General features: G+C 40.4%; 66 protein-coding genes and 1 riboswitch (2 of these 67 running past the window's edge). Of the genes, 20 read left to right on the top strand and 46 right to left on the bottom strand.

Annotation, left to right across the window (positions count from 1 at the left end):
• Nucleotides 1-458, top strand: the 3' portion of a protein-coding gene (locus HR060_RS04855) for a hypothetical protein (protein ID WP_174199159.1). Its footprint begins 28 nt before the window's first position; only the last 458 of its 486 coding nucleotides appear in the window; the start codon falls outside the window, past its left edge; the stop codon is at nt 456-458.
• A gap of 25 nt (nt 459-483) precedes the next feature.
• Here HR060_RS04855 and HR060_RS04860 read toward each other — a convergent pair whose 3' ends face one another.
• Together HR060_RS04860 and HR060_RS04865 are read right to left on the bottom strand one after the other, a co-directional pair.
• Nucleotides 484-1,005, bottom strand: a complete 522-nt coding sequence (locus HR060_RS04860; protein ID WP_174199160.1) for a hypothetical protein — start codon at nt 1,003-1,005, stop codon at nt 484-486.
• A gap of 146 nt (nt 1,006-1,151) precedes the next feature.
• The gene (locus HR060_RS04865) at nt 1,152-1,706 is read right to left on the bottom strand and encodes a hypothetical protein (RefSeq protein WP_174199161.1); all 555 of its coding nucleotides are present in this window, start codon (nt 1,704-1,706) and stop codon (nt 1,152-1,154) included.
• Between the two features lie 196 nt (nt 1,707-1,902).
• Here HR060_RS04865 and HR060_RS04870 point away from each other — a divergent pair, with 196 nt between their 5' ends.
• The 3 genes from HR060_RS04870 to HR060_RS04880 all read left to right on the top strand — a co-directional run bounded on the left by HR060_RS04870 (nt 1,903) and on the right by HR060_RS04880 (nt 4,579).
• The gene (locus tag HR060_RS04870) at nt 1,903-3,150 is read left to right on the top strand and encodes an OmpA family protein (RefSeq protein ID WP_174199162.1); all 1,248 of its coding nucleotides are present in this window, start codon (nt 1,903-1,905) and stop codon (nt 3,148-3,150) included.
• A gap of 197 nt (nt 3,151-3,347) precedes the next feature.
• Nucleotides 3,348-3,986, top strand: a complete 639-nt coding sequence (locus tag HR060_RS04875) for an outer membrane beta-barrel protein (RefSeq protein WP_174199163.1) — start codon at nt 3,348-3,350, stop codon at nt 3,984-3,986.
• 194 nt (nt 3,987-4,180) lie between these two features.
• The gene (locus HR060_RS04880; protein WP_174199164.1) at nt 4,181-4,579 is read left to right on the top strand and encodes a hypothetical protein; all 399 of its coding nucleotides are present in this window, start codon (nt 4,181-4,183) and stop codon (nt 4,577-4,579) included.
• A 2-nt stretch (nt 4,580-4,581) separates the two neighbouring features.
• Here HR060_RS04880 and HR060_RS04885 read toward each other — a convergent pair whose 3' ends face one another.
• From HR060_RS04885 to moeA, 3 genes are read right to left on the bottom strand one after another with little or no spacing between them, the layout of a single operon-like run.
• Entirely contained in the window at nt 4,582-5,931 is a 1,350-nt protein-coding gene (locus HR060_RS04885; protein ID WP_217434876.1) for an alanine/glycine:cation symporter family protein, read from the bottom strand.
• Nucleotides 5,932-5,970: 39 nt separating this feature from the next.
• A complete protein-coding gene (locus HR060_RS04890) occupies nt 5,971-7,035 on the bottom strand; it encodes an Ldh family oxidoreductase (RefSeq protein ID WP_174199165.1) in 1,065 nt (354 codons plus the stop codon).
• Nucleotides 7,036-7,047: 12 nt separating this feature from the next.
• Nucleotides 7,048-8,295 (bottom strand): molybdopterin molybdotransferase MoeA, encoded by a 1,248-nt coding sequence (gene moeA / locus HR060_RS04895; RefSeq protein WP_174199166.1) that lies wholly within the window; start codon nt 8,293-8,295, stop codon nt 7,048-7,050.
• A 98-nt stretch (nt 8,296-8,393) separates the two neighbouring features.
• Between moeA and HR060_RS04900 the strand changes: the two genes are divergently transcribed.
• Nucleotides 8,394-8,708 carry a cupin domain-containing protein gene (locus HR060_RS04900; RefSeq protein WP_217434877.1) on the top strand — a complete coding sequence of 105 codons (315 nt, stop codon included), beginning with the start codon at nt 8,394-8,396 and terminating at the stop codon, nt 8,706-8,708.
• Here the strand turns inward: HR060_RS04900 and HR060_RS04905 are convergent.
• Nucleotides 8,705-9,208: a DUF2938 family protein gene (locus HR060_RS04905; protein WP_174199167.1), complete on the bottom strand. Its 504-nt coding sequence runs from the start codon at nt 9,206-9,208 to the stop codon at nt 8,705-8,707. The genes HR060_RS04900 and HR060_RS04905 overlap by 4 nt on opposite strands.
• Nucleotides 9,209-9,346: 138 nt before the next feature.
• Between HR060_RS04905 and HR060_RS04910 the strand changes: the two genes are divergently transcribed.
• A complete protein-coding gene (locus tag HR060_RS04910; RefSeq protein WP_343044174.1) occupies nt 9,347-9,745 on the top strand; it encodes a helix-turn-helix domain-containing protein in 399 nt (132 codons plus the stop codon).
• A gap of 93 nt (nt 9,746-9,838) precedes the next feature.
• On the top strand, nt 9,839-10,336 hold the full coding sequence (locus HR060_RS04915; protein ID WP_174199169.1) for a GNAT family N-acetyltransferase: 498 nt from the start codon (nt 9,839-9,841) through the stop codon (nt 10,334-10,336).
• Between the two features lie 295 nt (nt 10,337-10,631).
• Here HR060_RS04915 and moaE read toward each other — a convergent pair whose 3' ends face one another.
• The 14 genes from moaE to ahpC all read right to left on the bottom strand — a co-directional run bounded on the left by moaE (nt 10,632) and on the right by ahpC (nt 19,813).
• On the bottom strand, nt 10,632-11,087 hold the full coding sequence (gene moaE, locus HR060_RS04920; RefSeq protein WP_174199170.1) for a molybdopterin synthase catalytic subunit MoaE: 456 nt from the start codon (nt 11,085-11,087) through the stop codon (nt 10,632-10,634).
• 4 nt (nt 11,088-11,091) lie between these two features.
• A complete protein-coding gene (gene moaD / locus HR060_RS04925) occupies nt 11,092-11,337 on the bottom strand; it encodes a molybdopterin converting factor subunit 1 (RefSeq protein WP_174199171.1) in 246 nt (81 codons plus the stop codon).
• 28 nt (nt 11,338-11,365) lie between these two features.
• Nucleotides 11,366-11,851 carry a cyclic pyranopterin monophosphate synthase MoaC gene (gene moaC, locus HR060_RS04930; RefSeq protein WP_174199321.1) on the bottom strand — a complete coding sequence of 162 codons (486 nt, stop codon included), beginning with the start codon at nt 11,849-11,851 and terminating at the stop codon, nt 11,366-11,368.
• A 2-nt stretch (nt 11,852-11,853) separates the two neighbouring features.
• Nucleotides 11,854-12,387 (bottom strand): molybdenum cofactor biosynthesis protein B, encoded by a 534-nt coding sequence (gene moaB, locus HR060_RS04935; RefSeq protein WP_174199172.1) that lies wholly within the window; start codon nt 12,385-12,387, stop codon nt 11,854-11,856.
• Nucleotides 12,388-12,417: 30 nt separating this feature from the next.
• Entirely contained in the window at nt 12,418-13,002 is a 585-nt protein-coding gene (gene mobA / locus HR060_RS04940; RefSeq protein ID WP_174199173.1) for a molybdenum cofactor guanylyltransferase, read from the bottom strand.
• A gap of 18 nt (nt 13,003-13,020) precedes the next feature.
• Complete coding sequence (gene moaA, locus HR060_RS04945) at nt 13,021-14,007, bottom strand: GTP 3',8-cyclase MoaA (protein WP_174199174.1); 987 nt, start codon at nt 14,005-14,007, stop codon at nt 13,021-13,023.
• A riboswitch (molybdenum cofactor riboswitch) is annotated at nt 13,998-14,146 on the bottom strand. It overlaps the preceding gene by 10 nt.
• 88 nt (nt 14,147-14,234) lie before the next feature.
• Nucleotides 14,235-14,480: a hypothetical protein gene (locus HR060_RS04950; RefSeq protein ID WP_174199175.1), complete on the bottom strand. Its 246-nt coding sequence runs from the start codon at nt 14,478-14,480 to the stop codon at nt 14,235-14,237.
• A gap of 126 nt (nt 14,481-14,606) precedes the next feature.
• The gene (locus HR060_RS04955; RefSeq protein ID WP_174199176.1) at nt 14,607-14,819 is read right to left on the bottom strand and encodes a hypothetical protein; all 213 of its coding nucleotides are present in this window, start codon (nt 14,817-14,819) and stop codon (nt 14,607-14,609) included.
• A 302-nt stretch (nt 14,820-15,121) separates the two neighbouring features.
• On the bottom strand, nt 15,122-15,298 hold the full coding sequence (locus HR060_RS04960) for a hypothetical protein (RefSeq protein WP_174199177.1): 177 nt from the start codon (nt 15,296-15,298) through the stop codon (nt 15,122-15,124).
• Between the two features lie 690 nt (nt 15,299-15,988).
• Complete coding sequence (locus tag HR060_RS19305; protein WP_246283084.1) at nt 15,989-16,378, bottom strand: hypothetical protein; 390 nt, start codon at nt 16,376-16,378, stop codon at nt 15,989-15,991.
• A gap of 66 nt (nt 16,379-16,444) precedes the next feature.
• Complete coding sequence (locus tag HR060_RS19310; RefSeq protein ID WP_246283085.1) at nt 16,445-16,717, bottom strand: alginate export family protein; 273 nt, start codon at nt 16,715-16,717, stop codon at nt 16,445-16,447.
• Between the two features lie 451 nt (nt 16,718-17,168).
• Nucleotides 17,169-17,345, bottom strand: coding sequence for a hypothetical protein (locus HR060_RS04970; RefSeq protein ID WP_174199117.1), 177 nt, complete (start codon nt 17,343-17,345; stop codon nt 17,169-17,171).
• Between the two features lie 169 nt (nt 17,346-17,514).
• Nucleotides 17,515-19,065, bottom strand: coding sequence for an alkyl hydroperoxide reductase subunit F (gene ahpF, locus HR060_RS04975; protein ID WP_174199178.1), 1,551 nt, complete (start codon nt 19,063-19,065; stop codon nt 17,515-17,517).
• 184 nt (nt 19,066-19,249) lie between these two features.
• On the bottom strand, nt 19,250-19,813 hold the full coding sequence (ahpC, locus tag HR060_RS04980) for an alkyl hydroperoxide reductase subunit C (RefSeq protein ID WP_174199179.1): 564 nt from the start codon (nt 19,811-19,813) through the stop codon (nt 19,250-19,252).
• 158 nt (nt 19,814-19,971) lie between these two features.
• Between ahpC and HR060_RS04985 the strand changes: the two genes are divergently transcribed.
• From HR060_RS04985 to HR060_RS05005, 5 genes are all read left to right on the top strand, one after another.
• Nucleotides 19,972-20,874, top strand: coding sequence for a hydrogen peroxide-inducible genes activator (locus tag HR060_RS04985; RefSeq protein WP_174199180.1), 903 nt, complete (start codon nt 19,972-19,974; stop codon nt 20,872-20,874).
• A 128-nt stretch (nt 20,875-21,002) separates the two neighbouring features.
• Nucleotides 21,003-21,167, top strand: coding sequence for a hypothetical protein (locus tag HR060_RS04990; protein ID WP_174199181.1), 165 nt, complete (start codon nt 21,003-21,005; stop codon nt 21,165-21,167).
• Nucleotides 21,160-21,360, top strand: a complete 201-nt coding sequence (locus HR060_RS04995; protein ID WP_174199182.1) for a DUF2061 domain-containing protein — start codon at nt 21,160-21,162, stop codon at nt 21,358-21,360. Before HR060_RS04990 ends, HR060_RS04995 begins: the two co-directional genes overlap by 8 nt.
• Nucleotides 21,350-21,538, top strand: a complete 189-nt coding sequence (locus tag HR060_RS05000) for a DUF4250 domain-containing protein (RefSeq protein ID WP_174199183.1) — start codon at nt 21,350-21,352, stop codon at nt 21,536-21,538. Before HR060_RS04995 ends, HR060_RS05000 begins: the two co-directional genes overlap by 11 nt.
• Nucleotides 21,539-21,713: 175 nt before the next feature.
• On the top strand, nt 21,714-22,070 hold the full coding sequence (locus HR060_RS05005) for a S24/S26 family peptidase (protein ID WP_174199184.1): 357 nt from the start codon (nt 21,714-21,716) through the stop codon (nt 22,068-22,070).
• 98 nt (nt 22,071-22,168) lie between these two features.
• On the opposite strand, the gene sdhD is transcribed toward HR060_RS05005, so the two are convergent.
• From sdhD to HR060_RS05020, 3 genes are all read right to left on the bottom strand, one after another.
• Nucleotides 22,169-22,510: a succinate dehydrogenase, hydrophobic membrane anchor protein gene (sdhD, locus tag HR060_RS05010; protein ID WP_174199185.1), complete on the bottom strand. Its 342-nt coding sequence runs from the start codon at nt 22,508-22,510 to the stop codon at nt 22,169-22,171.
• Complete coding sequence (gene sdhC / locus HR060_RS05015; RefSeq protein WP_174199186.1) at nt 22,510-22,890, bottom strand: succinate dehydrogenase, cytochrome b556 subunit; 381 nt, start codon at nt 22,888-22,890, stop codon at nt 22,510-22,512. Before sdhC ends, sdhD begins: the two co-directional genes overlap by 1 nt.
• A 103-nt stretch (nt 22,891-22,993) precedes the next feature.
• Nucleotides 22,994-24,049: a ChaN family lipoprotein gene (locus HR060_RS05020; RefSeq protein ID WP_174199187.1), complete on the bottom strand. Its 1,056-nt coding sequence runs from the start codon at nt 24,047-24,049 to the stop codon at nt 22,994-22,996.
• A gap of 207 nt (nt 24,050-24,256) precedes the next feature.
• Between HR060_RS05020 and HR060_RS05025 the strand changes: the two genes are divergently transcribed.
• Nucleotides 24,257-24,577, top strand: coding sequence for a DUF6482 family protein (locus HR060_RS05025; protein WP_174199188.1), 321 nt, complete (start codon nt 24,257-24,259; stop codon nt 24,575-24,577).
• An 11-nt stretch (nt 24,578-24,588) separates the two neighbouring features.
• Nucleotides 24,589-25,422 carry an HAD family hydrolase gene (locus tag HR060_RS05030; protein ID WP_174199189.1) on the top strand — a complete coding sequence of 278 codons (834 nt, stop codon included), beginning with the start codon at nt 24,589-24,591 and terminating at the stop codon, nt 25,420-25,422.
• Between the two features lie 12 nt (nt 25,423-25,434).
• On the opposite strand, the gene HR060_RS05035 is transcribed toward HR060_RS05030, so the two are convergent.
• The 6 genes from HR060_RS05035 to HR060_RS05060 all read right to left on the bottom strand — a co-directional run bounded on the left by HR060_RS05035 (nt 25,435) and on the right by HR060_RS05060 (nt 34,914).
• Nucleotides 25,435-28,005 carry a DUF4132 domain-containing protein gene (locus HR060_RS05035; protein WP_174199190.1) on the bottom strand — a complete coding sequence of 857 codons (2,571 nt, stop codon included), beginning with the start codon at nt 28,003-28,005 and terminating at the stop codon, nt 25,435-25,437.
• A gap of 3 nt (nt 28,006-28,008) precedes the next feature.
• Nucleotides 28,009-28,398 (bottom strand): hypothetical protein, encoded by a 390-nt coding sequence (locus HR060_RS05040; RefSeq protein WP_174199191.1) that lies wholly within the window; start codon nt 28,396-28,398, stop codon nt 28,009-28,011.
• Nucleotides 28,399-28,735: 337 nt separating this feature from the next.
• Nucleotides 28,736-30,568, bottom strand: a complete 1,833-nt coding sequence (glmS, locus tag HR060_RS05045) for a glutamine--fructose-6-phosphate transaminase (isomerizing) (protein WP_174199192.1) — start codon at nt 30,566-30,568, stop codon at nt 28,736-28,738.
• 125 nt (nt 30,569-30,693) lie between these two features.
• Nucleotides 30,694-31,953 (bottom strand): GGDEF domain-containing protein, encoded by a 1,260-nt coding sequence (locus HR060_RS05050; protein ID WP_174199193.1) that lies wholly within the window; start codon nt 31,951-31,953, stop codon nt 30,694-30,696.
• A gap of 192 nt (nt 31,954-32,145) precedes the next feature.
• Nucleotides 32,146-33,510, bottom strand: a complete 1,365-nt coding sequence (gene glmU, locus HR060_RS05055) for a bifunctional UDP-N-acetylglucosamine diphosphorylase/glucosamine-1-phosphate N-acetyltransferase GlmU (protein ID WP_174199194.1) — start codon at nt 33,508-33,510, stop codon at nt 32,146-32,148.
• A gap of 177 nt (nt 33,511-33,687) precedes the next feature.
• The gene (locus HR060_RS05060; RefSeq protein ID WP_174199195.1) at nt 33,688-34,914 is read right to left on the bottom strand and encodes a dipeptidase; all 1,227 of its coding nucleotides are present in this window, start codon (nt 34,912-34,914) and stop codon (nt 33,688-33,690) included.
• Between the two features lie 217 nt (nt 34,915-35,131).
• Here HR060_RS05060 and HR060_RS05065 point away from each other — a divergent pair, with 217 nt between their 5' ends.
• The gene (locus HR060_RS05065; protein ID WP_174199196.1) at nt 35,132-35,953 is read left to right on the top strand and encodes an avidin/streptavidin family protein; all 822 of its coding nucleotides are present in this window, start codon (nt 35,132-35,134) and stop codon (nt 35,951-35,953) included.
• A 55-nt stretch (nt 35,954-36,008) separates the two neighbouring features.
• Here HR060_RS05065 and HR060_RS05070 read toward each other — a convergent pair whose 3' ends face one another.
• From HR060_RS05070 to mnmG, 14 genes are all read right to left on the bottom strand, one after another.
• Nucleotides 36,009-38,558 carry a family 20 glycosylhydrolase gene (locus HR060_RS05070; RefSeq protein WP_174199197.1) on the bottom strand — a complete coding sequence of 850 codons (2,550 nt, stop codon included), beginning with the start codon at nt 38,556-38,558 and terminating at the stop codon, nt 36,009-36,011.
• 335 nt (nt 38,559-38,893) lie between these two features.
• Complete coding sequence (locus HR060_RS05075; RefSeq protein ID WP_174199198.1) at nt 38,894-39,316, bottom strand: F0F1 ATP synthase subunit epsilon; 423 nt, start codon at nt 39,314-39,316, stop codon at nt 38,894-38,896.
• 22 nt (nt 39,317-39,338) lie between these two features.
• The gene (gene atpD / locus HR060_RS05080; RefSeq protein ID WP_174199199.1) at nt 39,339-40,724 is read right to left on the bottom strand and encodes a F0F1 ATP synthase subunit beta; all 1,386 of its coding nucleotides are present in this window, start codon (nt 40,722-40,724) and stop codon (nt 39,339-39,341) included.
• A gap of 26 nt (nt 40,725-40,750) precedes the next feature.
• On the bottom strand, nt 40,751-41,611 hold the full coding sequence (gene atpG, locus HR060_RS05085; protein WP_174199200.1) for a F0F1 ATP synthase subunit gamma: 861 nt from the start codon (nt 41,609-41,611) through the stop codon (nt 40,751-40,753).
• Nucleotides 41,612-41,648: 37 nt separating this feature from the next.
• On the bottom strand, nt 41,649-43,190 hold the full coding sequence (gene atpA, locus HR060_RS05090; RefSeq protein WP_174199201.1) for a F0F1 ATP synthase subunit alpha: 1,542 nt from the start codon (nt 43,188-43,190) through the stop codon (nt 41,649-41,651).
• A gap of 11 nt (nt 43,191-43,201) precedes the next feature.
• Nucleotides 43,202-43,735, bottom strand: a complete 534-nt coding sequence (gene atpH / locus HR060_RS05095) for a F0F1 ATP synthase subunit delta (RefSeq protein ID WP_174199202.1) — start codon at nt 43,733-43,735, stop codon at nt 43,202-43,204.
• 11 nt (nt 43,736-43,746) lie between these two features.
• A complete protein-coding gene (atpF, locus tag HR060_RS05100) occupies nt 43,747-44,217 on the bottom strand; it encodes a F0F1 ATP synthase subunit B (protein ID WP_174199203.1) in 471 nt (156 codons plus the stop codon).
• A 56-nt stretch (nt 44,218-44,273) separates the two neighbouring features.
• Nucleotides 44,274-44,489, bottom strand: coding sequence for a F0F1 ATP synthase subunit C (gene atpE / locus HR060_RS05105; RefSeq protein WP_174199322.1), 216 nt, complete (start codon nt 44,487-44,489; stop codon nt 44,274-44,276).
• Nucleotides 44,490-44,545: 56 nt separating this feature from the next.
• Complete coding sequence (atpB, locus tag HR060_RS05110; RefSeq protein ID WP_174199204.1) at nt 44,546-45,385, bottom strand: F0F1 ATP synthase subunit A; 840 nt, start codon at nt 45,383-45,385, stop codon at nt 44,546-44,548.
• Between the two features lie 19 nt (nt 45,386-45,404).
• Nucleotides 45,405-45,779, bottom strand: a complete 375-nt coding sequence (locus tag HR060_RS05115) for an ATP synthase subunit I (protein ID WP_174199205.1) — start codon at nt 45,777-45,779, stop codon at nt 45,405-45,407.
• Nucleotides 45,780-45,984: 205 nt separating this feature from the next.
• The gene (locus HR060_RS05120; RefSeq protein ID WP_174199206.1) at nt 45,985-46,902 is read right to left on the bottom strand and encodes a ParB/RepB/Spo0J family partition protein; all 918 of its coding nucleotides are present in this window, start codon (nt 46,900-46,902) and stop codon (nt 45,985-45,987) included.
• A 37-nt stretch (nt 46,903-46,939) separates the two neighbouring features.
• On the bottom strand, nt 46,940-47,722 hold the full coding sequence (locus HR060_RS05125) for a ParA family protein (protein ID WP_174199207.1): 783 nt from the start codon (nt 47,720-47,722) through the stop codon (nt 46,940-46,942).
• A gap of 34 nt (nt 47,723-47,756) precedes the next feature.
• Nucleotides 47,757-48,386 carry a 16S rRNA (guanine(527)-N(7))-methyltransferase RsmG gene (gene rsmG / locus HR060_RS05130; protein WP_174199208.1) on the bottom strand — a complete coding sequence of 210 codons (630 nt, stop codon included), beginning with the start codon at nt 48,384-48,386 and terminating at the stop codon, nt 47,757-47,759.
• A gap of 30 nt (nt 48,387-48,416) precedes the next feature.
• Nucleotides 48,417-50,309 (bottom strand): tRNA uridine-5-carboxymethylaminomethyl(34) synthesis enzyme MnmG, encoded by a 1,893-nt coding sequence (mnmG, locus tag HR060_RS05135; RefSeq protein WP_174199209.1) that lies wholly within the window; start codon nt 50,307-50,309, stop codon nt 48,417-48,419.
• A 917-nt stretch (nt 50,310-51,226) separates the two neighbouring features.
• Between mnmG and HR060_RS05140 the strand changes: the two genes are divergently transcribed.
• The gene (locus tag HR060_RS05140) at nt 51,227-51,835 is read left to right on the top strand and encodes a prepilin-type N-terminal cleavage/methylation domain-containing protein (RefSeq protein WP_174199210.1); all 609 of its coding nucleotides are present in this window, start codon (nt 51,227-51,229) and stop codon (nt 51,833-51,835) included.
• 116 nt (nt 51,836-51,951) lie between these two features.
• A complete protein-coding gene (locus tag HR060_RS05145) occupies nt 51,952-52,701 on the top strand; it encodes a PepSY domain-containing protein (RefSeq protein WP_174199211.1) in 750 nt (249 codons plus the stop codon).
• Nucleotides 52,702-52,796: 95 nt separating this feature from the next.
• Here HR060_RS05145 and HR060_RS05150 read toward each other — a convergent pair whose 3' ends face one another.
• Nucleotides 52,797-53,186, bottom strand: coding sequence for a hypothetical protein (locus HR060_RS05150; protein WP_174199212.1), 390 nt, complete (start codon nt 53,184-53,186; stop codon nt 52,797-52,799).
• Between the two features lie 82 nt (nt 53,187-53,268).
• Nucleotides 53,269-54,027, bottom strand: a complete 759-nt coding sequence (locus HR060_RS05155; protein WP_174199213.1) for a leucine-rich repeat domain-containing protein — start codon at nt 54,025-54,027, stop codon at nt 53,269-53,271.
• 143 nt (nt 54,028-54,170) lie between these two features.
• Between HR060_RS05155 and HR060_RS05160 the strand changes: the two genes are divergently transcribed.
• The 3 genes from HR060_RS05160 to HR060_RS05170 all read left to right on the top strand — a co-directional run bounded on the left by HR060_RS05160 (nt 54,171) and on the right by HR060_RS05170 (nt 55,633).
• Nucleotides 54,171-54,311 carry a hypothetical protein gene (locus tag HR060_RS05160; protein WP_174199214.1) on the top strand — a complete coding sequence of 47 codons (141 nt, stop codon included), beginning with the start codon at nt 54,171-54,173 and terminating at the stop codon, nt 54,309-54,311.
• A gap of 228 nt (nt 54,312-54,539) precedes the next feature.
• Complete coding sequence (locus HR060_RS05165) at nt 54,540-55,094, top strand: hypothetical protein (RefSeq protein ID WP_174199215.1); 555 nt, start codon at nt 54,540-54,542, stop codon at nt 55,092-55,094.
• Nucleotides 55,095-55,237: 143 nt separating this feature from the next.
• Entirely contained in the window at nt 55,238-55,633 is a 396-nt protein-coding gene (locus HR060_RS05170; RefSeq protein ID WP_174199216.1) for a VOC family protein, read from the top strand.
• Nucleotides 55,634-55,661: 28 nt separating this feature from the next.
• On the opposite strand, the gene HR060_RS05175 is transcribed toward HR060_RS05170, so the two are convergent.
• On the bottom strand, nt 55,662-56,544 hold the 3' portion of the coding sequence (locus HR060_RS05175) for a phosphoethanolamine transferase family protein (protein WP_174199217.1). Its footprint extends 653 nt past the window's final position; 883 of the gene's 1,536 nt are visible here — the last part of the coding sequence; its start codon lies off the right edge, out of view — the gene reads right to left on this strand; the stop codon is at nt 55,662-55,664.

Below are 56,544 nucleotides of genomic sequence, written 5' to 3' on the forward strand. Positions count from 1 at the left end.
AGAGATTAAAAAAAGCGCATGACCTATTTGTGCTGACTGGATTGTTTTTTGGCTTCGTTTTTTTTATCGCTACGCCTTTTCAGCTTTATGCTGTTTATCAAGGCCAAGATGCGGAACGGATAGATGTCGAAGTCACGTATAGCGGGGTTTATCACGTTAAAGACGATTGCGAGTTAGAGCTTGAATTTAGCCCTATTAACTCTGATGCAGAGATCCTTATCAAAGATGCTCGCCCCGGTGATTTTGCGACTTGTGGTAGTGATAAACGCACAGCTAAGCGCTATAAAAAAGGTGAATTTTCCGTAATATATTTAACCTCAGATGGCGATTTTTATGTTGAACGCGGTAGTTATCTACAGGCAGTGACACCTTTGTTTTTCTCTATCTCAGTTTATTTATACGTCTTTGTATTTTTGCGAAAAAAAGAACAGAAAGAAAAAGCCAATAATAACGCTTAAACCCTTCACGGGTAGGCCTCACCACTCAAACTTGTTTTATATTAAAAACGTTAAAGGTGAACATAAAAATGAGATACAGTGGGAAAATAAAAAAGTAGTAAAATAATGGCCAGCAATGGACGCCCATTGAAAGCATCCCTGAAAATTTGCCACCTGCTCTTAAATCAACGAAATTAAAAAAGTAAAATGCAATTAAGAAGAATGCAGCAAAGCACCCATTTATCTGTTTTGCTGTCATTTTTATATCACCCATCAGATAAACCTTTTTTTTAGATTCTTGCAGCATATACGGCAACATAAAGGTTAAATGGATAAGTGAAAAAACATAGCCCCAAAAGGTGACGCCTTTATTTCCTGTGCTTTCACTTACCGATTTGTATATGGCTATGTTGTTATACAGCCAATCACTGCTAGGGAAAGGGTTATCTAAAAACATCAAAGCCGGATAAAGCACAACCGGTGCAAGTGCGGGTAAAAGGAATAAAATTCGCCAATATCTTTTTTTTATTTGCTGGTCTATTGCGCGGTTGATGATGTACTGACTCATTATCTTAATCCTTTTTTAGTTTTTATTTTTCGACATCCATTTGTCTTTAGCATTGATACAAAATAATCGTAATGATTAGTGTGATGTTCCAATAAATCATTAATGTGATGGTGTGTGAGCCTATCGCTAAAACAGATTAGCTTTAATTATTCTTTGCTGATCATAAAGGCGTTAGGGAAATCATCGGTAGCGCGGATTTCCTTTTTCATCGCCTTGGCTTTTTTTTCTGTGTGGTAGGGGCCGACTAGGATTTTGCTCGATTCTTCGCGATTTTGTAATCGTTTCATCGCAAACTTGACTCCATCTTCTATCAAGATTTTTTCAGCGAGAGATTTTGCTTCAAATGCTTTAACGACGTCTTCAAAATAGCCTAACGACAGTAAAAACCCGCCATCTTGTGCCAACATCTCCATTTCGTAGCTCGCTAAGCCAGATTGCTCAATTTCAGCCATAAAAACATCAATATCAACATCTGTGTACCACATGGCAGATTTAACGTGATAACCCTCTTTGGTTACCGCAGTTCGATGCACAGTCACCGGCCATTGATACTTTTTAGCACGTTCGGTTTTATCTTTAACGCATTTTTGTAAATAGCATGAACCCAATTGCACATAGTACTTTTCGCCAATGGCATACGCAGAACCCAAGCTACTAAAAAGTAACCCGATTGAGGTAACAACTTGGCTTATTTTTTTCATAAAACACAGCACAGCGTATAGGGATGACAGATGAGGGGGCAATTATAACCTCGAACCGCTAATTTAAGTCAAATTCTGACCATTTAGTGCAGTTTTGTCACTGCAAATTAATTAATAAGGTCTAATCTAAGGTAAGATCACACTGTAAATACAATCACACTTCCAAAACAGAAATACATACATCAAGGAGCCTAAGATGTTTTCTTTCCGTCAGAACAAAATTGCCTTGGCTGTTTCAGGCTTACTTTTGACTTCAATGACACATTCAGCTTTTGCCAACAACTGTGATATGACAGTAACAGCTGATTGTCCAGCATTTGACCAATGGTTTATTGGTGGTCAATTAGGTAAAAGTGAAACCGACATTGGTAGAAGCGACGTTAATAACATATTAAATGGTAGTACTATTAACGGCAACGACGTTAACTTAGATGATTCAGACACATCCGTTAGCTTATTTGGTGGTTACCGTTTTAACCCATATTTCAGCTTAGAGTTAGGTTACCAAGATTTAGGTGATCGCGATGTGAGTTATACCGGCACTGAAACGAATCTTTTCGATTACTACGACAATGCCGCACGTTTACACCCAGATTCAGGCGATGGTATCAAGGTCGCAGCCGTTATTTCATGGCCTATCAACCCTGAATGGACATTATCTGGCCGTTTAGGTTTATTTAAGTGGGAACAAGAATACACTGGCGTAAACAGCAACAATATCATTGCTAAACGCGAAGATGACGGTACCGACCCAATGTTTGGTTTAGAAGTGGGCTATCACTTACGCCGTGATATTCAATTATACGCAGCCTATGACATGATTGAATTCGACCACGACGATGTCACTAATTTAGGTTTGGGTATTCGTTATTTCTTCGGTTCGAGCGATCCTAAACCAGCAACAACATCAGCACCAAAGCCAGCGCCTAAAGCAGAGCCTGCAAAAGCAACTGCCGTAGCCGCACCAACTGATTCAGACAAAGATGGCGTGTTTGATCAAGATGACCAATGTATAAACACCCCAATGGCACACAGGGTTGATGCACAAGGTTGTAGCGTTTATAAAAATGAAATGCTGAGCTTAGATATCGAAGTTTTATTTGCCAACGATTCTGCCGCTATTCCGGATGATGAAGATGAGCGAGCCGATATTGCACAACTTGCTGAGTTTATGAAAGCGCACCCTAAGAGTGAGGTCACTATTGCTGGTCATACATCAGCTCAAGGTGCTGAAGCTTATAATATGAAGCTTTCACAACGACGCGCAGATGCAGTTGCTAAAGTATTGACCCAAGAATACGGTATCGACGCAAGCCGAATTGAAGCAAAAGGTTATGGTGAAACTCGCTTATTAGATAAAGCGAATACACGAGAAGCCCATAAGAAAAACCGTCGTATTACCGCACACATTGATACGCACGAGCGCAAAGTGGTTGAGCGTTAATTAATCAACCGAATTAACAGGCGTTTGAATTGTGCACAAGTTCAGCTTGATGCCCGATTAAACGCCTTTTTTATGCGTTGTGCTAATGCATAAAACGAACGCAAGTTATGTAACCATTTGTTTCTTAATGTTAAAATATATTGTTCGCTTTTTATCCATACAGCGAACAGGATGTTTTAATATAAGGAAACCATGCAATGAAAAAAACGCTTCTTGCGTTAAGCTTAGCAGGCCTTTTTGCCACTTCTGCTCAAGCTGAATCAGACAACCTTTCTCAGTTTTATATCAGTGCTTCAGTTGGTCAAGCCACATTCGACGAAGATTTCAACGAATTAGAGGATTTAGGCGCTTCTGTAGATGATAGCGATACTGCATTTAAATTCGCTGTTGGTTATGATTTCAATGAGTATTTCTCAGTTGAGGCAGGTTATGCCGATTTAGGCGAGCTCGCTATCAACAACAGTTATTCAGATTACTACGATGCAGACTTTAACATTACTTACAACGAAAATATCGCTGCAACAGTATCAGGTTTATTTGCTAGCGTAATTGGTAAACTACCGATTAATGAAGAGTTCAGCTTATTTGCCAAAGTTGGTTATTATTCTTGGGATTCTGACATCGATGTAGCAGCAAGTGTGTCTCAGTATGTTTATGGTGAAAACTATAAAAGCTCAGCTAAAGAAAGCGATTCGTTAGACGGCAACGATCCATTTTTTGGTATTGGCACTCAGTACGCATTCGATGAGATCTCAATTAAAGCTGAATACGAAATTTTTGATATCGAAGATTCTGATGTTAACGTATTAACAGTGGGTGCAAGCTACCACTTCTAAGCTTCTAGTGCTTGTTTCTTGTATTTTAGTGCTTAAACAAGCACATTTCTCTTCAAAACACCTCACTTAAGTCAAAATTTTAAACCCACCGAAAGTTCGTAGCGTTCAATTTTCCTCCAAAAAAACAACTGTAAATTTATATAGCAGTTTATAGTTTTATTGCTTAAACTTAATACAAAAAAAGGAGTCAATATATGGATTTAGCCGGCTTAGTGGTTGCAGGGATCAGTGCCTTAGGCACACTTGTACAAGCCTTCTATTCTGCTAAGAATAACAACAGTGAAATCGATCAAACTAAGATTAATCAAGCCAATAAACGCGCAAACCAAGCTTTAAAAGTTGGCGCGAAAACCGTTGATGACGTTATCGCGGATGACTTGTTAAAAGCGCTATCGAGTGAAATTGAACACCATCACCAACTATTGATTGACGCATTTTCAGATAAAGCCATTAGCGACAGTGAAAAAGCCGTTAAAGTAGAGCAAGCACGTGGCCAGATATGCAAAGTGCTTGGTGAGATCATGCGCTTTAATGACGGCGTGCTCCCAACCAAGCGATTAGAAAAGCTTTGGGCATCTAATCGATGCCAATAGCGTTATTTTAAACGGGCAAAGTAATCTTTGCTGGCAGCCACCACTTTAGGTGCCAAAATCAAAGTAGCGGTCATAGTAGGTATGGCCATTAGCCCGTACATACCGACCATAAAATTGAAAATTAAATCGAGTGATAACACCGCACCTAGTACCACCATCGCCAGATAAAAGTACTTAAAATAAGGTGACTTGTCTGCGCCAAATAAATAACTAAAGCACTTATCACCATAGTACCAATAGGTAAAAATAGTGGTAAAGCTCAGTACCAGCACCAAAGCGGCTAAGATAATTTGCCCTAACAGTCCTAACTCTTGTTCAAAAGCTTGCATCGTTAACGCAATACCTTGCATCCCTTCTGCCTGCTGCCACACACCACTGGCAAGGATAATTAGCGCAGTACAGGTACAAACAATTAAGGTATCGATAATAGGCCCTAAACTCGCAACTAAACCCTCTCTAACGGGTTCGTTGGTTTTAGCGGCGCCGTGTGCCATCACTTCAGTACCAATGCCTGCTTCATTTGAAAATGCACCACGGCTAACGCCAATAATGATAATACCCAACAGACCACCGACGGCAGCTTGAGGCTGCCAAGCATCAATAATAATAGAGGCAAACAAACTGGGGATAATGGCAAAGTGATTAAATAAAATGATGATTGTCGCCAGTAAATAAAGCACAGTCATACTTGGTACTAAGCGCGTTGCCCAATCTGCTACGCGGCCAATTCCGCCCCAAATGACCGCACCGACAAATACAGCCACCAGCAGCCCAAACAGTAAATTAAAGCTCGCTACATCTGCAACCCCAATAACAGGTAACACTTGTAAGCGCACAATTTCAGTGAGTTGATTTACTTGGAAAGCCGGAATGGTGCCCATCAAACCTGCAACGGCAAACAAAATAGCCAGTGGCATCCATTTCTCGCCTAGCCCTTTTTCCACTATGTACATAGGTCCACCTTGCAACTTACCTTCGCTATCTTTACCGCGGTACATCACACCTAAAGTACAAGTGAAAAACTTTGTCGAAACACCCAATAGGGCTGTCACCCACATCCAAAATATGGCACCTGGGCCACCTGCCGTTATTGCCATAGCAACACCAGCAACATTACCTAAACCTATGGTTCCAGCCAGTGCTGCTGATAGGGCTTGTTGGTGAGTTAAATCGCCTTGTGAATGCTTGTCATCATATTTGCCCGTTAGTAAGGCAAAGCTGTGTTTGATGTAACGAAAAGGAGCCAGTTTGGCGTAACAAGTAAAGAATACACCGCCACCCACTAATAAAATGAGCATAGGTGCGCCCCAGACGAGATTGACAAAGGCATTGACCAGTGAAGTTAAATCCATCAGATATCCAATTAAAAAGTTTGGACTATGATAACAAGCTTAGTTTAAAGCCCATGCAGGCGGCGTGAAATCATTTGCTTTTGCCCATGCCAAGATATCTTGCCAAACAAAATCCGCAACTTGAATACCTTCCGTGAGCTTTTGCTGCTTGCGCTTTAATGGTGTTAAACCCGGTGCGCGCACTTGCATGTTAGGTCTAGGCTCAGCATTTTCAGTCAACTCGACTAGGTAATCGACTTCCGTTTTAAAACTCTGTAAATCGCCAAAAGCGGTGGGGTCAATAACTTGCACCCATACGGCATTTGCTTCACCAAACTTGCCTTGTTGCGCTCGACCCCAATTACTTAGTGCCAAAGTCCACAACTCAGAGTAAAGACAAAAGCTTGTGCCTTTGTAGCCGTATAACTCGCCACCTAGTGGCATGATCGCACCAGCGGTCTCTTTATTAAAAAAGCTACTCGCATCCGTGGTAACGTGACCCTCCTTATCTAAAAGGGTATCTTCTGGTGCGGCCTGACCCTCACGCCAAGCTTTGCGCAACTTGCTTGCAGCGGTTGTCGCCAAAGTCATATCAATAAGAAGCGAATGCTTATGCCCTGATGCACCAATTGCAAACGGATTAGGCGAGAATACCGCTTGCTTAGCGCCGTATGGAGCAATCGCTTTTTGACTTGGAGTCGCCGCCATAATTTGGATTAACATGTTTTGATTAAGTGCGGGCTCTAAATAACTCGCTAGCGCTGCTACATGTTGAGCTTGTTTGATGACAACAGTACCTGTGCCGCACTTTTTTGCCATAGTGATAGCGGTATCAACGGCTTTGGGCACTAAATATAAGCCCGACGAAAATTGAGCATCCCAAGTTTGTACCGCCAAGCGCTCGGTAATGACCTTGTGCTCCCCGTTAGGTTTAGAGCGACCTTTCGTAAGCCAAGTTAAGTTACTGACTAAACGCTGCAAACCATGGGTATAAAAACCGAGTAATTCAGCTTCCAGTAATTGCTTAGCAATCGACTGCGCAACTTGAGGTTCAGCGCCTGCTGCCATTAATAATTGTTGGCTAAATTCAGCTAATAAATCGTAATCAAAAGTATGTGATGTCATTACAGCTAAACCTTACAGCCCACGGTCAGCAAAGAGGGTTACCTTTACTGTTTGGCCAGCATCTACCGAGCCCGACTCAGCCGGTAAAACAATATAGCAGTTCGCTTTACTAAGTGATGACAATACCCCAGAAGACTGATTTTTAATGCTGCTAACTTCAAGCTCTCCTTGTGAGTTAGTACCAACTATCCCACGTTGAAAATCTTGTCGGCCTGGACGTTTTTTTATCTCACTGGTGGCAATGGCCGTTAATACCAAATTACTGGGTTTGATAAGACCTGCACATTGCTCAATACCTACTCTTGCGAGCTGATCTAAGGTGACCGTTGCAGACACTGGGTTACCGGGTAAACCAAAGAACCAACTATTCGGTAATTGGCCAAATGCGAAAGGCTTACCGGGTTTAATGGCTATTTTCCAAAAACCAATTTCGCCAATTTCAGCTAAAACTTGCTTAGTGAAATCAGCATCACCGACTGAAACACCACCCGATGAAATGACAATATCCGCTTGTTCATCAGCCGTTAAAAAAGCCTGCTTAATCGCCTGATAATCATCAGGAATAATACCTAAATCGATCACATCAACGTGCATTTGTTTGAGCATATTGAGCAATACGGTGCGGTTACTTTCGTAAATATCACCTTCAGATAAAGTCTCACCCGCTTGTTTTAATTCATCACCTGTAGAGAAGACGGCTACTTTTACCCGGCGAAGCACTTGAACTTCAGCAACACCAAGCGATGCCAGTAAACCTAAATCAACACTGCGCAACTGATGATTAGCGTTAAAAACCGTTTCACCTTTGGCAATATCTTCACCAGCAAAGCGGACATTAGCATCAGGTTTAACTGGCTTTTCAATTGTCAGCACTCGATCAACCAATTGAGTTTGTTCTTTCATGATCACGCCATCTGCTTCACTAGGCACCACAGCACCCGTCATAATATGAATCGCTTGGCCTTGTGATAATTGCCCAGTATATGGTTGGCCCGCTAATGCCGTTCCAACCACCTCAAATTGAGTTAATACCTCACCTGCGCTTCGAATAGCTTGATCGCAAACAGCAAAGCCATCCATTGCTGAGTTATTGTGATTGGGTACATTGGTGTCAGAAATCACCTGCCTAGCCAACACTCGTCCATATGCATGTTCAACTTTGATTGTTTGTGTTTCAGTAACGGCAGAAATCGCTGAGCAGAGTTGTTGCTGAGCTTGCTCAAGCGGCATTAAGTTAGGTGAAGCGCAATAATCAGGCATGAAAGAAACCTTATCTAAAATCCATTATTAGAATTACTATACCTAAGGAAAGTTATGCTGAATAGCTAGGATTGATTCTAACTAACGAGATAGCCAAGATGCTGAATATATTTAAAAACTTACCAACTGATTTATCAGAAGAGGTATTCGAAGACCTGATAAAAACAGAGCACATTCGAATTGAGCGCATAGTGTCGAAAGGCCAAAGTACACCAGAGGGTGAATGGTATGATCAAACAGAACACGAGTGGGTTTTAGTATTTCAAGGTTATGGCATCATCGAATATCCAGATGGTCAACAAGTCCGACTGAATGCAGGCGACTGTTTAAACATTCCTGCCCACCACAAACACAGGGTTGCTGCCACTTGTGCTGAGCAAGAAACCATTTGGTTAGCGATTTTTTATCGCTAATTCAACCATACCAAGCACTGGGCCGATATATACAAGCCTACGCCAAATGAAGTATGTGCCATTAAGCTTTTTAACCGCATCAAGTTGGGTTGCAGGGTTTTATTGGCGGCAACACCTAATCCGAGCGCCGGCTGCATAATAAAAAAGGGCAAAGCGACAGATATCACGCCAAACAACAAGGCAGGTAAAAGTTGTGGGCTGTGCAAACCAGTCTGACTAAAAGAGAAGAAGAACAACATAGCAAGCACAATACCTATCACATAATGCACCGACCACCCGATTGCCACTTCGAATTTTTGTACTTTGCGATGAACAATAGGCGTAGCTTTGAAATCACCTTGCATAGCACAAAGTAGCCAACGCCCCACCAAAGCATAATTGAGTGATTTAACGGCAAAATAACGCTGTAAAAACCATGCCCAGCAATCCATGACAAAGGTTGCTCCAATACCCAAAACTACACTAGACCAAATTAACTCTGCAATATTCCACTCTGACATTTGCTTTCTCCTTTCAACTAACTTAGAAAATGTTCAATGCAACGCACATAAATCGTTTTTTGTTTGCTTCTTTTCTAAGCTACAACTTCAAGCCAACTTGAGGTCAAGCATTTAAAGAGGATTTTTATCATGGATGCAATCGATATCGGTGAAGTAGCAAAACAATCAAACTTACCAACCTCGACATTGCGTTATTACGAGGAACAAGGATTAATCAAGTCGATTGGCCGAAATGGCTTACGCAGACAATACAAACCAAGTGTTGTCGAGCAACTCTCTTTAATATCTTTGGGACGACTGGCGGGATTATCACTCGATGAAATTGGCGCCATGTTTGATGGGCACGGCAAAGCCAAAATTGATCGTCAACAGCTCGCTAATAAAGCGGATGAAATCGATCAAACAATTAAAGAACTAACAGCGATGCGAGACGGTTTAAGACATGCCGCTCAATGTCCAGCCAGTAATCATTTTGAATGTGAGAAGTTCTGTAAGCTGTTACGCATTGCCAATCGTCACATTCGCAAAACAAAATAGCCGACTCAAGCACAGCTTGATTATATTTGCTCGCTTGTCTGTATCAGGCGAGCGACCTAAACTAGCCCAACCTAGTATCAAAATCACTACGCTATGTCTGTCACTATTTATTATCTGCAAATGCACAGTGTTAACGAGATTAACGCTAAACCCCAGCCCACTGAGTTGAGCATCACTGAAGCGGAGCTTAAAAACTATCGCCTGAATAAGTTTCTCTATCAATTAGTCGGTGAAACGTGGCAATGGACAGATAAACTCAGCATTCCTAATCAGCAGTGGCAACGCTATGCTGAAAGTGACACGTTACGCACTTATGTCGCTTACGTTAAAGGCAGTATTGCAGGCTACTACGAATTAGAAAGCCAAACAGATGGCCAAGTACAAATTGCCTATTTTGGTCTAGCGCCAGACTTTATTGGCAAAGGTTACGGTGGTTACTTACTTACACATGCACTGCAAACTGCTTGGTCTTATCCGAATACTAAACGCGTTTGGGTACATACTTGCTCACTCGATCACCCAAGCGCACTAGCTAACTATCAAGCACGTGGTTTAAACCTCTACCATTCAGAACTAAACGAAGAAAACTAACGTCTCATCAAGACATATCCATGCTTTTTGTCGATATTGTGATGGCCGTCACAAGTTACGGGGCAAACAAATCTATACGAATTTAACTAAGCTGTTATTATTCTCGCAACATTTAGTTACATATCTGACGAATCATCGAAAGGACGTTGTCATGTTGAAAAAATTCGTATCTTCAATAGTACTGACACTCGGTATGATCACCGCCCATCTTGCACTTAGAAAAAGAGTTCTTAAGTAAAAGTAAAGCAAGGTAGAAACGCAGTTTTAAAAGCGTTTCTACCCTCGCTTTTTTTACTTAACTGGTTACCGTCCACTGTGCTTTTGCAGCTTTGTCTTTATCATTAAAGGCCACCCAAACTGGGCCTTTGTCAGTCAGCTCTTTTTTCCAAAAAGGTGCGTCGTTTTTTAGGTAGTCCATAATAAATTCAGCCGCATCAAATGCATCTTTTCTGTGTTTTGAACTGACGCCAACAAAGACAATTTGCTCAGATAAATGCAAATCCCCCACGCGGTGAATCAACCTTACTCGACCTAAATCCCACTTTGCACGCGCTTGCTGAACGATTTTGGCTAGCGCTTTTTCTGTCATCCCAGGATAGTGCTCAAGCGATAATCCCAATACTTGATTACCTTGATTAAAGTCTCGTACTAAACCGACAAAGGTGACCACAGCGCCATCGGTTTGGTTACCCTGAGTCAGCGCCTGATACTCTTCAGCTAAACTGAAATCTTGAGTTTGTACACTAATCACAGTCTTAGCCCCCTGTTACAGGTGGAAAAAACGCAACTTCATCGCGATCGGCAACACTGTCTTCTAAATCGGCCATTTCTTGGTTGATAGCCATCATTAAGTTCGTCTGGGTTAGAGGCTGCCACTGTTCACCTTGTGCGGTCAGTGCGGCTTTGAGATCGGCCAAATTTCCAATACCAGCACTGGGAAAGTCCAGTTGTTCACAGCCCAGCTGCTCTTTTAATTGTGCAAAAAATAAAACTCTGATCATAGTGTTACTCACGCGTATTCAAACTCATTTAACGCGTCCAATCTCCTGATTTTCCACCTGTTTTACTAATGACTTTGATACCGTGAATTTCCATCAGTGGATCGACTGCTTTACACATATCAAACAAGGTTAATGCTGCAACACTTGTGGCAGTTAGCGCTTCCATTTCAACGCCGGTTTTACCTGTTAGCTTACAGCGGCTAACAATGCGAATTTGGCTGTGTTCAGCTTGCATTTCAAAGTCTACATCGACCTTACTCAAGGCTAATGGATGACATAATGGGATCAAGTTTGCACACTGTTTTGCTCCTTGAATTCCAGCTATGCGGGCAGTGGCAATAACATCACCTTTTTTGTGTTTTTGTTTTACCACCATATCAAAAGTCTGTCGGCTCATTTTGATAAAACCTTCGGCATAAGCTTCGCGAACAGTATCAGCTTTATCCGTGACATCAACCATGTTAGCCGTGCCTGATTCATCAATATGGCTAAATTTTACCGCAGCAGTATCCATCATTAACCTCTACTCGTCTCGCACTTACCTTGCATGACATGCGGAGCAAAATTGCAAGGTCTGTGTGTCGAGTTGAGTTGTTGCTCAATAATGTTATTCCAAGCCGTTTTACAAGCTCCCGTAGAACCAGGTACACAGAATATAACCGTGTGATTGGCCAACCCAGCTAAAGCGCGAGACTGTATGGTCGAGCTGCCAATTTCAGCAAAAGACACTTGTCTAAATAGCTCGCCAAAACCCTCAACGGTTTTATCAAACAAAGGTGATAACGCTTCTGGCGTCGAATCTCGGTCGGTAAAACCAGTACCACCAGTCGTTAAAATAGCGTGAATGTTATTATCAGCAATCCAGTTAGAGACAACTGCGCGCATTTGATAAACATCATCTTTAACGATTTTTTTATCAGCCAGTTGATGGCCAGCCGCTTTTAACGCGTCCACTAAAAAACCGCCAGACTTGTCAGAGCTCTCATCACGGGTATCTGATACGGTTAACACCGCAATATTAAGCGGTTGAAATTCTTTACTAGCAGACATTAAACGTCGCTCCTTTTGTATTGAGTTTAGTTAATTAGTGATCCCCGCTGCACACAGCTCAGCCTGTAATAGCTGCCAATCAGCAGGGGTATTAGTATTAATCAGCTTCTCTGGCGCTTCAGTTGAAATCGCCTGAGCGACACACTCTCGAAGGAAAGCTTTTATCGAATTATTGGCTTCGGAGTCAGTTAATACGTGTTCTAAATATTCAAAATGGGCATCGGGTGCAGGAATAAAAGCAGGAAGAGGAAAGTGATGATAATAACAGGCTTGGTTTTGATCAAACCCACAATCGACAAGACGACTTAAACAAGACTCAGATAGCAGTGGCATATCAACGGGTATCACTAATAAGTTAGCCATCGGCATGCCTTCGAAATGGTCAATAGCCGCGTGGATACCGGCAAGTGGGCCAGTTTGCGGGTAAACATCCTGAATGTAATCATCACCGACTTGGTTACGGCTTACCAAAACTTGCTGGCACCCCACTTGCTTTAACAAGCTTTTTGCTCGCTCTAACATGACAATACCATCAATACTCAAGTCCGCTTTGTCTTGCCCCATACGGCTCGATAAACCACCGGCCAGTACTAATCCTGTTAATTCCTTTTTCATCCTGACTTTCTCGCTGTGTTAACCACCTATAGAGGCAAAGTGTTTATTTACCCCGGTTTTGTGTTCCGTTAAAAAGTGACTCGCCACTTTATCGTCCATCGCGGCGACTAACCTTGTTTTTGTCTCGGCAATGTCTTGATTGAGTAGCGCTGGACGCAAATCTACACCTTGCTCAGTAAATAGGCATAAATGAAGCTGGCCTTTACTTGAAACACGAAGTCGATTGCAGTTTTTACAAAAATCTTTGCTGTAAGGCATGATAAGCCCGATGCGACCTTGATAATCAGGATGGAAAAACTCTTCTGCAGGTCCAGATAACTTATTGCGAATAACGGGCAACCAACCTTGTGCAAGTAACTGTTTTTTCAGCACGCCACCTTGAACGTGATTGGCGTCAAAGAATACTTTGTTATCACCCGTTTCCATTAGCTCAATAAAGCGTAGGGTGATCGGGCGCTGTTTGATCCAGTTGAGGTAGTCGTTAAATTGGCTAGCATTAAATTGCTTCAACAAAACTGCATTGAATTTGACTTTATCTATGCCTAATTCCAATGCCCTTGTTGCACCATCTAATACTATTTCTAGCTTTTCATGGCCCGTAATTGCAGCAAACATCCGCGGGTCTAAGCTATCGACACTGACATTGAGGGCATCTAAGCCCGCCGAGACAAACTCATCAATTTTCTTATCGAGATTAAAACCATTGGTCGTCAACGCAACTTGTTCTATGCCTGGCGTTGCCTTACACAAAGCAATAATATCGGTTAAATCTTTTCTAAGCGCAGGCTCACCGCCAGTGATACGAATTTTTCGCATCCCCAATTCAGCAAAAGCACTCACTAAGGTTTGAATTTCAGCAAGCGAGAGAAAGTCACGATCGCCATCACAATCGTAACCATCAGGAAGACAGTAATTGCACTTAAAGTTGCATACATCAGTTATCGACAAGCGCAGATACTCAAAACGCCGGCCAAAACTATCCTGCAAGACATTATCTTGTAACATGTTTAACACCTTTCCAAATACGGGAGGTAAGCCGATTTCTCTGTTTACCCTGGTGACGGTTTAAGGTCACGGCCTAGCCATCGTATTGCGCATTTTAACTGCACCACTTAGACAACTAGGCTCGGAGTTATTTTTTATTGAATTTTCAAAAAGTTATTACCCAAGGCTAGTTCAATAATATGAATTTTTCTAGCCCATAAGTTAAGCTTTTTCAACGTATTAAAAGCCTATTTAAACTCAGAGATTTTTTTATAGATACTCAAACCTAGGGTTTTAGCTAAACTTGAAAGTTCAAGATGCACTGACTTAGCTTGTTTATGTTGATGTTGATGTTGATGTTGATGTTGATGTTGATGTTGATGTTGATGTTGATGTTGATCATCTAAATCGAAAATAATTGACGTCACAAAGTAAATTTCATGAGGCAAAACACCATCAATCACATAAATGGGTTCGAGCTTCACTTGACTCAATGCCAGCTCAACCTCTTTTTGAAACTTAGCGACGAGCTCTGCATATTTAAGTGATAAAACCGCTAACCAAATAAAACCACAGCTGTCTTTATCTGGGTTGGAGGTTTTGTTTTTTAAATTCTTCTTTCAATAAGCAATTTCAGCGGAACCATTTTGCAAAATGCCTAAAAAGGTTCTCAAAAGAGAAACGATCGGTGCATCGGCATCAAGCTGATTGAACACGGCATTAGTCGCCCTTTCTTCGATAATTTGCTGCTTAGTTAATTTGATAAAGCTGAGTTTACTGACAACAGGAGATAGCTCTTTTTCGATATAAGTTTTAACACTTTGAGTGATCAACGAGTCGGGCAAATAACAACAAAATATACCGTTGTAGATACCATTCCAAACTTGGTAGCCAAGCGACTTGAGGATCTCCCTTGCGGCTTCTAAATCAATGGTCTCAGTGCTATCAAAATCAATTTGGCTACCGCGCTCAGCAATTAAACACTGCGAAATGAAAATACTCCAGTTGCCTTCAATTAAACCCTGCTTTTTAAAGTCGATCAGCTTTTTAACAGTTGTTGCTGGTTAGTGGTATCTTCAAGTGAAAAACAGACCTTTAACATAGAGTTAGGAATAGGTTTTTATCTAATTTTAGCTCAAATGATAATGGCGTTGCGCTGTGAGGTTAATTGGTTAAAACACGAGTCATGGCTAAATTTGCAGGTATTGCTGTTAACCCCTTGCACGTAACGCTGCTCTTGATCAAAGCAATCAACTTGCAATAAGTCTTCTATGCGTATGGTACTTTTGCCATTGCCATAACCTAAACTCAATGAATTCCCAATAATAGAAGAGTGCTGTGAAGACCCTGTAATGGAGAGCATTAAACTTGAATTTGTCGCTTTTAACTTCTGGTATAGATCGTATTACGTCTCGCCAGCTTCGATAATGACGTAACCTTGCTCTTCATTGAGTTCAATGTTTTTTAAATTTGATAAATCCAACAATGTGGTATCATATTAATTTCCAATTTTAAAACCATAGCCCCAATTCATTCCCGTCGAGCAGACGTGAAAATGGGTGCCAGTCGGTGTTTGTTCAACGAGCTCAGTAAGGTAGTTTAAACTGTCGACTTTGACCAGTTCCTGGTGAGCATTAGCCTTTGATAAGTTGATTGGTTAACTTCTTGTAGTGTTTAGTAGTTCATGGTTTTTATTGTTCTATTTGAGTTAATTAAAGCTCATTATATGAACAATAAAATCGGATCAAATGTGACTCAGATAACAGGTATTTAGCTGCTAAAAAATAAATTTGGCAAAGCTAACATTGGTTAACTCTGCCTAGAATAAAGTTATAAGTTTTTGTTAAAAAATTAAAATTTGGAAACTAGCCAAATCCACAATTTATCTGTATCCACTTTTCCTGCCGCTACATCACCTGCAGAATAAGCAGCTAATTTAACCCCAGTGCTGAAGGTTTGATTAATGGCGCGAGTTTATTGCACGTTAAGTTCATCACCTAAATCATCGACACCCGGCGTTGATTCGTTCGCCTCGAAATTGTGGGTAATTAAGCACCCAAGTGCCACCGAATAATTTACCAGTCAAAGAGACATGTATACCGTCTAAACCTTGTTTAGGCGTATTGAGAAATTGATCACTACAACCATTGAATTTGTGCAATGTAGCAAGCGGGGTAGCAAAACCATATTGGCCATCATCTGAATCTAAAGATTCATAACCCAATTTAACCGCCAAGGTGTCAAACTTCATGCCAGCGGCAAGTGACAAATAAGTGGCATCGTATTCTTGGCCGCCACTTTCAGATGTTTGCTGTGCGACCTCAACGCTGTAAAACCAATTTTTTTTTACCAGAATAGCTCGCACCATAGGTCTGAAGTGAATTGTCAGCAAAGTGGTCTTGTTCCAGCAAATAAGCGTAACCGACTAATTTTCCGAGTTTAGCTTGATATAACACATTTAGTAAGTGGTCTTTGGCATCGATGTCCTTTTCTTCGGCAAAAATGCGATTGCGTTTAGTGACATAAGCATATTTGGCTGACCAGTTTTATTACCGTGATGCTCAAACATCAAAGCATCAAACGTTTGACTATCTTGGCGCCAACCAACATGACCAACAAAGCGCTGCCCATCTAATGCAATAATTTGACGACCCAGTTTGGTCGTCCAGCTTTTGCCTTTGTATTGCAGTAATGCTTGGTCAACCTCTGTTGATTCAGGGTCGGCGATCACTGAGTATTCAGGTTTACTGCCATCGCCGTCATTGTAACCGGCTAGAACGCGAGAATCTTCAAACTCGATTTCCCCAGAAATACCCTGAAAACGCTTGGTTTTGTAGTTTAACCGAGTACTTATTGTCAGCGTTTCAGCATCATCGAGATTGTTGTCTTGGTCAACAGATTCAAAGCGGGTGTTAACGTTTAGAGTTGCTTTACCTAAAGGCCTTTAGCATACGAAGAAGCTGTTGCCCCCACAGCAGCTAAAGCCATCACTATATGTGAAACTTTCATTATTATTATCCATGGCAACGAGGCGCCTAGCAGTATTTTTGTGTGATTGAAATATTGTCAGCAGTCAGTTTGCGGTTACTTTATGAACCACAAATGACTAACTTCTAACAATTTCAAAGCTTAGTAGAGAATAAAAACAATGTGCTGTTTTAGATCAAGCTTTGGTGACTTGATTATTTCTTTGCGTGGTACAAAGCTAAGGCTAATGCAAGCCCTACACTAAACCCTACTGCGTAATTATCGAGTGACACGCCAAGTGCGGTACCCACACCTATACCGATGGCAGCTACACTACCGAGTGTGTGTCGGCCTATATTGTCGATTTGGTTGGAACGATTGTTATTCGCCATAATGGCCTCCTTGTGATCTGTTCCATTTCAGTATGTGATTAATTTATAAAAAATGAATGTTTAATATACAAACAACATAAATGACAAGATAAACGGCTAATTTCATGACATAACAAAAGGGTCGCAACGTGTGCGACCCTTTTAATAACAAGTAAAAATGAGTTTTACCTTAATTGCGAATGAGGTAATCAAAAGCTGAAAGAGCTGCTTTTGAACCTTCCCCCATAGCGATAACAATTTGCTTATAAGGCACAGTCGTTACATCACCACAAGCAAAGATACCTGGCTCTGAAGTATGGTTTTTCTCATCAACGATAACTTCACCAAAACGAGTTAAATCGATAACGCCATCTACGAACTCGGAATTAGGTACCAAACCTATCTGCACAAACACACCCGCAAGATCGACACGTTTCACTTCATCTGTTTCTCTGTCCGTGTACTCAAGTGCAACTACTTTGCCGTTATCTGCAATAATTTGCTTTGTAGCTGCATTCTTAATGATGGTGATTTTCTCATTCGCTTCTGCTTTTTCGACTAGCACGCTATCGGCTTTCAGCTCTGATAAGAACTCAAATACCGTGACCTTTTCAGTCATACCCGCTAAATCTAATGCAGCTTCAATACCTGAGTTACCACCGCCAATCACAGCTACTTCTTTGCCTTTGAAAAAAGGACCATCACAGTGTGGGCAATAGGCAACACCATTACCGATATTCTCTTTCTCTCCTGGCACACCAAGCTCTCTCCACTTAGCGCCTGTTGCTATGATGATAGTTTTTGATTCAATCACCTCACCTGAAGATAAATGTAACTTCTTGATCGCACCTTTTTCGATTTTAGTCACACGTAAATGCTCTTTTAGCATCACCTCGTAATCGTTTAAGTGATTCATCAAGTTACCTGTTAGCGCAGTACCCGTTGTCTGCGATACAGAGATCAAGTTTTCGATACCAACAGTGTCTTTAACCTGACCACCAAAACGATCGGCAATCATAGTGACATTTAAGCCTTTACGCGCACTGTAAATAGCTGCGGCTACACCACCTGGGCCACCGCCAATAATTGTCACATCTTGTAGCGGTAAAGCTTGCTGTGGTGCGCTTTTACTGACTAAACCAGGAAACTTCTCAATTAACTTATCAACTAAAGTAGCCGTATCAATTTTGCCATTGGCAAATAGCTCACCGTTTAGATAAACACTTGGTACACCTTGAATATTGCGGTCCTTGATAATGTCTTGGAATTCACCGCCATCAATCATTTCACTACTGATGTTTTCGTTTAATAAAGCAAACTGATTGAGCGATTGCACAACATCAGGACAGTTGTGACAGCTCAGCGAGACAAAAACTTCAAACTTTAACGGCTGTTCGACGCCGCGAATAATGCCTTGTAAGCTGTCATCGAGTTTGATTTCAACACCACCTGATTGCAATAAAGCGAGTATCAGTGAGTTAAATTCGTGGCCACTCGGGATACCTGAAAATTCAATCCCCGTAGCTTGCTCTGCAACCTCTAAAGAAAAAGTAATAGGGCTGCGCAAACCAGCGTCGCGTTCAACTAATGTGAGTTTGTCACTACTTGAAGCCACGCCAGTTAAAAAATCTTTTAATTCATCACGCTTAGCATGTTCACCCGTTTGTAAAACTAGGCTCACTGCGTGTTCCATCTTTGCTGTGTAAGCTTTTAAAGCTTGTAAAATATCATTATCAATCATTGTGTTACTACCTGAGTAAAGTCTAATTTTTGGGTGAAAAAAGGCGGGGGCAAACTTCCCCGCCAGCTAGCGCTTAAGGTTGACTTAGCTGTGGGTAGCGCAGCTAAATCCCCTAAAACTTGCGTTCAGACTAAGTGTTTGAGGTTTAGGTAACGCCGCATAAACCTCATAACAAGCAGTCTGGTTAGATTTTACCTACTAGGTCTAGAGATGGTTTTAACGTTGCTTGACCTTGCTCCCATGCAGCTGGGCAAACTTCACCATCGTGCTCACGTACGTATTGCGCAGCTTTTACTTTGCGAACCATGTCTTTTGCGCTACGGCCAATACCACCAGCGTGAATTTCAGCGACTTGAATTACGCCATCTGGGTCAACTAAGAAAGTACCGCGATGTGCCATGTGGTCTTCTTCAATCATGACGTCAAAGCCACGAGTGATGTTACCTGTTTGGTCACCTAGCATTGGGAACTTGATTTTGCCAATTGCTTCTGACGAGTCGTGCCATGCTTTGTGTGAGAAGTGTGTATCAGTAGAAACGGCATAAACTTCTACACCTAAACCCTGTAATTCCTCGTATTGGTTAGCCATGTCTTCTAACTCTGTTGGACAAACAAATGTGAAATCCGCTGGGTAGAATAAGTAGATACCCCATTTGCCTTTTACTGATTCTGACGTGACTTCTACAAACTCGCCGTTGTGGAATGCTTGTGCTTTGAACTCTGGAATAGTGCTACCGATTTTTGCCATGATTGTATCCTCATCAATTAAAATTAAATTTGTCTTCAAAGCAGTGTTGCTTTGTTGATGTGAATATTAGGCGGAAATTTTACATTAGAAAAATTGATTAAATTGAATTTATCATTCAATATTATTGAATATTGATTTTTGCTTTGAGTATTCGCTTGATGATCACCCTTAAACAATTGCAATATGCATTAGCTGTTGAGAAAACCTTGCACTTCAAAAGAGCGGCCGAGCAATGTCATGTCTCGCAATCAGCATTAAGTACGGCGATCACCGAATTAGAAAAGCACCTCAAAATCACTATTTTTGAGCGCAATAACAAACAAGTGTTAGTGACACATGCAGGGCAAGTACTGCTAGATAAAGCCAGACATATCAAGTTTGCAGTTGATGACTTATATCAGCTCGCCCAGAGCAATCAGCAAGCTCTGTCTGTGCCTATGACGTTGGGTATAATCCCAACAATTGGGCCTTATTTACTACCTAAAGTACTACCTGAAGTAAGACGACAATACCCAGACTTCAAACTGAAAATTATTGAAGAACAGTCGCATGTATTAGTTGAACAAGTACGAACAGGGGAAATTGATGCGGCTATTTTAGCTTTACCCTATAACACTGAAGGTTTGATGCAATTTAGCTTTTGGCAGGAAGACTTTTATTGGGTTGCCCACAATGATGAATGCCCAAAACAACTCAAAGAGATTAATTCGGCTCAACTGAGTTTAGAAAAACTGATGTTATTAAAAGATGGCCATTGTTTGAAAGATCATGCGCTTGCCGCATGTAACTTACCTTCCCTGCCACAAAATATGGCCTTTGATTCAACGAGCTTGCATACGTTAATTCAGATGGTTGCGGGTAAATTAGGTACCACTTTGGTTCCAGAGATGGCACTTGAACAACTAATTAGACACGAACCTGAATTAAAAGCTGTGCATGTTAACGAACCAGGGCCGCACAGAGAAATTGCATTTATCATTAGACCTAACTTTGTCCGCACCTTAGATATCGAAACCTTAATGGACAGCTTTAAAAGCCAGTTATCACATTTGGACAATTAAAATCTATTTAATTGAACGATAAATTCAAATCAATTAATTTTTCTAAAAATCAGCCTTACCCCATACTTAAGCCATGACTAAGGGCACAGCCTTTAGCTTTATTCAATATCTATTAAGAGGAATGAATCATGGCTCAATTTCTAGCAACATTTAAACAATACGCCGATGCCGATCACCAAGCTGTAGAGTCAGCCAAAGTTGATCTGTCGTGCCAACAGTGCAATTTTGACGATAACTATTACGGCGACCAAGTGTGTATAGACAGCAAACAGCAGGAGCGTGAACATGGCTAAGCAAAAGACGGTGACATTCGCCATTACCCACTTTGCCGTTGCGTTTTCAGTTACAACGGCATTGACTGGCGATTTTATTATTGGCGGTATAGTTGCTTTAATTGAGCCTGCGGTAAATACTGTTGCCTACTACTTTCACGAGAAAGTTTGGCAAAAACGCATGGCTGCAAGGAAGGATATCTATGCTACTTAACAATCTAAATTTAGCCGACCCACACATTTTAGTGAGTATGTTAAATACCAAGTTAAGAAATGACTTTTCTACCCTTCAACAGCTTTGTAATTTCTACGACATCGATATTGCAGAGCTAGTTGATAAACTTGCTAGTGCAAATTACCACTACCACTCAGATTTAAACCAAATACGCTAACCACTCGTAGGCTTATAAATAAATTAGATAATTTTATATCTCGATCAAGAATTATAAATTTGGTGAATACCAGATATTTAGTTCTTAACTCAATGCAAATTTGACTTTCTACATACCCTGATATAAATTTAATACAAATGATAATGATTATCATTTGTTATTAGAGGATCTCGTTATGTTCTTTTTCTCAGTAAATCATGTTGCCAGTCAAAGTATGACACCTGTGATCCCTCTGCATAGCTATGTTATGTTTTCAAGTTTATTCAGAAAGGGTAAGTTAAAAATTGGCGACATTGTAAAAGTTGATCACCCTATTTATGGGCTCATGGTCAGAACAGTTAAATTTATCGATAGAAACGGCTTCTTCTGGCTAAAAGGCGAAAATGACCATGGTTTAACAACAATGGAAATGGGGCCAATTAGACCACACAATATCTTAGCCAAAGCAGTATGGGTTTTATCTTCAGCAAAAGACGCTGCGCTGAATAATAAAAACCAACTCAAACATAAACACACTGCTCTAACTTCTTAGTTTTGTGTTTGTCGGGCTTCATTTGTATGGATACAAGTGCATAGCGTCATACTAGGAACGACGCTCAAGCCCGGCAACACATCCTCAATTACAGCTAATTACAGCCCCCAAAAGACATACAAAGCAGCTGCTGCAAACAATGCAGTAACAATCAGGTAAAAACCGTGAAACAAGCTACTAAACCCTTTAATAGGCACTTTTTGTGTATAGTCGGTAGCAATTTGCCACCCTGCCAAAATAGCATTGAAGGCCAATACAACAATTGTGATACTGCTAAATACTTTAAACCAAGTTGTATCGTGCATTGCTTTCCACGTTTGGTAGTCTAACGGGTCTATAGTTAATATAAGGCTGATATAGACCACCGCGTAGAGACAAATCAAGATGTTACTTACGCGTTGAAATAACCACTCACGCACACCATTTCTTTTCATTTTCATTAACCCCAAATCCAACATCCAAACAACACACTGAGTAAAATACCTAGCCCAATCGCAACATTGGATATCAAGCGTCCACCTTCAATTGTTTCAAAATAACCAAACTCCTGAATAATATGCTTTAACGATCCCATTACGTAATAACCGAGTGCAGTTAAAAAGCCCCAAGCAAAAAACTGGGCAATGAAGTTTTCAGCAAGCATAGATTGGATTTTGTGAAAACCTTCTGGTGATTCAAGAGAGATGTATAAGACAGGAATAAAGTAAGCCATTGCCACCCAAATAATGACGGCACTTATTCTATGTAAGATAGATGCAAGCCCCATTATGGGTAGTTTAATGGTTGAAAGGTCTAAATTTTTTGGCCGATTGTCTTTCATGGTAACTCCAAGTTAAACATAACAGTGAGAATAAAAATGACGATATGCAGTCTACCTGTTATTGAAACACAATTACACAAACAATAACAATTATCATTATCAACTAATTGGGATTTTCACATGATTTAGCTTTTTCTCCTGCTTTTGCAAACATCTTTTGATAAGTTGCTTTTCGATAATCTGCATCAACAAATTCTTGCGGTTGCGCTTGGATAAGATAATAAAAGGTATCTTTACCTTGGCCATTGTTCACTTTTTCCATTAGATCTGTTCGGTAAACTGGCGTAATCACTACAAGCTTTAATGCTGGGTTTAAACGCTTTAGCGCCGCGACTGTTCCCAAACCATCTTGGCTGTGAAAACTGCCATTAAGATGAATGATTTGGCTATCGGGTTGCAGTGCCATTTTCTGGTTAATCGATTCAGCCATGGTGTTATCTCTTGTTAATTGCGCAAGATAAGTATTATTCAATGCTCTGGCAGGCATAGGGTGACCTCCCATCTTGGCGATAAACTGGGTTTGATAGCCAGTAATATCAGCAAAGCTATCTTGAGCAATAAGCTTGCGCTGCTGGCTGCCTAAGACATTGAGATAAGCTCGACCTTGTTTGCCAATACAACGAACAATATCGGCAGGCGCATTGGCCGCAACAACAGCAATATCATGCTGCTTGGCATATTCAACAAGAGGTCGATAACTGGCTTTGTAATTATCCCAAGCATTGGCTTGTTCGATTAAATAACGCTCACCTATTTCACTGCTTAGATAACGCTCGATAACAGCCTGTTGATCGCGTTCAAACATTTCGAGTGATAGTGCCATTGGCTGCCAATGTTCCCGCTGCTGATGCAGCAAAGCAAACAGCTGCATTTGCAATAAATGAGAAGCGTGATTGCCGTGGTATTCACCAATAAAAATAACATCAGCGTCTTTCAATTGAGATGCAACGGCAGGCAAACTGACCGTTTGATATTGATTATCCAGTAATTGATAGTCATACGCAGTGAGTAAGTTAACTGAAGAAGCCACTTGAGCTTTCTCGGTTTCCACTGGCTTAACTGAACAAGCAGATAGAGAAAAAAGCAAACCAATTACGCTTAACCAAGGTAATACTCGAGCAGAATACAAGGGGGCGTTTTCGATTATTTTTAGCAACATAAATCCAACTTTTAGCAACATAAATCCAACTTTTAAGGTTTATTGATAGTTAGTAATCAGCTTGTATAACTGTATTAAAGAAATATAGCTTTACCCGTGAAACAGTTGCAATTGCCAACAATAAACAGGCAAAGGAAGTTATCTGATCTAAGTGGATACCCGCTTCGTAGCCATATATTTAAGACACAAATAAAACTCGAGTTCAGTATGAAGCTTTTTTACAAAGACTTGGCCAATAAACGTATTGATAAGTTAGTGATCAATTCACTCGAACAAGCGCTGTATCAGGCCATAGTCGTTATTGATGGGACTGAGCACGTGGTATGGGATACAGATAAGAAAACCCTACTGACCAGAAACTTGACTCAAATGCGAGAGTATTTTGAGACATACGACATCATTGAAGTGGTACTCAGGCATGAAAGCCCCTACGACGAAATGGTTGGACAAGCACCCAAAGAAAGCAGTAACAGGCTAGAAGTGCCTTTGAGCAAATCACCTTATGCTGTGCTCAAACACTTACACTAAAGGTGAATACATTGAATAAGCCACGTCATCTCGTTGTATTTGATCTTGATGGAACCTTGTTAAACAAAGATTCCAAACTATCTGCGTTAACTCAGCAAACACTCACCGCCATGCATCAACAAGGTATTCATTACACCCTAGCAACGGGGCGAAGCTACCAGTCAGCCAATGCAATCATCGAACATGAGCTATTTTTCTTACCGCAAATATATACCAATGGTGTACTGACTTGGTGCCCAAATAAAAATCGATTTAGTTTTGATAATTGCCTCACGGTTGAACAAGGCGTTAATGCAATTAAGGCAATGGAATCAACAGCCGCAGCGCCTTTCCTTAGTGCGATTGATAGTCAGGAACAAAAGTACATATTCCACGGCAAGTTACAAAATCAAGTAGAGGAAAAATTACTGGCGCGTTTTAGCGAAAAAAAAGGCACGCAAATCTTACCTGTCGAACAAATAAAAGATGGCTTGCACGTTACCAATATCAGCATGATTGGCCCCAGCACTGATGTGTTAAATGCAGAACACAACATTAGCAAAGACAAACAACTTATCGCCTATTCAGGCCCTGCAATGAGCCAACAAGATTATCGATGGATTGATGTACATCACGCAAAAGCCACTAAAGGCAGTGCAGTCGAGAAACTTAAAAGCCAGCTCGAAGTGGATAATATAATCTGCTTTGGTGACGGTGATAACGATCTCAGCATGTTTGAAATTGCCAATGAGAGCTACGCCCCAGCCAACGCCAATGAGCAAGTAAAACAAGCCGCCACATCCGTTATTGGCCACCACGATGAAGACGGCGTCGCGTTATTTTTAAAAGAGCGGTTTGGGGTTTAACTATCTCTTCAATTACAACTGACTCAATATTGTGGGATCATCAATTTTGTCATCATTTGCCAATAAAAAGGCTTTAGAAAGTAGTACAGATAAGCCAACATCCCCTTCAAAAGGCAGAAAAGTACTATCTAATTTCGCAGTATTTCTGTGAGTTGGAACGATGCATAAATACTTGTCATTTGGCATGATCAAAATATACCCGCTACCAATATGTATTTTATAGCTTTGCTTTTTACCCTGAACGATTAAAAAATTACCCTCTATATGAGCTACATCTCTTATCTTCAAACGAGATAATAATTGAGCTAAAACTTGCTTTCTTGTTTTAGCAATTTCAGTCAAATCACCAAATGAGTGGTATTTCCAATAGCTATGCAGATTATTGCTATTATTCACTCTACCATCCTGCCACTGTGGGTCATTAGCTATACTTGTAACCCCAATGAACAAATCTGCATCACGCATAATTTCAGAAAAGACTATAGGCGAGATATCTTTTATTTCGATTGTTTTACCGGATAAATCATTAAATCTAATTTGATCGGTTGTGACACAATGCCACACTCTAATTTCATCGTGCTCAACATTACCGTCTGTTAATGCATTAATATAAAACTGTGCAGTAATATTATGAGTAGCAATAAATTTCTCAGCAATTTGACTCCTTACACCATCATCAAATGCCCCCATTAGTTGATAATTCCAACGTCTAGATACTGCTAATGATTTAAACTGTTGTTGCTTGATTATATGAGCAGCCATTCTATTAGAATAACTACCTGTATTTCGCTCGGTATCAGTGAGTAAATAAACTTCCCTATGTGCTTGCTTAAAAGGTTGCTTTATCTTTAGTGCCTCAAGCCGTTTGCGCCACAAAATAACATCATTTGGCTCAGCAAAAATCGGGTGCCAAAGCTTTACCACGGCATTAGGTTCGATGGTTGCAGTTTTCCCATTAACATCTTGCCATCCGCCAGCAACAAAAATTAGAGCAACATCGTCAAATAACCAAATAAGCTTGCGAGCAATGACGCTAATCAAACCATGATTTAAATAAAATTGCTCAAAGCTAGCAATATTCCATTGCATGTCTTCCGTATAGATTCGGTCAATCCTTTCTCTTTGTGCACTGAAGCTCTGTTTTATTTGCTTAATCTTGGCTTTGATGAGTTTAAGATGATTACTGTGTGCATCGCTACTTTTGACAAATTGAGGAACGGCTTTTTGCTTGCTACCATCAGGTTTAAGCCAAACTTGATCTACTTGATTAGTACTTGTTATCTGAGCATAAAAACAATAATCATCAAAAGTAGTTGTTAATCTACCATCGACTAAATCAAAGTCAGGTGCAGATATCTCCTCAATTTGAGCGGGCTTAAAACCCAGTTTTTCAGCATGCTGGTCAATGTATTTTTGAATGAGCTTTTGTGTACTGCTTTGTTTAACTTTGTGCTTAAGTCGAGATAAGTGGCCGATACCAACTAAGCCTTTAAACTGGGCCAACGTGTACAAACCAGCATTACCAATAGCTGCTGCAGCTACCCCACGAACAGGGACTTTCTGAAAACACTTTTCCGTTAACTGTGCAATATTGATCACACTCTGCTGATCGTGAAAACGAGACATTGACCACAACAAACCTTTTATTAAAGTGTGACTTTCCTCCTCGATATACTCATTTTTTTCGTGGGTGATCTCTTGCCCGCCAAAGTTAATAACCTCAACTAGGGTTGTATCTAAATCAATTAAGAAATTAAGCCATTGATTAACCAATTTTTTATAAGGAGAAATACCTACTTCATCCATTAAATCATTGGCTTTACTTAAAAAAAGAGCGGAAGGCTTTGCACTGCTGTTGTTAGCTAAATGATGAAAAAGCTCACTCCACTGTGATTGTTTATTTTGAGGTATTTGCTCAAAAGTCTGTTTGGCGAATTTACCAAATCGTCCATTTGAAAATTGATAAGGAGCCGTAGAACTAGCTGTTTTAGTATCAAATTGGTGCTGTATTAAGTTTAACTGTCTTACACACTGAGCAATATTTTGCCCTGCAATAACTTCGCCTTTAGCCTCATGAATGAAAGGTTCAACAAGCTCATGAGTTAAAATTTTATTAAGACTGTCAACAAAGCTGTGGGTTAAGCCATAGGTTTTTGCATATTTTTCAATATGATTAACCAAATGACAAAATGGTCGCTCATAAAGACGGATTGAGCCTGCCTTTTGCTCATAAAGCAATGAGAATAAACAATAAAAGTCGTAGCTTTCTGGAAAATCTACTCCCATTTCTAACCATAAATTAAGCAGGTGTATATCAACAACATATGCCCGTACTTTAGGTGAGCTAGTATCGGTGATAACCCCAATATCGTAATCATTTATTCTTTTTATTAATGAGATCAATACAGTAAGCTTGATTTCAGCTGATGCATTTTGCAATTTTATATAGGGAATGCATTCATCCAAAGACAGAGTTTGAAGTGCATATAATGAATTGTAGTTAGCTTTAATAAAATGATGAATTTCTTCAAATTCATCATGAAAACACATTTTCAGCTCACTTTTAGAATCAGTATCAAGCAAAGCTTATCCCCCAATCAATTGAACTAGCTTTACAAAGCAAATATCAGTGTCTTTTTTGATATCAATGACTTGTTCAAGGTTATCCACTTGCAAATCGTCAACGAGAATGAAATACGCATTATTTTTAAATGCGTTAAGTGCAATTTCAATTTGCTTTTCGGGATTAACTTTAGCTTTGCTGGAAAGCGCTTGATTAAGCATTTTTTCTTCTGCAGACGGGGCAACAAGTAAAGATTTACGGTTAGTCGCTTTTTGATTAAAGGCTATGACTTCTTGGTAAACCCGCTCGACGATTAAATCTTTAACTGATATCTGAATGTGCTCAAATGAGAGTTCAAACTCTTGATAAATTTGCCCGGAGCTACTTTCATCTCGCATTTTTAAACTGATCACTTTCACCACCAATTTTTAACTAAACCTGTTTAGTTCCTGCCTCAATCGGCAACATCATAGCTAATAATGATTAGGTATTAAAATATGAGCCCAAGGTAAATCGTTAATTCATTAATTTGTTTTTAACCACAATTGCAGCAGAATAAGTTGAAAAATTGAGGAGGGTAACATGAATGTCAAATCGCTATCTAAGCAGCGTGTAGAGCAAATTAATAGCTTCAACCAAGGGCGGCTGATGATGGTATTTTAGCAACCTCCGTATGATACCGAACCAGTAAGCGATTTTTTGTACTGTAAAAGCACTCAATTAGCTTAGGCCAATTGAGTGCTATAAACACTACTCCACCGTCACACTTTTAGCTAAGTTTCTAGGTTGGTCAACGTCTGTACCTTTGATCACGGCTACGTAATAACTGAGTAGCTGCAGTGGCAAGGTGTAGACGATAGGGGCGGTTAATGCATCTGTACTGACGACATCAATTACATGACACGTTTCGTCACTTTCGAAATGAGCATCTTGGTCGGCAAAAATGTAGAACACGCCGCCTCTGGCTCGAACCTCTTCAATATTTGAGTGAAGCTTTTCAAGTAACTCGTTATTTGGCGCGACAACAATTACGGGCATATCAGCATCAATTAATGCAATAGGGCCGTGTTTTAATTCGCCTGCTGCATAGCCTTCTGCATGGATATAACTGATCTCTTTGAGCTTTAAAGCGCCCTCTAACGCGATTGGGAATTGATCACCACGGCCGAGGAATAAAGCGTGATCTTTTTCGATAAAGTCTTCAGCTAAATCTGAAATATGGCTATCTAACGTCAACGCTTGCTCTAACTTAGCGGGTAAACCTAATAACGCATGGGTAATTAAGCTTTGTTTATCTTCAGCTAAGCCCTTTGCTTTACCGACAGCTAATGTCAACATCAGTAAACTGGTTAATTGGGTGGTAAATGCTTTGGTTGAAGCGACCCCAATTTCAGCACCCGCATTAGTCATAAAGGCATAGTCTGACTCACGCACTAATGATGAGCCATCGACATTACAGATCACGATAGAAGATAAGTAATCTCTTTGTTGCGCTAATCTAAGTGCAGCTAATGTATCTGCCGTTTCACCAGACTGCGAAATAGTGACAAGTAAGCTACCAGGCACAGTGTGGAAATGGCGGTATCTAAATTCTGAGGCTATCTCAACATTACAAGAAACATGACCGTATTGTTCTAACCAATAACGAGCAACTAAGCCCGCGTGATAACTGGTACCACAGGCCACTATTTGAACGTGATTAACACCTTTGAGCATTTGCTCAAAACCCTGACCAAAAATACCATCAACTAGGCCATCAGTTGTTACTCTTCCCTCTAAAGTATTACGAATGGACGTTGGCTGCTCAAAGATTTCTTTCAGCATATAGTGGCGATACTGACCTTTCGAGTTAGTATCTTGGCTGGCATTCACTTCGACGACTTCGCGCTCAACTGGGTTGCCATCTACATCAAATACGCTGACCTTGTGTCTGGTGATTTCAGCGAAATCCCCTTCTTCTAAGAAGATAAAACGACGTGTTACTGCTAGCAGTGCGAGCTGATCAGACGCAACAAAGTTTTCACCTAAACCTAAACCTATGACTAACGGGCTTCCTGAACGTGCAGCCACTATGGTATCTGGGTTTTCTTTGTCTATGATGACGGTGCCGTAAGCACCTGTTACTTGCTGCTTAGCTTGTTTCACAGCTTCCAGCAGGCTGCTTTGATTTTGTAAATGGCTAGCAATCAAATGAGTGAAGACTTCAGTATCCGTTTGAGATTTAAACGCAAAGCCTTGTCCTGATAAGGTTTCCTTTAAGCTTTTGTAGTTTTCAATAATCCCGTTGTGAACCATCGCAATGCGGTCTTGAGATATATGAGGGTGAGCATTTGTTTCGTTAGCTTCACCATGTGTTGCCCAACGAGTATGAGCAATACCTGTACCACCTCTAGGTTGCTCTGTGGCCACTAAATCGGCCAGAGTGGCGACTTTTCCCTGTCTTTTTAAGGTATTTAGGTGAGCATTTTGATCGATAACAGCCAGACCTGCTGAGTCATAGCCTCGGTATTCCAGTCTTTGTAAGCCGTAAATTAGGATATCAGCGACGTCACGCTGAGCAATTGCTGCGACAATTCCGCACATACTTTTTTATTCCTTCAAAGTGATTGGATAAGATGAATTTCTTCCCAGTTACCATGAGTTAAGCAAAGCTTTGGCGGATCGCCAATTTGAATACGTATGAAATTGTGTCTAATTTTTTTAAACGACTATGTTGCCACACACACTTGGTTGCGGCCTTGGTGTTTAGCGCGATAAAGCGCTCTATCGGCCAGTGAGATAGTGCGGTTGATGTCGTCATTGGCATAAAGTGCAACGCCAATACTCACCGTCACTTCAAGTACATCAGGCCACTGCGTTTGATGAACTAAAGTGCGAAGCTCCTCTGCCAATTGATGTGCTCTTTCTAACGACAAACCAGGACAAAGCAAAAGAAACTCTTCTCCACCCCAGCGAATCAGCTTCATATCATCAGAGATAAAACGTTGAATGATATGAGAGAACTGTATCAAGACATCATCTCCTACATCATGCCCATAGTTATCATTAATTTGTTTGAAGTGATCGATGTCTAAAAACAATAATGAGGACTCTAAATTGGTCGCCTGCAGCTGCATAAATAAGTTAGGCGCACTTTGTTTGCTGTAAGCATCGGTCAAGCCATCATAAGTTGCTCGCATCTGCCAATGCTTCTTTTCTTGAGATACTTGGTTAAGGTGATCTTTGATCTCGATCAAGCGCTTAAAGAAAAAACCAGCAACCGTACTCCAAAGAACAATCAGCGCAAAAAATAAGGTTTCGTTTTGAATGTACTGGCCACGAAACTCTATTTTTTCAATGGTGATTTTATACGGACCATCTGGAATTAAGCCCCCTGTTGTCACCGCAATAGAATGAACATTTGAGAAATCGGTACCACCGTGCTGCAGAGAAAGATCGTGCAGGCTATTCCACCAAACAGGCACATAAAAGCTGTGAAAATTAATCCAGGTTGGGTAAGGTACATTGTTTTCGGAAAACTCAACTGTGTTGTATTTTAAGCTATTGATTTGTTCTGGTTTTGAGTAAGCATCATTAAAATTATGCATCTCGAATCGAGTACCAGGTTGATTAGGATGATCGTGCTTAAGCCACAGCCCAACTTTACTAAATCGAGTAAAATCGATACCTGCTAGTTGGCCATTCTGTTGTGAGGTTAAATCGATAATAAACTCGCAATAGGGCCACTGATATTGTTGTTTAACCTGACAACTAAACAAAATACCTTGATCTGTCACTTCGAAGTTACTAACAGATGCACCGCCAAAAGGCCTGTCATCACGCACACTAAAGCGCTCGGTATCCGTTAAATCCAATACCAATACACGTTCAAAACCTAAAAATTGTAGAAAACAGAGAAAGATAGTCAGCATGAACAAACATACGACAAATATCGATTCTATTTTTTTGATGTGATTTGGTGTAGCCAAGAGTAATCCTTCACTCAGACTAACGCCGAGATTTTTCTTGTTATTATTTTATCGTTTTGTCAGAAGTTACAGCCTATTTCGCTGCAAAACAAGTTTGTAGAAGGAGAGTTTAGACGATTAATAATTAAAACGTTAATTAATCGAGACACTAAGGTACTACACCTGATGATATCATCAGGTGCAGTCAGCACATTACTTTTTAACTGGGCGTTCCCAACCTTGGATGTTGCGCTGTTTTGCTCGTGCTACAGCTAATTCATTTTCTTCTACATCTCTGGTCACAACAGCACCAGCGCCAACTGTTGCACCCGCTTTGACACTAACTGGTGCGACTAATGCAGAGTTACTGCCAATAAAACAGTTATCACCGATATGGGTTTCAAACTTGTTTACACCATCATAGTTACAGGTAATAGTGCCTGCGCCTATATTAGTACCCGCCCCCACAGTTGCATTACCTAAGTAAGTTAAGTGATTAGCTTTTGCACCTTCACCTAATGTCGACTTTTTAATTTCAACAAAGTTACCTACGTGACAACCAGCACTTAATTCAGCACCTGGGCGTAATCGAGCGTAAGGCCCAATTGCATTATTGCTACCCACAACAGCTTCTTCTAAATGGCTATTCGCTTTGATCGTTGTGCCAGCACCCACTTTTACGTTTTTAAGAATGCAGTTGGCTTCAATAGTGACGTTATCAGCTAACTCTACTTCACCTTCTAAAATGACATTAACATCTAAAACGACGTCTTTACCCACTTTAACATCGCCGCGCACATCTAAACGTGATGCATCACGCAAAGTTACACCTTCAACCATTAATGCATGCGCTTGCTCTAACTGATAAACACGCTCTAAGTGAGCTTGTTGCATACGATTGTTCACACCTTCAACTTCATCTGCATCGTTAGGATGCACGGTGTTAATTAACTTACCTTCATTAGCACACATTTCGATAATGTCTGTCAGGTAATACTCTTGTTGTGCATTGTCGTTATTTAAATTGCCTAACCAAGCTTTAAGTTGCTTGCCATTAGCGGCCAAAATACCCGTGTTTATCTCGCGAATAGCTTGCTCAGCTTCATTGGCATCTTTTTGCTCAACAATGGCTTTTACCAAGCCGTTTTCATCGCGAACAATTCGGCCGTAACCAAATGGGTTATCCAGTACAACCGTTAATAAACCAATACCGTCTGCTGGCGTGGCCGCCACTAGCTTTTCAAGTGTTTCTGTTTTAATTAACGGTACATCACCGTATAAAATCAATACGGTTTCATCATCAGCAAGGAAAGGAATGACTTGTTGTACAGCGTGGCCTGTACCTAGCTGCTCTGCTTGCTCCACCCAATTTGCTTGTTCAGAAGCTAAAGCCGCTTTTAATTGCTCGCCACCGTGACCATAAATTAAGTGCAAATGCTGTGCACCTAATTGGCGTGAAGCGTCCATTACATGCTTAACCATTGGCTTATGGCCAATTTTATGTAGCACTTTAGGTAGGTTTGATTTCATACGCGTACCTTTACCGGCCGCTAGGATGACAGCTGAGAGTTTTTCCATGATGTATATCTGTTTCTTCTTGTTGAACTGTATTTGATGTACTGATTAGTAAGCTAGCTTAGCATTACTGCTAATTGATGAAGATTGTAGCGGATATTTGGCTAGAAAAAAGTAAAACCCAATATTGAGACAATAAAAAAGCGGCTTTCATAACGCTTGTTGTGCCTTGTATCAAAGCTACTTCCACGTTTGTTTATAAACGCGAACGAGATTTTCACCATACAGCTTTCTCAAATCTTCATCGCTGTAACCCATTTTCCACAATTCATCCGTTACTGCCGCTAAGTGTTTAGAAAGTTCCGCGCAACCTGTCGCACCTAAATTAAAAGCATTAACCATATAACCGTTATCCGCGTATTTATCGGCATTGGCGATGGTAAACGGTACCACTTTAGATGTAGTCATTAGATCATCAGTGCCAATCCCCACATGATCAATTCCCGCTACTTTGACAGCCCCATCAACCATTTCAGCATATTGTTTTGGCGTGATATCTTCTGGCCAAATACCATCTAACATAAACTCAGCGCCAGTAATGGCAACAATACCACCTAAAGACACTACTTTTTTAACTTGCTCATCAGACAGAAGACGATAACAAGCGGCTAAACGAAAATCTGGGTGCCCTTTTTGAAAACCATTTTTGGCCATGCGTTTTTGCGTTTCAGTCAATGTTTCGTGTGGCTGGCAACCGTAAGTTGAAGCGACTGGAGAATGAGAAAATATAGGCGGAATACCTTTGTGGTTTTTCTCCATGTAATTCATGATATCCATGGTGGTTTGATAAGACGTGTGGGATAAATCAACGGTGATACCGTATTTAACCATTTCATCTATCACTTGCTCACCAAATTTGGTCAAACCCGACTTATCACCATTGATCATCGAAATCACACCGACACCGGTTTTTTCAGTTTCGTTATAAGTAAGCTGCATGGTTTTAATTCCCATCGCAGCCATTTCTTTCACCTTACTCACATCGCCTTCAAGCATCATGGTTGATTGTGAATTCCACTGTACTGCGTACTGACCATTTTTATAAGCAAGCTTAAAATCTTCTGGTTTGTTAACAAAGCGAATAGGGGTATTCGCAGAATGGGCAGCTTCAGTCCACGCTTTATGCTCAGCAACAAATTTCGCCCAATTTGGTGTCGCTGGAGATCCTAGTGTCACTGATGCACCATCAATACCACGAGAGAAAGCTAAATCGATATAATTAGCTACCTCAACATTATTATCCCAACCCGTTTTATGAGGAGAGGCATAAAAATCGATAGCGAGGTTTTCTTTGACAAATTTTTGCGCTTTAGCTGATGCAGTGTTGTGCCAATCTCGGGTTTCTATACTCGCAAAACTTGATGCAGATACCATTGCCATTGACAACGCTAACAGTACCTTTTTCATTTTTAACCCCTATTATAATCCATCTATAAATATAGCAACGACCGCTGCTTTTTATGTTTTCAATTTGTAGTCGTAGATAATTATTACCATCTATTTTTCCTACAAAAAGCGAACATTACTTTGCCTACCATCTGATTTGTATGATAAAAAAGAACCAAGAGTTGAATTAAATAACAACAAAAAAGGAATTTCAGAACAATAAGATTCGGGAGTCTTTATGCACTCATTAACTGGACAGTGGCAAAATAATTATGGGTCTAATATCTATCTTACCTATGATGAAAATTCGAAATTAATCTCTGGTACCTATCACTCTGAAACAGGCGCAACTGGCACTTACTACTTTGTTGGCTATTGCTCTCCAATATCGGCCAAGCCAGATGCAGCCTCAGCACAACATTTCGGCTTAGGTCAAAATATTGGTTGGTCTTTATTTTGGCGGCCTATTAATGCTGATCCACAAGATTACAACTCATCATGGCACTGGGTTACCACGCAAGTTGGTCAGTATTTTGTTAATAAGCAAGGTGAAGAATGCCTCTACCTTATTCAATCACTACTTGCTACATCTGCGTTTCCCGGTATTGCCAGTAAAGGTAATTACCCAGAAGCAATTACATTCAAACGAATTAGCCATTCATTCGATCGCACTGATAATCCGAATCTCGCGAATTTAACATCACCGGTTCTCGCTAATGCAATTAATCAAAACTGGCATTGCCCAGCGTTAAGTGCTGATATGTTGCTCAGTGCGCTCGATACAGATGATAAGTATGGGTGGATAAAAGGTAAGTTAATACTTACAAATGAAGATGTAGCACTGATAGGCTTTACCGACATACACAAACTCGATAATTCGGAGCAAGCCTTATGTTTGACGGGATACTCTACAAAACGAGCACAAATTATTGCGATTAACGGAGTTATGGATTCAACCAACAGCAAGCTAACGTGCTCAGTTTGGCTTGGTAACGCGACACCTTTCAGTCACAGGTACGTTCAGGTGAGCCTCGAAAATTGGCACTTTGAAAATGAGTAATATCAATAAAAAAGGCAGGTAATTAACCTGCCTTTGTCTTTTTTAGAACGACTAACTAGTTAGTTTCAGCAATACGGCTAGTAATGCCATTACTGGTTACTGTTCGCAGCTGAACTTTGTCTGTGCCAACCGATACCGGCTGTTGGTAAGCCTGCCATGTATTACCAGCATCCACACTGTATTCAATCTTCAATTTAGGGAAAGCAGCATTGGCTTTTAGCTTGCCATTATCAACCACACCACCTGGTACAGGTAAGTTATAGTTGATACCTAATTCCGCTAATTTAGCTAATTCATACTGTGCCAGTCGAGCTGAGAACTTTGCCCACTGCTGTTTGCGCGCTTTAGTGTTTGGCTTTTGACCTTCCCAATCAGCTTTGTGCCAAGCTCGCTCAGCGACAGCTAATACACGTGGGAATACAAGCCTTAGCATTTGCTCACCAGTACGTACCGTTTCTCCCCAGAAATGACCTTGCATACCTAATATATTTTCAGGTTTTTCTAACGGTGGTAACACGCGACCCACTAAATCTTCGAGATCGGTGATTTTATCGCCTGCTCGTGTGTAGTCAGCATTGGCATAAACATCATCAGGCATATAACCAAATACTTTTTGAGTATCGGTAAAGCGCGTTGCCCAGTAGTATCCACGCTCGTCAGGGTGCGCTTCATAAGGGTGATCAAAGTACAAATGAGTACCATGAGCCAGGACAACTTTATAACCTTCATTGGCTAAGCGATAAGCTCTATCAGCTACGCCCCACTCCCAGATATTATCCCAAGGGTAACCAATGATTTTATCGTTTGGTAATTGCGCACGGATAAATGGATTCACCCTGTCATACATTAAGCCATCTTCCCACGCTCCCATTGCTAAACCGCGCTTTGCAGCCATTTCAGCCACCTGAGCCATAAACATAGGTTTAACATCAACGTGGCCTGAAACACCATTACTTGCATCTGCAAATAAGGCGTCACATTTTGGCGATTGCGTCCATGCACCATGGCCTACTTCATCTCCCCCCACGTGAAAGACGTTAAGCTTTAATTCGGCTTGTCGATACATTTGCTGCAACTCATAGGTCACTTTATCCATGAATTTAGCCGCTGACGGTAAACACGCATTCATTGCGTTATCGTAATAGTTTTGCTGAGTGCGATATTGAGATTTATCTTCTGGATCTGATAATAAAAACTCTTTTGCAGCACCTGGTTTACCTTCAGCCATAAGTCTGTCGTAACGCGCTTCCATTGCGATGATTTGTGAACGAGCATGACCAGGTGCTTCAATTTCAGGAATCACTTCAACATGACGCTCTGCGGCAAATTTTAAGATCTCGACAAAATCATCCACGGTCAAAAAGCCATTACCCGAACCTGATTTATGTGGACCTGTACCAAGCTGAGTCATTAAACATTTACGTTCAGTTAAATCAAAACAGCGGCTACCGGCGATTTCTGTTAGTTCAGGTAACCCAGGAATTTCTAAGCGCCAACCTTCATCATCTGTTATGTGTAAATGCAGTGTATTAAGCTTATAAGTAGCCATACCATCGATTAGCTTTAAGATATTTTCTTTGCCGTGAAAATTGCGACCGATATCGTATTGCATACCGCGATAAGCATAACGAGGAGAGTCCTCTATCTCGACTTCATTTACCTTAAAACTGCCTTTAGCCGTTACAGGAGCCAGCGCTAATAAACTTTGAATGCCGTAAAAAACACCGGCTTCGTCAGATCCTGTGATCTCGATGCGATCATCGTCAATTTCTAGTTGATAGCTTTCTGCTTTTCCACCTGCTAATCGCTCATCAATCATTAGTGAAATGATGTTATCTGATTTACTGCGTTTTTTTACCGGTGTCGTTGATAGCTCTGTTTGTAATAAATTCGCTAATTTATCAGCTAAAAAGCTTGCTTCATTTTTTGCTCTACCTTGATATTCAATCGACCAACTTGCGTCAACTTTGGTTTCACTACTGCTGACATCGATTGATGAAGGGGTTGGTATAATACGAGTAGCAAGCCCTTTGAGCTTTACCGCGTTAGTCGCCTTATTTGCTTGGTAGCGACTTTCTGCAGTGGGTTGATTCCATTTATCTTCTGGTGTTTGATAACGCTTAAGTTGTTTTGGCTCAGTAAATGGCAATACAAATTGATCAAAGTCTTCTGTGTCGGTATTAGCGAAAACAGCTGGCTCTAACCCTTCTTGGTACATAAACGCACGTGGCATAAAGTCCGATTTAGCGACAATCCAAAATTCAGCTTTGTACTGAAAATTAAGAGTTTGTCCTGCTTTTAACCCCGTGAATGACTTTGTTGGATAGATTCGATGTAAATCACCATTAATGTGTTTCACCTTTAAACCAGGCTGGTTGAGAATGTCGGTGATCACACGTGTCGAGTGAAAATAAAAACTCCATTTTCCTTCACCAGATGGTATAGCAACATCTGAATTATTGGTTATTTTCAGTTCACCAATGTGCGTTCTATCACCGTCTACAAAGTTATCAACGACACCAATTTTCCATTCTGTATCTTTTGTTAACGCATTTAATTCTTGCTGAGAAAAATCAGCAAAAGCAGTCATTGAACTAGCAGCCATACATGCTGCAATTATCGTTTTCTTAAACCCCACAGTTACACTCCAACTTCTTAATGTCGTTATTAGTTAGTAATCGAGCACTGATAAAAAGCTGACTAAGCAGCAAGCAAACCAGTTAGATGTGCAGTTAGACGTAAAAGCGGAAAAATTGATAATTAAACTTTGTTAAAAAGCGATTAAATTTTATTAAACCCCTGTTTTTAAATACTTTTTGTATAAAAAACAGAAGTTCGCAATTTGCGATATTTATTGAATGGGTTATCAGAAATGATAGTTAGAAAACAAAAAAGGCGTTGTATTGCTACAACGCCTTTTTTAATCAGTTAGTGAATTACTTACTTAACGTTTTTCTTTAAGTCTGTAATCACTTTAAGCTGTGCAACCGCTTGTGCTAACTCTTTAGCTGCTTCTGCGTAGTCGAAATCAGCTGATGGGTTAGCAATTGCTTCCTCAGCTTGTTTCTTCGCCGCTTCTGCTGCTGCTTCATCGATGTCACCACCGCGAAGTGCAGTATCTGCTAATACAGTTACGCCATTTGGTTGAACTTCTAAAATGCCGCCAGAGAGATAAATTGTCTCTTCTTCGCCAAATTGCTTCACTAAACGGATATGTCCAGGCTTTAATGGAGTGATTAAAGGTGCGTGGCCAGGCTGAACACCTAACTCACCTTCACAACCAGTAACCTGAATTGACTCAACTAGGCCAGAGAAAATTGAGCTCTCAGCACTAACTACGTCAAGATGTACGGTCATAGCCATAATAAGCTACCTCCTATCCGAATTACATGTCTTTAGCACGTTCTAAGGCTTCGTCGATTGAACCAACCATGTAGAACGCTTGCTCTGGTAAGTCATCGTACTCACCAGCTAAGATGCCTTTAAAGCCTGCAATTGTGTCTTTTAATGAAACGTATTTACCTGGAGAACCAGTGAATACTTCCGCTACGAAGAATGGCTGAGATAAGAAACGCTGGATCTTACGAGCACGCGCTACAGTTAACTTATCTTCTTCTGATAACTCGTCCATACCTAAGATGGCGATGATATCTTTTAATTCTGAGTAACGTTGAATCACAGTCTGTACACCACGAGCAATTTCATAGTGCTCTTGACCTACCACTAATGGATCTAACTGACGAGAAGTTGAATCTAGTGGGTCGATCGCTGGGTAGATACCTTGTGCTGCGATGTCACGACTTAATACTACTGTTGCATCTAAGTGAGAGAACGTAGTCGCTGGAGATGGATCCGTTAAGTCATCCGCAGGTACGTATACCGCTTGGATTGACGTGATTGAACCAGTCTTAGTCGACGTGATACGCTCCTGAAGTACACCCATTTCTTCAGCTAGTGTAGGCTGGTAACCTACCGCTGATGGCATACGACCTAGAAGTGCAGATACCTCAGTACCCGCTAGTGTATAACGGTAGATGTTATCAACGAAGAATAATACGTCACGACCTTCGTCACGGAATTTTTCTGCCATTGTTAAGCCCGTTAAAGCAACACGTAAACGGTTACCCGGTGGCTCATTCATCTGACCGTATACTAACGATACTTTATCAAGTACGTTTGATTCGTTCATTTCGTGATAGAAATCGTTACCCTCACGAGTACGCTCACCAACACCCGCGAATACAGAGAAACCACTGTGCTCGATCGCGATGTTTCGGATTAATTCCATCATGTTTACGGTTTTACCTACACCGGCACCACCGAATAAACCAACTTTACCACCTTTAGCGAAAGGACATACAAGGTCGATTACCTTGATACCTGTTTCTAAAAGGTCGTTAGACGCAGCTTGCTCTTCGTATGAAGGAGCTTCACGGTGGATTGACCAACGCTCTTCTTCGCCGATAGGACCCGCTTCATCGATTGGGTTACCTAATACGTCCATAATACGGCCTAGTGTAGCAGTACCAACTGGTACAGATACTGGACCGTTTGAGTTCACAACTTTTAAGCCACGGCGTAAACCGTCAGATGAACCCATTGCGATGCCGCGAACTACGCCGCCGCCTAATTGCTGTTGAACTTCGATAGTTAAACCAGCAAGATCGCCTTCTTCAACTTTTAACGCGTCGTATACTTGTGGTACTGAGTCTTGTGGAAACTCAACGTCTACAACCGCGCCGATAACTTGTACAACGTTACCTGTACTCATGATATCGTTCCTCTAACCTTGACTGTTTATACCGCAGCTGCACCAGCAACAATCTCACCAAGTTCTTGGGTGATCGCCGCTTGACGCGCCTTGTTATAAACTAATTGTAAATCGTCAATCAAGTTGCCAGCGTTGTCAGTTGCAGCTTTCATCGCAACCATACGTGCAGCCATTTCGCTTGCTACGTTTTCAACTACTGCTTGATAAACCTGAGACTCAACATAACGAGTAAGTAACTGTTCTAAAATTTCTTTAGGATCAGGCTCGTAAATGTAGTCCCACTTATGTTTCAGTTCTTCATCCTCTGCTTTCGGCAAAGGAAGCAGCTGATCAGTCGTTGGTTCTTGCGTCATTGTGTTAACGAACTTGTTATACACAACGAATAAGCGGTCAATTTTACCGCTATCATACGCGTCTAACATAACGCGAACAGAACCTACTAGGTCAGTTACAGATGGTGCATCACCTAAGCCATCGGCTTGAGCAACAATGTTACCACCATAGCTGTTGAAGAATGCTGTAGCTTTAGAGCCTACAACACCGAAATCTACTTCAACACCTTTCTCACTCCAAGATTTCGCTTCTTTGATAACCTGTTTGAACAAGTTAATGTTCAAACCGCCACAAAGACCACGGTCACTTGAAATAACAATGTAACCTACGCGCTTAGCTTCACGCTCTTCCATATAAGAATGCTTATATTCCAAGCTACCAAGCGCGATATGACTAATCACCTTGCGCATATTTTCTGCGTATGGACGAGATGATGACATGCGCTCTTGCGCTTTACGCATTTTAGATGCTGCCACCATTTCCATAGCGCTAGTAATTTTTTGAGTGTTTTTTACACTCGCAATCTTACTTTTTATCTCTTTTGCGCTAGCCATATTCAATCACTCCGATTAGTGTGTTAACCGTCTACTCTTACCAAGTTTGAGTAGCTTTGAACTTCTCGATACCTTCTTTCAATCCAGCTTCTACGTCTTTGTCGTAAGCGCCAGTTGCGTCGATTTTCTCGATTAGTTCAGCGTATTCAGAACGCATGAATGATTGAAGTGCTGCTTCAAAGTCTAATACTTTCGATACTTCGATATCGTTTAAGAAGCCTTTTTCAGCTGCATATAAAGAAACTGTCATTTCGCCAACTGTTAATGGAGAGAATTGCTTCTGCTTCATTAATTCAGTTACACGCTCACCGTGCTCTAACTGTGCACGAGTTGCGTCATCAAGGTCAGATGCGAACTGAGCGAATGCCGCTAATTCACGATACTGAGCTAATGCTAGACGAATACCACCACCTAATTTCTTAACCGCTTTAGTTTGCGCCGCACCACCTACACGAGATACCGAGATACCTGCGTTTACTGGAGGACGAATACCAGCGTTAAACATTGATGATTCTAAGAAGATCTGACCATCAGTGATTGAAATTACGTTTGTTGGTACGAATGCAGATACGTCACCCGCTTGCGTTTCGATGATAGGTAATGCTGTTAATGAACCAGTCTTACCTTTAACTTCACCGTTAGTGTACTTCTCTACGTAGTTTGCACTTACACGAGATGCACGCTCTAACAAACGTGAGTGAAGATAGAAAACGTCACCTGGGTATGCTTCACGTCCTGGTGGACGACGTAATAATAATGATACTTGACGGTAAGCAACAGCTTGCTTAGATAAGTCATCGTATACGATTAATGCGTCTTCACCGCGGTCACGGAAGTATTCACCCATAGTACAACCAGCGTATGCTGATAAGTACTGTAATGCTGCAGACTCAGAAGCAGAAGCAACAACAACGATAGTGTTTTCTAATGCGCCGTGCTCTTCTAACTTACGTACTACGTTAGCGATAGTTGATGCTTTTTGACCAATCGCAACATAAACGCTTTTAACGCCTGTGTTTTTCTGAGCGATGATACTATCGATTGCTAATGCAGTTTTACCAACCTGACGGTCACCGATGATAAGCTCACGCTGACCACGACCGATTGGAATCATTGAGTCGATTGACTTATAACCAGTTTGTAATGGTTCATCAACTGATTGACGATCGATTACACCTGGTGCAATTTTTTCTACTGGCTCAAAACCGTCATTCTCAATTGGGCCTTTACCGTCGATTGGCTCACCTAAAGTGTTAACCACACGACCTAATAAACCGCGACCAACTGGAACTTCTAAGATACGACCAGTACCTTTAACTTTTGTGCCTTCTTGAAGGTCCGCATAAGGACCCATAACTACCGCACCTACTGAGTCACGCTCAAGGTTTAATGCGATAGCGTAACGGCTACCAGGAAGCTCGATCATCTCACCTTGCATTACGTCCGCTAGGCCGTGGATGCTGATGATACCGTCAGTTACAGATACGATTGTACCTTCGTTACGAGCTTCACTGACGATGTCGAATTGCTCAATACGTTTTTTGATCAATTCTGCAATTTCTGTGGAATTCAGTTGCATGCTCTAATCCCCTACGACTGCAAGCTTGTTGCTAGTCGGTCCAATTTTCCGCGAACTGTTGAGTCGATGACCATGTCACCAGACTTAACGACTAAACCAGCTACTACTGATTCGTCTACTTTACAGTTCAGCTTAACTTTTTTCGCTAAACGCTTTTCTAAAGACGCAGTTAGTGTCGCTTGTTGAGCTGAAGTTAATTCAACTGCAGAAAGTACTTCTACTTCTGCTGTTTTCTCATGCTCAGCTTTTAAACCAGCAAATAACTCAGCAACCTGAGGTAATGCGGCTAAGCGCTCATTTTCAGCTAAAACTTTAATTAAGTTTTTGCCGTTTTCGTCTAACTGCTCATCACATACTGTGATGAAGATCTCTGCAAGTTTCTCAGCATTAGTTGAACCAGATAATAAATCTTTGATCTGGTCATTTTTAGCTACTTCTGCTGCAAACACGATCTGTGCTTGAACCGCATCAATCTTACCGTTTTCAACTGCAAAGTCGAAAGCTGCTTTAGCGTATGGGCGGGCTATAGTTGTCAATTCAGACATCTTTATACCCCTTATAATTCTTCAACAAGCTTATCTAAGATATCTGCGTGTGCAGATGCATCGATAGAACGCTCGATGATCTTCTCAGCACCAGCTACTGCTAATACAGCAACTTGCTTACGAAGTTCTTCTTTAACGCGATTCTTTTCAGCTTCAGTTTCAGCTTGTGCTTGAGCGATAATTTTCGCTGCTTCGTCACGTGCTTTGTCTGCCGCTTCATCGATCATTTGATTTTCACGCTTTTTAGCTTGTTCGATGATTTCAGATGCTTGAGCTTTAGCGTCTTTAAGTTGCTCAGTAGCTTTCGCTTGAGCTAACTCTAAGTCTTTTGCTGCACGCTCTGATGCTTCTAAACCATCTGCAATTTTCTTTTGGCGATCTTCAATCGCTGCATTTAGTTGTGGCCACACGTATTTCATTGTGAACCATACGAAAAATGCAAACGCTATTGATTGGCCAATTAGAGTGGCGTTGATATTCACAACCGCGCCTCCTTAATTAATGACTTAAAATTCGCAAGTGTTTCGTTTTAAATAAATTAAAGAGCGAATAGTAAGTATAAGGCGATAGCCACACCGATCATCGCGATAGCATCGATAAGACCCGCTACGATGAACATTTTAACTTGAAGCTGTGGAGCTAACTCAGGTTGACGAGCAGCAGCTTCTAAGAATTTACCACCTAAGATACCGAAACCAATCGCAGTACCTAATGCACCTAAGCCGATTAACAATGCAGCTGCAATGTAGATCATATCCATTTTTTTCTCCTAAATAGAAAGTTAAGTTTTAAAAATTAAAGTGTTAAAAATTAATGGTCTTCATGCGCCAAGCTTAAATACACGATAGTTAACATCATGAAAATGAAAGCTTGAAGCGGAATTACTAAAATATGGAACGCTGCCCAAATAAAGTGAGCTGGTAACTGCCATAAACCAATCAAGCCTGCAATTAGGATGAAGATAAGTTCTGCTGCGTATAAGTTACCGAATAAACGTAATGCTAAAGATAACGGCTTAGCTAATAAAGCGATTGTCTCTAGGATAAAGTTGAACCAGTACAACCAAGGTGTATTGAACGGGTGAGCGTATAACTCTTTTAAGAAACCGCCGATACCTTTGATCTTGATTGAGTAGTAGATCATTAACATGAATACACCTAATGCTAATGCAAGCGTTAAGTTTAAGTCAGTTGTTGGTACAACTTTCATGTATACGTCGTGTGGATCATGGCCAAATGCTGCGCCAACTTGACCTGCTAACATAGGTAACCAGTCAATTGGAATGATATCCATGATGTTCATTAGTAATACCCAAACGAAGATCGTTAACGCTAAAGGAGCGATTAATGGGTTTTTACCGTGGAAGGTGTCACGTACGCTTTGACCAACGAACTCAACGATCATTTCAACGAAACATTGAAATTTACCTGGAACGCCAGTAGTAGCTTTTTTAGCGACACTGCGGAATGAAAGAATGAACACAAAACCAAGCAAGATTGACCACACTAAAGTATCAATGTGCCATGTCCAAAAGCCTGCGTTAGCACACTCTTTTACAAAGCCGATACCATTTTCGGTGGAACAAACTGATGCATTGGTCAAGTGGTGCTGGATGTAACTTTGAACCGTTACTTCACCATTTGCTGCCATTTTGTTGTTTCCTAAATTGTTAAGTAATTGAAACTGGTGTCAAGATATGGGCCATTAGTGCGATAACGAATCCTACAAACAACCAAGGTATTAGAAAAACCTCAGACTTCATCGCTATTGCTAGAAAACTGCTCGATAAGAACAATTTAATCGTTGTGCCTCTGTAAAAACGTTTAACAACAGTCTGTACTTTTGATGCGCCTGATGTTGAAAACAAAAAAAATGCGAGCAGGGCATTTGGCACTACCGCTGCTAATCCACCAACCAAAAGTGACTGAAACGTTTTTATATCTTTAAAAATCCATCCTAAAAGTGCGACAAATACTGTGATAGCTAGTTGCATTGTTACTATTTTTAAGGCCGTCTTTAAGCCTTTCATAGCTAACTTATTCAAGTATTAATACTCCAACTAAACAATCGCTTGTCTGCTAAACATCATAAAGGGCTAGCTTTACAAAATTAGGACAAAAAAATCTGCTCGAAGTATACGCGTTTAAACTAGTTTTTCAACTTGAGATCTGATCTAAAACAGGAAGTTTTTAACTATTTGTTAAAAATAATGTGCGCTGAAAGAAAATCAGCGCATCGCAGGAGATTGGTTACTGAGCGTTTTGCTCGCCTAGCTTAGCAATAATGCCGTCTAACGCGTCTAAGTTAGCAAAGTCTATTACCATCTTGCCTTTGCCTTTAGCGTTATGGCTAATAGTCACGTTTGAACCAAGTGAATCCGTCAACCGATTTTGTAAAGCAGCCAGATCGGGATCGATGGCTTTTTCTACTTTTGGCTTCTCAGGTTGTTGCAACTTGTTAACGAGTTTTTCAGTCTCGCGAACGGTTAAATTTTTCGCGGCAACGGTACGCGCGGTTGTCGTTTGTAAATCACCTTCTAAAGCAAGAAGCGCACGGGCATGACCCATTTCAATATCACCGTGCTCCAACAGTGTTTTCACATCTTCATTAAGATTATTCAAACGCAGTAAATTGGTCACAGTCGAGCGAGATTTGCCCACAGCATCAGCCGTTTCTTGTTGCGTCAACTCAAATTCGTTCATTAAACGTTCAAGTGCAATGGCTTCTTCCATCGCATTTAAGTCTTCTCGTTGAATATTTTCAATTAACGCGATAGCCACTGCCGCTTCATCAGGTACATCTTTGACTAAACAAGGAATTAAATCGAGTTCAGCTAACTGAGATGCACGCCAACGACGTTCACCCGCAATAATTTCATAGCTGTTTTCTGCTAATTGACGAACAACGATAGGCTGAATTATACCTTGCGATTTAATTGAACTGGCTAACTCATCCAAAGCTTCTGGCGACATGTCTTTACGAGGCTGGTACTTACCTGGTGTTAACTGCTCAATTGGTAATTTTCGCAATTCGCCTTTTTCTTCAGGTGTGGTATCAACATTGAGTTCTTGCTGAACCTGCTCTTCAGGTTGTGGCGTTTCCAAGGCACGACTTGTAGTTAAAAGGGCATCGAGTCCTCGGCCTAAACCGCGTTTTTTCGCAGACATTCGTTCTTCCAGTTTTGTTAGCTTAGGTTTTGTCGTTTCAAGCGACTTGTTTTACTTTTTCATTGCGGCGGATCATTTCTCCCGCCAAGGCTAGGTAGGCTTTTGCACCAGTAGATGACTTGTCGTAATACATAGCTGGGGCACCAAAACTCGGCGCTTCAGCTAAACGGACATTTCTTGGGATCACAGTGCGATAAACTTTGTCACCAAAGTGGGTTTTTAACTGCTCAGATACATCATTGGCCAATCGATTTCTCGGGTCGTACATAGTACGTAAAATACCCTCGATACATAAATCTGGATTTACTACCGATGCTAGTTTTTGAATGGTATCCATTAACGCAGTTAAACCTTCTAATGCGTAATATTCGCATTGCATAGGTACCAACACAGAATCTGCAGCAGCCATGGCATTCACAGTCAGCATGTTCAAAGATGGTGGGCAATCGATAATGATGAAATCATATCCATTGCGATATTTCTCAAGAGCGGTGCGCAAACGCACTTCCCGAGCAAAACACTCCATCAATTTGATTTCTGCAGCTGTCACATCTGAATTTGCTGCAATTAAGTCGTATTTACCTGACGTTTCAGAAACAATCACTTTTTCCAGTGGTTGTTCTTCAATCAATAACTCATATGAGGTTGCATGAACTTCGTATTTATCGACACCGCTCCCCATAGTAGCGTTGCCTTGTGGATCTAAGTCGATTAGTAAAACTTTGCGCTTAGTGGCTGCCATAGATGCAGCTAAATTAACCGCAGTTGTGGTTTTACCCACACCACCTTTCTGGTTTGCTATCGCAATGACTCTACCCATGATTCGCCTCACTTTGGCCATAAGTCCATGTTATTTAATTAGTTTTACTAAGTTGCAATAAGTAACGTTGTTCATCGAGCTCAGGTACGTTTAACTCAATGCTTTGATCAAGTTTAAACCCTGTTGGCATTTGCTCAATTTCTTGTTCAGGATAAATACCCTTCATGGCAAAAAATTTACCTTTTTCTGAAGGTAAATGGTGACACCAACTGAGCATATCTGCAAGTGAAGCAAACGCTCTTGATAATACACCGTCAAATCCTTGCTCAGGTTGATGTTCTTCAACTCGACTTTGTACAGGTGTAACATTTTTGATGCCAATTTCAAAGCAAGCTTGGCGGATAAACCGGATGCGTTTACCCAAAGAATCAAGCAGAGTAAACTCGGTGTCAGGCATCATAATGGCTAGCGGTAACCCCGGTAAACCAGGCCCTGTACCTACATCAATCAATTTGCTTTGTTGTGGTAGATGTTCAGCAAGCACAATCGAATCCATGATGTGGCGGATCAGCATTTCTTTTGGATCACGCACTGAAGTTAAGTTATATGCTTTGTTCCATTTGTTAAGCATTTCAACTAACGCCAGCAACTGCTGACGTTGTTCGTCGGTAATTTGAATTGTCGTTTGAGCTAATAGCTGATCAAAACGAGTCGCTAATGTCATTTTCTAATTTAAACCTTAAAACAAAGGGTTTTAGGCTGTACGTTTTAACAAGCCCTGTTTCTTTAAACTTACCAAGAGTAGAGAAATTGCCGCTGGTGTAACACCTGAAATACGTGACGCTTGGCCAATTGTCTCTGGCTTGTGGTCATTCAGCTTGGCAATGACTTCGTTTGATAAGCCGGTTACTGCTTGATAGTCAAAATCTAAAGGAAGTTTAGCGTTTTCATTGCGAATTTGCTTTTCAATTTCCTCCTTTTGACGCTCGATGTAACCTGCATATTTGATTTGGATTTCAACTTGCTCAGCCGCTTGTTGATTTTCTAGAGCAGGGCCAAATGCTTCGATCGACATTAAGTCTTGATAGTTCACTTCAGGACGACGTACTAGATCTTCTAAGCTGTGCTCTCTAGAAATGGGATTTTTCAGCATTGGATTTAACGCATCAACCGCTTCGTGTTTAGTGTGAACCCAAGTACTTGCTAAGCGCTGACGCTCTTGCTCAACTTGTTCCATCTTGTTGTTGAAAAACGCCCAGCGTTCATCATCAACTAAACCGATCTTACGACCTAACTCTGTTAACCGAATATCAGCGTTGTCTTCGCGAAGTAATAATCGATATTCTGCACGAGATGTAAACATGCGGTACGGTTCTTTAGTACCCATGGTGATTAAATCGTCAACAAGTACACCAAGATATGCTTGGTCTCGACGTAAAATTAAGTCTTCTTTGTCTTGTGCGCGAAGTGCAGCATTGGCACCGGCTAATAGACCTTGTGCACCGGCTTCTTCATAACCAGTGGTACCGTTAATTTGGCCAGCGAAGTACAAGTTTTTAATGAATTTTGTTTCGAGCGTTTGTTTTAAATCTCTTGGATCGAAGTAATCGTACTCAATTGCATAACCAGGTCGCATGATATGCGCGTTTTCCATACCGCGAATTGAGCGAACTAAATTCATTTGTACATCAAATGGCAAACTCGTTGAAATACCATTCGGGTAAAGCTCATGTGTTGTTAAACCTTCAGGCTCAATAAAGATTTGATGTGAGTCTTTATCGGCAAAACGCATGATTTTATCTTCAATCGAAGGACAGTAACGCGGTCCTACACCTTCAATTATCCCAGAATACATAGGCGATCTGTCTAAACCACCACGGATAATATCGTGTGTTTGTTCATTGGTATGCGTGATGTAGCAAGGGATCTGACGTGGGTGATCACTTTGCTTACCCATGAAAGAAAATACAGGAGTAGGGTTGTCACCAGGTTGTTCTTGCATTACTGAAAAATCAACACTTCTGGCATCAATACGTGGTGGAGTACCCGTTTTTAAGCGTCCGACTCTAAACGGCAGCTCTCTCAAACGATTAGCTAATGCAATTGAAGGCGGATCACCCGCTCGACCACCACTAAAGTTTTCTAAACCGATGTGAATTTGCCCACCAAGGAAAGTTCCAACCGTTAAAACAACGGATTTAGCGGTAAATTTCAGTCCCATTTGAGTAACAACACCCACAACGGTGTCGTTTTCAACGATCAGATCATCACAAGCTTGCTGGAAAATCTTTAAATTCGGCTGGTTTTCTAATGCTTCTCTAACGGCTGCCTTGTATAAAACGCGATCAGCTTGAGCACGTGTAGCACGAACAGCAGGGCCTTTACTTGAATTTAATGTTCGAAATTGAATACCGCCTTTATCAGCAGCTTTGGCCATTAGGCCACCTAAAGCATCAATTTCTTTAACTAGATGTCCTTTACCAATACCACCAACAGCAGGGTTACATGACATTTGGCCAAGTGTTTCGATGTTGTGAGTCAATAAAAGGGTTTTTTGACCCATGCGTGCAGATGCCATAGCTGCTTCTGTACCAGCATGACCACCACCGACGACGATAACATCAAATTCTTGTTCAAACTCTAGCATTTAATTAAACCTCATTAGCCGTAGAGAAAAAGGGCGGCTATTTTATAGACAATTAACCCGAAAGGGAATTCCATTTCGGGTTGAAACATTTGTCTATTTATTAATCATTAACATAATCAATACGTTAGCCAAGGTAAAACTTGAGTGTTTTTTGCTCAAATTTATAGCCCAGACCATAATTGCGCGGATCTTATCTCTTTTCTAACAAAAGATCCGATCTTTTCATCGTTAATTTTTTAAAAAAATCATCTGTTCTTTCATTTCTTAATTGCTCATCAGTATTTCTTTTGTTGATAACCGATTTTTAATTTTTTCATTTTATATACCTATTTTTTAAACCGCCTTTTTTTCTTGTTGGCTTTTTATTAATAAATAAAAGAAAAGATATATAGATCTTATTTTTGTTATTACTAGGCAGATTTGATCCTGTGTAAAACCATAAAAACTTATTTAAAATCATAAAATTATGAGTTTAATAACCTGTCCTAAAAAAGTGATCAAGCTTTGATCAACTTGAGTATAAAAAGCCCGCTTATTAACAGATCAAATTTTATTCACAAAAGGGCCTTTTTTGATCACTTTTTGATCCATGCTTGATCAAAGGTTATCCCCAAAATCTGTGTATATTTAATTTTTCTGTTGATAAGTTGTGATGATCTGGTGATCTAGATCGGGATAGATCATAAAAATCACAGTTTATACCCATTTTTTGATCGCTAAAAATAAGGGCTACAGCAGTATATGTGGACTAAAACGAGAAAAAGGCCGATCAGCTAGATCTTAACCAGCCCTGTGATCAAAACTTGATCACTTTTTCAGATCGACTTGATCAAAGCTTGATCAGTTTTCACTGAGTTAATTGAAATTATTGACTATATTTTAAAATGGGGTTGTTAATTTCTAGCTAGGTTGTCTGCTTGCAAAAGGCTGAGAAAAAGATTGTTGGGTTTACGCTTGTTGAATTGCTCAGTGTTGTTGTTGTACTGGGACTCATTGCTGTTGTCGCTTTTAGCCGCTTTGTCAATTTATCGGATGAAGCAAATGATGCGAGCTTAGATGCAACAAAAGCGGCTTTTAAACAGGGTGTTAAAAATGTGCAAACGCGTTGGCGCTTAGATGGTATGCCTCGCACCAATAACAACCAAGGCCCCAGTGTAATAGTTTCGGGTGAAGTAATTGTGGTTGAGAATGGTACGGGCTTCCCTGTCGGTTCAGATAATCGTGATCAAGCTATTCGCATGAGTACTAATGATTGTGTGACGGTCTTTAATCAAGTGCTTGATGGTGGGCAAACCGTTTTAAGACGCAGAGGCAACAACAACCCTGATCGCGAAACTAGGCGTTCCATCAATTATTTGTCTACTCGATTTAATGACAATGCTAATGGCGATGTTTGTCACTATTACCTAACATCATCGCTGACTGATGATCAAAACAATCCAAGACACCAAGATAGCCCTTCAATTGGACAAGGTTTTAGTTACTTCCCGGCAACAGGTGAAGTAACCGTGTTTAATTTTTTGTAATGTTGTTTAGTGTTGCTAATCTTACTTGCTCTGCGTTTTGAGCAAATTCGCTTTTCAATCGCTGTTAGTCAGTTTTGCTGATAGGCTGTTAACAAAAAATTATCGCCATAATCACAATGAAAGCTGCTTTAGTTAAATATACCCGCCTGTTTCATCGCTATCTTGCCCTTATCGTTGGTATACAAATATTACTTTGGATCATCGGCGGGGTATTTATGGCTATTGTGCCTTTTCAAGAGATAGTGAAATCTCGTGCTGTTTATGAAAATAAACCTGCACCTATTATTACTGAGCATATTAACGTGCCTTTATCTGACATTGTTGCTCAATACCCCAGTATCGATGCATTGCAACTGGTCAATTTACAGCAACATCTTTATTACCAAATTCAGCCAACTGGCCAAGCTAAGGTGTGGGTGAGTGCAGAAGACGGTGTTGTTAAACCTAAGATTGATAGTATTCAAGCCAGCTTAATCGCCAAAACTCTTTATAAAGGAGAGGGGCAAATTGATGATGTTCGTTTTATCGACGAACCTTTAACTAAGCAGTGGTTAATTGTCGATGAATTGTATGGTCGAACACAATTATGGCAGGTACGTTTTAATGATGACTTTAATACTCGCCTTTATATAGCGCCAATAAGTGGTGAATTAGTCACCGTCAGGAATGATGCTTGGGTTTGGTTTGATTTCTTATGGCGCTTACACATTATGGATTACCAAACAGGTGAGGATTTTAACAATAACTTGCTGCGTGTTGCTGCCGTTCTGGCTTTACTGGCTGCCGTTAGCGGTTTAATACTGATGACGTTTAATGTTATCCGACCCAAATTACGCAGAGTACAAAGGCAGTTAAAGCAAGATTAGTATTAACGGGCTTTAGCAGAGTGATTTAAATTCTGATTTATTATCTTCTATCATTCTTTGACTCAAAAATAATAATTATTATATTTGAGTCAGAGCTAATTAAAAATATCTGAGTAATTACAATTAGTGTAATAAACGTTTATACCGCTTTTATAGCCGTATCTAATAATTCTATAGTAACTAAAACTATATATTTCACCTTTATAAACTCTAAATCTAATTCCAACTCCATTTGATAGCCATAATTCTAATTCCTCATCACCTTCAAACCTAGAGACATTATTTTCAATTTTACCTTTTTTTAAACATTCAACAAATTTGCTAGGGAGCTGTTCTCTATAATCTGCCTCGTTTGTTGAAAACTTACCGAATTTGAAATCTATTCCAGGTTTAAAATATTCGATTCTTTTTTTATCTTCGATTTTTTTATAAAAGTAATTAATTATGGTTAAAGTTATGATTATAAGGAAGAATCCTTTAACCATTTGAATATTTCTTTTATTGAACTGTCGCATCAACTTTTTCATAGTTTATTTTGTTGAACAATTAAAACTTGAATCAACATACTTAGCGATAACAGATATCAAAATAACCCACTTGTGCACCTTCTTTTAATACTCTGCTTAATTCATCTAAGGCTTGGCAATGCGCTTTAGTGTTTGAGCCTATGGTGACACTATCTAAATGCGTGTTGCTATATAAAGGTGAGAAATCTTGAATGGGGTTATGCGCTAATACCAAGTGTTTTAAGCTGGGTTTGTTGGCTAACGCTTCTACATTTTGTATCTGGTTAGCAAAAAAGTTTAAGTCTTCTAAATTATCGAGTTCGCTTAATGCACTGATATCGTTGAGCCCACCGCGTATCATAGAAAACCTTTTAAGTGCTTTATTATTTGCTACAGCATTTATATTTGTCAGCGCTGTGCAGCCTGAACAGTGGATCTCGGTTAATAACGGCGCATTTTCTAAGCCATCTAAGCTCACCAGTTTTTTGTTATCAGCAATATTAATGCTCAATAGTTTAGGGGCAGCCGATAGGGTAGATAAATCGACTAAGCGATTACTTTGAACTGATAGCGTTTCAAGATTGGGTAAGTGTTCAACCCAAGCTAAAGAGGTTAATCGCTGTTTGCCACAATAAAGTTTGGTGACTTGCTCAAGGTTTTGTAGCGCATCCTGTCCATAGGCTTTTTTGATACAGCTTTTTACACTGTAACTGAGTTTTACCTCTGGTTTTTCGTCTTGGTTTGTAGGACGTACACTTTTATTACAAGCAGTTAATGCAAATAGTGATAGGATTAAAACGGCGAACTTTTTGTTAAACATAGTCAACTTGCTCAATTTCAAGGCTAGTTTTATTTTGTTGATTAACTAAAGATTCTATCTGTTGGTGAAAATTTGAGTCAATTAATAGTTAACTGAGTTAGTACTGATAAGTTAAGTAACGTTTTACTCGTTAGGAAATTCCCATGCGAATGTGTAAAACGTGTCACTATTATCAAGCTAAGCCACAACAGGAAAGCGAAGGTTTCCACTGTCGTTTAATGCAAAAAGATTTACCTATCAATGCGTTAAGGTTAGATTGCCCTGAACATTTTTTAGTCGATTAATCAAACTGTCTTATTGGTATGATCCAATGATTTAGTTAGGCGTATTTTTCTATAGGTACTAATCTTGTCTTCTTGTGTCGCATTATTTGTAGTTTGGCATGAGATATCGATAGAAAATCTCGCTTTTTAGTCATAAAAATTAGCAAAAAAGTTGGCTTAGGTTTATATATAGCGCGGTAAAAAATCGCAATGTGTAATTTATTTTATTTCTGACCCCGAGAGAGTGCTTTGTTAACATCAAACTTTTTATTGCAAGCTAAGTTTAGTCAGCGACTAAACCTACAAATTAATCAGATTGCTAGCCAGTTAACGCTTGTTCAACTGGAGCATCAGCATGATCAATTTAGCCCGTCAATTTTAAGCATGATGAACCGCATTTTAGCAACAGACATGACTTGGTTAATGCGCTTTGCTTGGCATAATAACCATTATCAAGCATTGCTTAAGTTGATGGAGTTCAAGCAACCACAGCGCGAAGATGAAATTCTGTATTTAAATCACGGCTTACTTGCTTCTGTTCGCAAACAAATTGATACCCAAGTGGTTAAATGGTTAGCTGATGAAGCAAAAGACCAAGACTTTTCAATGCCTTTAGCGTTTCGTGATGCTCTAGGTCAACGTCACCAATATCCACTTGGTCAGTTAGTGTGCCACTGGTTTAATTTGCAAACTCAGCTGTATGGTGAATTGAAAATCGTACTCGCTCAGCAAAACTTCAGCCTAGACAACACCATAGTGCTGACTGACTTGGTGCTATCGAATAAACATGCTGTTGGTCAGTAAATCAGTCGACTGCGAGTTGTTAATACAAAAGCCTGCATCAGCAGGCTTTTTTGATCCAGATTAAAAAATCATCAATACCGTTAGAAAAAAGTGTAATTATCGCCAATACTAATAAGCTCACTCTTTTAGCAAGGAACTTGGCTATGACTTCACTTACACGAGGTATTCATCATATAGGTTTAACGGTTCAGTACTTAGAACGCAGTGCACATTTCTTTACTCAGGTTTTAGGTTGGCAAGAGGTCAAACGCAATCCTGATTACCCGGCAATTTATGTCACTGACGGAGATATTTTACTGACGCTTTGGCAAGTACAAACGGACGCGCCAACTTCATTTGACCGCAAGACACAAGTGGGCTTGCACCACCTCGCTTTAAAAGTGGATTCAGCTGAAAAGTTAGATGAAATTTTTGAGTTACTGATCACAGAACAATTAAAAGTGGAGTTTCCACCTAAGCCTGTTTGCCAAGGCCCGGAAAAACACATGATGTGTTATGAGCCAAGTGGTATTAGAATTGAGATTTTTTGGCCTGGCTAGCAGCATTTGAAATTGACTAATTCTTTTATCATAGCTCCCTTATTCCAAGTTTAGAATCTAGAGTATAAGGGGCTTGTTTAAGTTTAGAATGATCATGATTTAATATCGATTTAGATCTATCTATTTGTTTGGCGTCAATTTTTACCCACTGGGCAAAAGTATGGGGAAAATCTCTTAAAAAATATGTCTTATCAATAACTCGATAAGAGTCTTGCGTATCTGTTATGAAGAAAAATGGAACATCGACAGCTTTTTCTGAAAATAGTTTACCAACGCCATGCTTTAAGTATGGTTTAGTTTGAGCAGTAACCAGTCCATGATCAGAAAAATAAACAATAGAATGGCTTAGTAATTCCGTTTTCAAAATACTTTGAATAGTTGATATCAGCTCAAATGTTTGGAGAATACTATTGTCATAGCATTCTAGTTCCTCAACCTGATTACTTTTTTTAAGTTTATTTTTTCCAAACGTTACTCTGCTACAAAAATCTGGATGTGAACCAATGGTATGTATAAAGATAACTTTGGGTTTTGATTCGCGGTTATGAATGATTTCTTTAAAGGTATCTAAAAGTTCAAAGTCACTTTTTTGTATAGAGTTTGATTGATTCACATTTGTGTAACTATCTGCTCGTTTAGCTATTATGTTTACTGCGGAAGCATGTTTGCCAATACTTTCCTGATTAGATAACCAAAATGTAGAGAAGCCAGCTGCTTTTGAAAGATCAACAATATTCAGATTAAAATTGACGTCTTTGTAGTTGTTTATTGCTAAAACTCTGGGTATGGATACTCTAGTTATTACTGATGGAGCGATCGCCTGTTTGACCACTGTATAATTGTTTAGCTCTTTAATATCTTGAGTTGTATTTCTGTTATAGCCATAAAACCTAAATTTATCTCTTCTTGCT

Origin of the sequence: Marinifaba aquimaris (genome assembly GCF_013328345.1) — a bacterium.
Classification (GTDB): domain Bacteria; phylum Pseudomonadota; class Gammaproteobacteria; order Enterobacterales; family Alteromonadaceae; genus Marinifaba; species Marinifaba aquimaris.

Bases quoted from the DNA above. Each gene is read 5' to 3' on its own strand.
- HR060_RS04860 (WP_174199160.1), bottom strand. From the start codon at position 1,005: ATGAGTCAGTACATCATCAACCGCGCAATAGACCAGCAAATAAAAAAA.
- HR060_RS04865 (WP_174199161.1), bottom strand. From the start codon at position 1,706: ATGAAAAAAATAAGCCAAGTTGTTACCTCAATCGGGTTACTTTTTAGT.
- HR060_RS04870 (WP_174199162.1), top strand. From the start codon at position 1,903: ATGTTTTCTTTCCGTCAGAACAAAATTGCCTTGGCTGTTTCAGGCTTA.
- HR060_RS04875 (WP_174199163.1), top strand. From the start codon at position 3,348: ATGAAAAAAACGCTTCTTGCGTTAAGCTTAGCAGGCCTTTTTGCCACT.
- HR060_RS04880 (WP_174199164.1), top strand. From the start codon at position 4,181: ATGGATTTAGCCGGCTTAGTGGTTGCAGGGATCAGTGCCTTAGGCACA.
- HR060_RS04885 (WP_217434876.1), bottom strand. From the start codon at position 5,931: ATGGATTTAACTTCACTGGTCAATGCCTTTGTCAATCTCGTCTGGGGC.
- HR060_RS04890 (WP_174199165.1), bottom strand. From the start codon at position 7,035: ATGACATCACATACTTTTGATTACGATTTATTAGCTGAATTTAGCCAA.
- moeA (WP_174199166.1), bottom strand. From the start codon at position 8,295: ATGCCTGATTATTGCGCTTCACCTAACTTAATGCCGCTTGAGCAAGCT.
- HR060_RS04900 (WP_217434877.1), top strand. From the start codon at position 8,394: ATGCTGAATATATTTAAAAACTTACCAACTGATTTATCAGAAGAGGTA.
- HR060_RS04905 (WP_174199167.1), bottom strand. From the start codon at position 9,208: ATGTCAGAGTGGAATATTGCAGAGTTAATTTGGTCTAGTGTAGTTTTG.
- HR060_RS04915 (WP_174199169.1), top strand. From the start codon at position 9,839: ATGTCTGTCACTATTTATTATCTGCAAATGCACAGTGTTAACGAGATT.
- moaD (WP_174199171.1), bottom strand. From the start codon at position 11,337: ATGATCAGAGTTTTATTTTTTGCACAATTAAAAGAGCAGCTGGGCTGT.
- moaC (WP_174199321.1), bottom strand. From the start codon at position 11,851: ATGGATACTGCTGCGGTAAAATTTAGCCATATTGATGAATCAGGCACG.
- moaB (WP_174199172.1), bottom strand. From the start codon at position 12,387: ATGTCTGCTAGTAAAGAATTTCAACCGCTTAATATTGCGGTGTTAACC.
- mobA (WP_174199173.1), bottom strand. From the start codon at position 13,002: ATGAAAAAGGAATTAACAGGATTAGTACTGGCCGGTGGTTTATCGAGC.
- moaA (WP_174199174.1), bottom strand. From the start codon at position 14,007: ATGTTACAAGATAATGTCTTGCAGGATAGTTTTGGCCGGCGTTTTGAG.
- HR060_RS04970 (WP_174199117.1), bottom strand. From the start codon at position 17,345: ATGGCGAATAACAATCGTTCCAACCAAATCGACAATATAGGCCGACAC.
- ahpF (WP_174199178.1), bottom strand. From the start codon at position 19,065: ATGATTGATAATGATATTTTACAAGCTTTAAAAGCTTACACAGCAAAG.
- ahpC (WP_174199179.1), bottom strand. From the start codon at position 19,813: ATGGCAAAAATCGGTAGCACTATTCCAGAGTTCAAAGCACAAGCATTC.
- HR060_RS04985 (WP_174199180.1), top strand. From the start codon at position 19,972: ATGATCACCCTTAAACAATTGCAATATGCATTAGCTGTTGAGAAAACC.
- HR060_RS04990 (WP_174199181.1), top strand. From the start codon at position 21,003: ATGGCTCAATTTCTAGCAACATTTAAACAATACGCCGATGCCGATCAC.
- HR060_RS04995 (WP_174199182.1), top strand. From the start codon at position 21,160: ATGGCTAAGCAAAAGACGGTGACATTCGCCATTACCCACTTTGCCGTT.
- HR060_RS05000 (WP_174199183.1), top strand. From the start codon at position 21,350: ATGCTACTTAACAATCTAAATTTAGCCGACCCACACATTTTAGTGAGT.
- HR060_RS05005 (WP_174199184.1), top strand. From the start codon at position 21,714: ATGTTCTTTTTCTCAGTAAATCATGTTGCCAGTCAAAGTATGACACCT.
- sdhD (WP_174199185.1), bottom strand. From the start codon at position 22,510: ATGAAAATGAAAAGAAATGGTGTGCGTGAGTGGTTATTTCAACGCGTA.
- sdhC (WP_174199186.1), bottom strand. From the start codon at position 22,890: ATGAAAGACAATCGGCCAAAAAATTTAGACCTTTCAACCATTAAACTA.
- HR060_RS05020 (WP_174199187.1), bottom strand. From the start codon at position 24,049: ATGTTGCTAAAAATAATCGAAAACGCCCCCTTGTATTCTGCTCGAGTA.
- HR060_RS05025 (WP_174199188.1), top strand. From the start codon at position 24,257: ATGAAGCTTTTTTACAAAGACTTGGCCAATAAACGTATTGATAAGTTA.
- glmS (WP_174199192.1), bottom strand. From the start codon at position 30,568: ATGTGCGGAATTGTCGCAGCAATTGCTCAGCGTGACGTCGCTGATATC.
- glmU (WP_174199194.1), bottom strand. From the start codon at position 33,510: ATGGAAAAACTCTCAGCTGTCATCCTAGCGGCCGGTAAAGGTACGCGT.
- HR060_RS05060 (WP_174199195.1), bottom strand. From the start codon at position 34,914: ATGAAAAAGGTACTGTTAGCGTTGTCAATGGCAATGGTATCTGCATCA.
- HR060_RS05065 (WP_174199196.1), top strand. From the start codon at position 35,132: ATGCACTCATTAACTGGACAGTGGCAAAATAATTATGGGTCTAATATC.
- HR060_RS05070 (WP_174199197.1), bottom strand. From the start codon at position 38,558: ATGGCTGCTAGTTCAATGACTGCTTTTGCTGATTTTTCTCAGCAAGAA.
- HR060_RS05075 (WP_174199198.1), bottom strand. From the start codon at position 39,316: ATGGCTATGACCGTACATCTTGACGTAGTTAGTGCTGAGAGCTCAATT.
- atpD (WP_174199199.1), bottom strand. From the start codon at position 40,724: ATGAGTACAGGTAACGTTGTACAAGTTATCGGCGCGGTTGTAGACGTT.
- atpG (WP_174199200.1), bottom strand. From the start codon at position 41,611: ATGGCTAGCGCAAAAGAGATAAAAAGTAAGATTGCGAGTGTAAAAAAC.
- atpA (WP_174199201.1), bottom strand. From the start codon at position 43,190: ATGCAACTGAATTCCACAGAAATTGCAGAATTGATCAAAAAACGTATT.
- atpH (WP_174199202.1), bottom strand. From the start codon at position 43,735: ATGTCTGAATTGACAACTATAGCCCGCCCATACGCTAAAGCAGCTTTC.
- atpE (WP_174199322.1), bottom strand. From the start codon at position 44,489: ATGATCTACATTGCAGCTGCATTGTTAATCGGCTTAGGTGCATTAGGT.
- atpB (WP_174199204.1), bottom strand. From the start codon at position 45,385: ATGGCAGCAAATGGTGAAGTAACGGTTCAAAGTTACATCCAGCACCAC.
- HR060_RS05120 (WP_174199206.1), bottom strand. From the start codon at position 46,902: ATGTCTGCGAAAAAACGCGGTTTAGGCCGAGGACTCGATGCCCTTTTA.
- HR060_RS05125 (WP_174199207.1), bottom strand. From the start codon at position 47,722: ATGGGTAGAGTCATTGCGATAGCAAACCAGAAAGGTGGTGTGGGTAAA.
- rsmG (WP_174199208.1), bottom strand. From the start codon at position 48,386: ATGACATTAGCGACTCGTTTTGATCAGCTATTAGCTCAAACGACAATT.
- mnmG (WP_174199209.1), bottom strand. From the start codon at position 50,309: ATGCTAGAGTTTGAACAAGAATTTGATGTTATCGTCGTCGGTGGTGGT.
- HR060_RS05145 (WP_174199211.1), top strand. From the start codon at position 51,952: ATGAAAGCTGCTTTAGTTAAATATACCCGCCTGTTTCATCGCTATCTT.
- HR060_RS05150 (WP_174199212.1), bottom strand. From the start codon at position 53,186: ATGGTTAAAGGATTCTTCCTTATAATCATAACTTTAACCATAATTAAT.
- HR060_RS05155 (WP_174199213.1), bottom strand. From the start codon at position 54,027: ATGTTTAACAAAAAGTTCGCCGTTTTAATCCTATCACTATTTGCATTA.
- HR060_RS05160 (WP_174199214.1), top strand. From the start codon at position 54,171: ATGCGAATGTGTAAAACGTGTCACTATTATCAAGCTAAGCCACAACAG.
- HR060_RS05170 (WP_174199216.1), top strand. From the start codon at position 55,238: ATGACTTCACTTACACGAGGTATTCATCATATAGGTTTAACGGTTCAG.